The organism is Achromobacter sp. 1012554356 (assembly GCF_059760815.1).
Window position 1 is genome coordinate 1 of the sequence record NZ_JCBANC010000035.1, and the last position, 56,174, is coordinate 56,174.

Genomic DNA, 56,174 nt, shown 5'->3' on the forward strand with positions numbered 1-56,174 from the left:
GTTCGCATGCTGGCCGACGGCTCCGCGCTGTGGACCAAGGAACTCGGCCTTGAACTGGACCTCGTCCAGCGCGGCATGGGCGTGCGCTCGCAGCGCTGGCGGAAAAACAGAAACCTGCGAGGATCAGGCTTGCGAGAGCATGGTGGCCGCGTCGCTGACTTCAAACTTGCCAGCGGCTTCCACGTTCAGTTGCTTCACAACACCGTCGACGATCAGGGCGGAGTAGCGCTGCGAGCGCACGCCCATGCCGCGCTGGACGAGGTCCAGTTCAAGGCCGAGTTCCTTGGTCCACAGCGCGGAGCCGTCGGCCAGCATGCGAACCTTGCCGTCGGTCTTCTGTTCGCGTCCCCAGGCGCCCATGACGAAGGCGTCGTTGACGGACACGCACCAGATTTCGTCGATGCCCTTGGCCTTGAGGGCAGCGGCCTGTTCGACGTAGCCGGGCAGATGCTTGGCCGAGCAGGTGGGCGTGAAGGCGCCCGGCACGGCAAACAGCGCAATGGTCTTGCCGCGGGTCAGGTCGGCCACCTGAAACGCGTTGGGGCCGAGCGAGCAGCCAGCGGTTTCAGTTTCGATGAATTCGGTCAACGTGCCATCGGGCACGCGATCGCCGACTTTGATCGTCATGTAGATCTCCAGAATGAAAGGGGGCAATGCATTGAGGCAGGAGCGCCTCACAGCCCCCATCATAGTTCGAGCGAGGCCGGCTTGCTGCCTTTGGCGGAAGGCGAAAAGAAGATGAACAGTTCGAAACGACTCCACACGGCGAGTACACGGGGTGGAAACGCGCGGTTGCCATAATGCCGTGTTAGATATCGCCCGCTGCGGCCGCGAGAGACCGAACACTGTGGCGGGTCTCACCAGGAGACTTTCGATGCGCAAATTCCTGACCGGGCTGGCATTGACGCTGGCCGCTGCTGCCCCGGCGTGGGCGGCCCCCGATGCTGCGGAGCAGGCTCAATACGACTCCTTCGTTATCGCCGCTGGCGCTTCCAACGGCGCGGCGCGTTCGTGCGGGGCTTCAGAGCCTGATCTGGCGCAGCATCAGGAGACGGCTCGCAAGAATCTGACGCGGTATGCCGAGGAATATGGATTTCCAACGGGCAGCTTCGATGCGGCGTTTGCCAAAGGGCAGGCCGACGGGAAGACGATGATGGAAGAGATGAAGCGGTCTGGTGTGGATGGGTGCCGGGGTGTGCTGGGCGGGTTTCAGAGCGAGCGGGTGATGAAGTACGAGGATATGAAGCGGGCGCTGGCGGAGGTGAGTGATGGGCTGCCGGGGGAGAAGGCTCGGTAATTCCTTGAAAGCCTGGGATCCTGGTTTGGATGATTTGAGTTCTTTCGACGCCCGGCACGCCGGTCATCGGGGCGGGTTGGGTTCTTCTGATTCTTGCCCACCGTGGGGGCTGACCGAAGGTCTTGCGGTGCCCGCCCCCGGTCGGCCGCGCGGGCGGCCTTCGGGGGCTTACGCAGAGTCTTGTATCGGAGTACTGCCGCTGCGCGTCTAGGGGCCTTCCCGTGGGCTTGGGTCTTTTACAACCCGTTCTGCTTGAACCAGTCCAGCATTCGCGTCCACGCCTGTTCGGCTTCAGCCTTGCGGTACGACGGCCGGTAATCCGCGTGGAACGCGTGGCCCGCTTCGGGGTAGATGTCGATGCGGGAGGCCTTGGCGGCGGCGGAGCCCTTGGCGAGTTCGACGCGCATGCGGTCGACGTCGGCCTGGGAGATGCCGGCGTCCTTGCCGCCGTAGGCACCGAGGACCGGGGCCTTCAGGTCGTTGACGATGACCAGCGCCGACTTGGGTTTGAGTTCGGTCGGGTCGCCCGCCAGTTGGCCGTACCAGGCGGCGCCGGCCTTGAGTTTGGGGTTGTGGGCGGCGTAGAGCCAGACCTGGCGGCCGCCCCAGCAGAAGCCCAGGATGCCAAGACGGTCGGGATTGCCGCCGTTGGCGGCGGCCCAGGCGGCAGTGGCGTCCAGGTCGGCGATGACCTGTTTGTCCGGGACCTTGCTGACGATCTCGGCCTGCAGTTTGGGGATTTCGGTGTACTTGGACGGGTCGCCCTGGCGCGCATAGAGTTCCGGCGCGATGGCGAGGTAACCCTGATGCGCCAGGCGTCGGCAGACGTCCTGGATGTATTCGTGCACGCCGAAGATTTCCTGGACCACGATGATCGTGGGCAGATTCTTCTTGCCATCCGGCGCGGCGCGGAAGGCCGGGATCTTGCCATCGGAGGTGGGGATTTCGATCTTGCCGGCCACGAGGCCCTTGGCGTCCGTGGTGATGACGGTTTGCGCCGCCACCGGGCCTGCCGCCAGCGAGAAACCCGCCGCCGCAGTGGTGGCGAGGAACCCTCGGCGGTCCAGCCGCAAGGGCGGGAGCAGGCTGTCGAAGTGCGCGTCGTCCTGGTCTTTCATCGAAAATCTCCTGGTAAAAGACGGGCACGGAGGGACGCGCCTAGCGTCCCTGCCTGAGCCCGCCGAGTTCACTTCAGGGAGAAGTCCACGCGTGAGGGTTGTCCCTCGTCCTTGATGCCATCGGCGTCCAGCTGCGGCGCAACGATGAACACGCGATCCGCGAGTCCTTCCTGGGCTTGCAACTTCTCATAAACAGCCTGCGCGCGGGCATCGGCCAATTGGCGCAGTTGCTCCTCGCCGACCGGGGCCGCCGCGCGCAGCATCGCTTCCATCTCAGCGGCCGGGATGGATTTGGCCATGCCGATGAAGTTGCGCGGTTTGTCCTTGAGGTCTGCGTCATCGTAGACGGCTTCGAGGTACTTGGCACGTTCCGCGTTGGAGACCGTGACGCCCTTCGGGTCGGGCTTCTTGCCGCGCGGCGCGACGTCGGCGGCCTTGGCGGCGCGGATCTTGGCGTCGACCCAGGCCTGGCGCAGGCCTTCGGTGTCGGTCTTGGGGTCTGCACGGCCGCTGATGTCCATCTTGAGGGCCGGGCGGTCGGTGAGCGCCTTGGTGAGCGTGTCGATGCGCTGGAGGGTGTCGTCGGTGAGGACGACGCTGCCGGGCGCGAATTCGACATAGGACAGCTCTTCGCCGCCGCCGAACGCGGAAGCGAGCAGGCTGAAGGGCGAGGTCACGGCCTTGACCACCAGATTCATCAGCACGCGCACGACGATGCCGCCGACCGAGAACTCGGGGTCGTCGAGCGAGCCGGCGATGGGCAGCCGGATGTCGATGTTGCCGCGCGAGTCCTTGAGCAGCGCCACGGCGAGCAGCACGGGCAGCTTGGTGGCGTCGGGGCTGTTGGTCTTGTCGCCGAAGGTGAGCTGGTTGAGCACGACGTGGTTGGTGGCCTGCAACGCACGGTTCTTGATCTTGTATTCCAGGTCGACCGAGAGCTTGCCGCGCTTGATGGGATAGCCGACGTACTTGGCCGAATAGGTGTTGAAGCGCGGCAGGTCGACGCCCTTGGCGGAGGCCTTCAGGTCCAAGGAGAGGTATTGGGCGAAAGGCTGCACGACGCCGCTGATGGAGAGCGGCGCCGTGGTGTACACCCGTCCCGTGACCTTGACCTTGGCGGGCTGGGGATTGGTGGAGGAGACGGCGGTGATACCGCCTTCGATGTTGGACAGTTCGGCGACGTAGTTGGGCTTGACGAAGCGGTCGGTGAAGGTCATGCGGCCGCGTGTCAGCGTGACGCTGTTGACCGAGATGTCGGGCATGGCGCTCGCCCCGCGGCCCTTGCCAGAGGAAGTGGACGCTGCGGCAGCCGGCGGCGCGGCCGGCGTATCGGCGCTGCGTCCGGGGGTCTGCGTGTCCTGCGTGATGGAGCCGCCGGCCTGTCCGGGCGCGGCCACCAGATCCATGACGTTGAGCCGTCCTTGCGCATTGAGCAGAATGCGGCCGTAGAAGTCTTCGAGGACGATGTCGCCCAGTTTGGCGCCGATCTTCTCGCCCGCCACGGAGATGTCCATGCCGGTGAAGCCCAGGCGCTTCCAATTCAGGAAGTCGTCCTTGTTGACGCGATCCTGCAAATCCAGGTCGGTGACGTCGACGGCGCCCTTCCAGACGGCCTTCATCGGCGCGTTGCCGGCGGCGGCGGTGAATTCGGCGTTGCCCTTGGCGCCCAGCGTGACGGCGCGGACGGTGGCGTTCAGGCTGGAGGCGAAGTACGGCGCAAAGCTGGCGACGTTCAGGCCGGACAGGTCGACGGCGGTCTTGAGCGTGAGCGGCTGCGGCGTGAAGACGCCTTTGAGATCCAGCTTGCCTTCGCCCTGGACGCCCGCGGCGGCCACCGTGAAGTTGCTGGGGCCGGGCCCGAGGGCGAGGCGGTCGGCGGTGATTCGCAACGACTGCATCGCGACGTCCAGCGCGGGCTTGAGCGATTCGTCGCGCGCCTTGAACTGGGTCAGGTCGGCCTGGACGGCCGTGGCGGACGCGTCGATCGCACCGCCCTTTTCACGTACATGGAGCTGCGCGGTGGCGCCCAGCCGGCCATCGAGCAGGCTGATGGGCGCGGCGCTGCGTAGGGCCGGCGCCAGCGGCGCCAGCGCGACGTTGCCCAGGCGCACGTTCATGTCGAGCGACAGCGGCTTGATGAGCAGCGGCCCTTTGGCGCGCAGCCAGCCGCCGTCGGCGCTGTTGTCCATGGTCAGCCACAGGTTGATGGGCCGGTCCGGCTGCTGCGGCAGCTCGACGCCTTCGACAGTGGCGGCCAGGCCGGTCATCACGTAGTCGAGCTTGCTGACCGCGTCGGTGACGTAGACCTCGCCTTCGTGCAGGTTGAAGGCATCGAGGGTGACCTTCCATTCGGTGGGCGCGGCGGCCGGGTCAGCGGGTGGTTGCGTGTCCGGTGATTGTCCGGCGGGCGCTTGTCCCGCGGGCGCTTGCGCCGTTGAGGCCGTGCCCGCGTCAGCCTTGGCGGCGGGGGCTGGCGTCGAAGCCGATGACGTAGCCGAAGACTGTGCTTCGGGCGCAGCCGGCGTCCCGCTCGCGGCTAGTGGTTTCAAGCCGCTGGCCTTGCGCATTTCATCGCGAACGGGCGTCGCCGTCGGCTCCACGCCGCCCAGCGCCTTCAGCCCGGCGACAACATCCTGCCAGTTCAGATGTTCATTGGCATGACGCCGCACGTGAATCTGCGGCGCCCACAGCCCGACCTCGCCAATGTAGACCTGTCGCGCGATGGGCTCCAGTTCCAGCCGGCTGACGGTCAACGCGCTCCACGCGGCCAGATTGCCGCCGGACGGATCCCGCACGTCCAGGCGGCGCAAGCCCAGGTCGCCGACCACGCGGATCTTGGGCGGCGCGTCCTTGGGCTGCTCGAAAACGACCTGCAGGTTCGAATCGAGCAGCGCGCTCTCGACCTTGAACGGCAGCGGCATGGGCCAGACGTCGGCCCATTTTTCGAGCTGCAGGCCATCGAAGGCGACGCGCAGCGTGGACGAGGGCACCACGTCGAACGGACGCGCCACGCCGGTCAGGTCGAAGGGACTGCCGTTGATGCGCAGATGCAGGCGCGGCTGCACGTCGATGTCGGTGGCGTAGCCGAAGGTCGAGATAAACGGGATGCCGATGGTGAATTCGTCCACGACCTGCTTGCGGCCGGTGACCTTGTCGTCCAGCGTGATCGTGCCGTTCTCGATCACCATGTTGTTGAGCGAGAACCGCGGCAGGCCTTCGTCCGGTTTGGGCGGCTCGTCCGGCTTGGCGGCGGCCAATTCGGCGACGCGTTGTTCTATGTCAGAGAAATTGAAGCGCAGGACGTCTTCGCGGACGATGGCAATGTTAGGCTGCCGCAGCGTCAGACGATCGACCACCGGCGCAAACCAGAACAGCGATGTCCACGATGCGCTGGCATCCAGTTCGGCCAAGGTCAGCAGCGGTGTCTGCGCGCCAGGTTGCGCCACGGCCAGGTCTTGCGCGCGGACGGTCAGCGTGAAGGGATTGAACGTGATCTTGCCGACGGAAACGTCGCGCCCGATCATCTTCGAGACATCGTCGGTCAGGACGCCGTGCAGCACCTTCGGCACTTGCCAGGCGGCAACGCCAAACAGAATCAGCACGAACGCCACAATACCCAGGAGAATCTTGCCGGCGCGTCGGGTGAACCGTAGCTTGGGCATCCGCACGGGCATTGAAAGTCTCCTGATACATATTGAAGGCGATCCAACCTTCCACTGACTGCAGGCGCGATTATCGCGCCCCCTTTAACGCTCGTCTATCATAGGCGGAACAGCGGACCCTGCCGGCCTGCCCGGCCCCGCTCTTTTCATTCATTAACAATTCTTGATCCCGATTTCCATGTCCGAGACCACCCCCACCTTGAGTCACCTGGACGAAGCCGGCCAGGTCCGCATGGTCGACGTCATCGCCAAGACGGATACCGAGCGCGTGGCGATCGCCGCCGCCACCATCCGCATGAACGCCGTGGCCTATGGCCTCCTGACCCAGCCGGGCCAGGGCAAGGGAGAGGTGCTGAACACGGCGCGCGTGGCCGCGATTCTGGCCGCCAAGCGCTGCGCCGACATGATCCCCCTGTGCCACAGCCTGCCACTGTCCTTTGTCGGTGTGGAATTCTCGCTGGACGACGCCGAGCATCGCATCGACATCCTGTCCACCTGCCGCACCAGCTACAAGACGGGCGTCGAAATGGAAGCCATGATGGCGTGCAGCGTTGCTGCGCTGACCATCTACGACATGTGCAAGGCGGCCGACAAAGGCATCGTGATCGAACAAGTTCGTCTTAAGTACAAGGCGGGAGGTAAAAGTGGTGAATGGCGCAACGATTAATCTGCTGTACTTCGCGCGCGTGGCCGAACTGGTCGGCAAGCGCACCGAAATCTGGCCCGTGCAGGGCGAATCCACCGGCGCGCAACTGCTGGCCGCGCTGGGCGAACGCTATCCCCAGCTGGAACCGGCCACACGCCTGAAGCTGGCCATCAACCAGACACACGCCAAGCCCACCGCCCCGATCCGCGCCGGCGACGAAGTCGCGGTATTCGAGCCGGTCACGGGGGGCTGACGCCATGATCCGCGTCCAGGAAGCCGACTTCGACGGCGCTTCGCTCACCGCCGCGCTGCGGGAATCCGCCGGTCCCGGGGTGGGCGGCATCGTGACCTTCGTGGGCTATGTACGCGACTACGCGCCGGACACGCCCACCGACACGCTCTATCTTGAACACTATCCGGGCATGTGCGAGCGCGAGCTCGAAGACATCGCCGCCACGGCCCGCGCGCGCTGGAATCTGGCCGGCACGGTCATCGTGCACCGCGTGGGCGCGCTGCACCGCAATGCGCAGATCGTGTTCGTGGCGGCGGCCAGCGCCCATCGCGGCGACGCCTTCCGCGGCTGCGAATACATCATTGACGCGCTCAAGACGCGCGCGCCCTTCTGGAAGCGCGAAACCCTGGCGGGCGGCGACAGCTTCTGGGTGGAACAGCGCCAATCCGACCAGGACCGCACGGATGCCTGGGACGAAGACACTGCCGACAAAAAGGAAAATCCATGAGCGAAGCCATTCCGATCCCGTTGGGCTGCGGCGTACTGACGATCAGCGACACTCGCAGCGCCGGCGATGACACGTCTGGCAACCTGTTGGCGCACAGCCTGGCGCAAGCCGGCCACCAGTGCGTCCGGCGCGACATCGTGCGCGATGACATCTATCAGATCCGCCGCATCATCAGCGACTGGATCGCCGACCCCGAAGTGCAGGTCATTCTGACCACCGGCGGCACTGGCTTCTCGCATCGCGACCACACGCCGCAGGCCATCATGCCGCTGCTGGACCGCGAGATCCCTGGCTTTGGCGAACTCTTCCGCCAGATTTCCTACACCGAGATTGGCAGCTCCACGATCCAGTCGCGCGCGTTCGCGGGGTCGGCCAACCAGACGCTGATCTTCTGCCTGCCGGGCTCTAACAATGCGTGCGAGACCGCCTGGACCAAGATTCTGCGCGAGCAGCTCGACAGCGGCCATGGCCCCTGCAATTTCGCCTCACAGTTCAAGAACCGCGAAGAAGAAGCCTGACCCATGCTGGATTTCGATCAAGCCCAGACCCTGCTGGCCAACGCCGGCGCCCCCCTCCAACGCATCGAGCACGTCGACCTGGCGCAGGCCAGCGGCCGCGTGCTCGCCAGCCATCTTGACGCCACGGTGGACATTCCGCCGGCCGACAACAGCGCCATGGACGGCTACGCGCTGCGCCTGGCCGACTGGAGTCCCGAGGCCCGCCTGCCCATCCAGCAGCGCTGCTACGCGGGCGACGTGCCCAAGCCCCTGAAGCCCGGCAACGCCATCCGCCTCTTTACGGGCAGCGTGATTCCGGCGGGCGCCGACGTGGTCGTCATGCAGGAAGACACGACCGAAGCCGACAACCACGTGCAGATTTCGCGCGAACCCCGGCCGGGCCAGCACATCCGCCGCCGCGGCGAAGACACGATGGCCGGCGCCGCGCTGCTGCCGGCGGGCACGCTGCTGCAGGCCGCGCACGTTGCACTGCTGGCCTCGCAGGGCATGGCCACCGTGCCCGTCTACGGCCAGTTGCGCGTCGGCATCCTGACCACCGGCGACGAACTCGTCCTGCCGGGCCAGCCGCGCGCCACGGAACAGATCTACAACTCCAACGGCCCGATGCTGGCGGCGATGGTGCGCGGCATGAGCGCCCTGCCCGTCCACGTGCTGCACGCGCGCGACACCGAGGCCGACCTGCAGGCCGCCTTCAAGACCCTGCTGGCCGATTGCGATCTGGTCCTGAGCGTGGGCGGCGTGTCGGTGGGCGAGCGCGATCTGGTCAAGCCCGCGCTGGCCGCGCTGGGCGGCGAGCTGTCGCTGTGGAAGGTGCGCATGAAGCCCGGCAAGCCGGTGGCGCTGGCGCAGATCGACGGCAAGCCCGTGGTCAGCCTGCCCGGCAATCCAGTGTCGGCCTATGCCGTGTTCGCCACGCTGGTAACGCCGCTGATGCGCCGCATGCAGGGCCGCGAGGACATCTTCCCGCCGGTAAGCCAATTGCCGCTGCGCACCGCGCAGCCGCGCCAGGATGGCCGCGAGGAATTCCTGCGCGTGCAATGCCGCGTGGCGGACGAAGGCGGCAGCGAGCTCGTGCCGTACGGTCATCAGGGGTCGGGCGTGATCAGCTCATTGCCGTGGTCCACGGGTCTTGCGCGCCTGCCAGCGGACGTGCTGGTGCAGGACAGGGACACGGTCGCTTACTACGACCTGCGTCACTGGCTGGCGTAGCGTTCAGCCAGCGCCAGCTCTTCTGGCGTGTTGACGTTCATGAAGGCATGCGGCGGCGCATCGTCGAACACCGCTTCGACCGCGCCCGCCCTTGCCTGCCACAGCCCGACCTTGCGATCGCCGCCCCGCAAGTAGGCCAGCAATTCAGGTAGCAATGCCGTGCGCAGCGCCATGCAGGCGGAATGCCGTTGGCCTTGGGCGACGGCGTAAGCCATCGGCGCACTGGCCGCCCGCGCCGCGCCGATCAGGCGGCTTGCCAAGTCGGCGGGCACGAACGGGGTGTCGCACGGTGAGACAACCAGCCATTGCGGCGTGGCGGTATCTTGCACAGAAACCGCCGACAACGCCGCCGCGATGCCCATCAATGGGCCTTGCCATTCGCCCAGTTCAGGCGCGCCGTCCGCAACAACCTCGCCGTATTGCGCATACACCGACGCGTGCCGGTTCGCGCTGATGATCAAGCGTCCAACCTGCGGCGCCAGGCAACGTGCCACATGCGCCACCATCGGTTCGCCGCGCAAGACGACCAGCCCTTTGTCCTGCCCGTTCATGCGGGTGCCCTGGCCGCCGGCCAGGATCAACCCGGCGACAGCACCACGTGCCAATGAAGATTCAACCACCGATGTAGCTCATCTCGATCTTGCGCGACGGATCCGCCATGTTCCGGCCGCGCAGCTCGGAATAGTTGTCGCCGCGCGCGGACCATATGCCCGCCAGGATTCGCGCCAGTTCTTCGTCCGTCGCGCCGTCGCGCAACGGGGCGCGCAGGTCGTGGCCTTCGTGGGCGAAGAGGCACATATAGAGCTTGCCTTCGGGCGACAGGCGCGCGCGCGTACAGCCTCCGCAGAACGCGTGCGTGACGCTGGAGATGACGCCGATCTCGCCGCCGCCGTCCACATAGCGCCAGCGTTCGGCCACGCGGCCCATTTCCACAGACTCCACGGGTTCCAGCGGATGCACGGCGCCGATGCGGTCCAGCACTTCGCGCGACGGCACGACTTCGTCGAGGTTCCAGCCGTTGCTGTTGCCCACGTCCATGTATTCGATGAAGCGCAATATGTGGCCGCTGTGGCGGAAGCGCTCGGCCATGGGCAGGATCTGCCCGTCGTTCAGCCCCTTGCGCACCACCATGTTGACCTTGACGGGCGCAAGACCCGCGTCCGCCGCGGCATCGATGCCGCGCAGCACGTCGTCCGGCGTGAAGCCGCTGTCGCTCATGCCCTGGAACATGGCCGCATCCAGCGCATCCAGGCTGACCGTCACGCGCGTGAGCCCGGCGCTTTTCAGCGCGGCGGCCTTGCGCGCAAGCACGCTGCCGTTGGTGGTGAGCGTCAGGTCCAGCGGCCGGCCCTGCGGCGTGCGCAGGTCGGCCAGCATGCCGACCAGGTTTTCGATGTGCTTGCGCAGTAGCGGCTCGCCGCCGGTGAGGCGGATTTTTTCGACGCCCAACTGCGTGAAGATGCCGGCCAGCCGGCTGATTTCTTCGAAGGACAGTAGCGCCGAATGCGGCATGAAGCTGTAGCTGCTGTCGAAGACCTCGCGCGGCATGCAATACGTGCAGCGGAAGTTACAGCGGTCGGTGACGGAAATGCGCAGGTCACGCAGCGGACGCGCGCGCTGGTCCAGCGCGGGCTGCCCGGGCGGCGGCAGTTCCCCGGGCGCCACGGAAAGCGGTGCGCCGCGGCGATCGGCAAGGAAAATCACTTTGCTCATTGGCACATCATATCCCGGCGGATCGCGGCGCGCGTTCACGGGGAAAAGCCTCTTCCAAAGTCAGCAGCCGGCCCGTATCGCGGGCGTCGTAGCCGACGAGCTGGCCCACGTAACCGACATAATCCGGCCCGCGCATGATGGACAGCAAATCCTGCATGGCTGGCGTGTCCAAAGACGCCTTGCGGATGGCGAAGAAATAGCGCTCGCGCACCAGCGGAATGAAGTCCAGCCCAAACCGGCACGCCGCCGTCTCCACCCCCACCCCGGTATCGGCCATGCCGCTGGCAATGTGCGCGGCAATCGCCATGTGGGTGAATTCGTTGGTCTCGTAGCCCTGCACTTCGCCGATCGACACGCCGGCGCGCTGCAGCATCAGGCCGACCAGGTACCGCGTGCTGGAACCGATCTGCCGGTTCACGAAGCGCACGTCGCGGCGCGCCAGATCCGCCATGCCTCGGATCTGCTTGGGATTGCCGGCGGTGACGAAGAGCCCCGTATTGCGCACGGCCAGGTGGATCAGCATGTAGTCGTCCGAATGCAGCCATTGCGCGTAGCGTTCCATGATGGGTGATTCAAAATCGCCCAGCGGCACCTGGAAGCCCGCCAGGTCGCATTCGTGCCGTTCCAGCGACGCCAGCGCCTCGATCGCCGTCCGATAGCGCAGTTCCAGTCCGGGCGTGCGGCCGCTCATGTGCTGCATCAGCGATTCCACCGCAAACCCGTGACTGGCGTGCAGACGCAGATGCGGGCCGCTTTCGGGCAGCAGGCGTTCAAGTTCCTCTTGCAGTTCGGACGCCATGCTGTCCAGCGTGGGCATCAACCGCGCCTCGATGCGGCGGTTGGCCCACAGCAGGCGCTGCGCAAAGGGCGACAACTGCGTGCCCTGGCGACGGTTGGTGATAAGGAGTTGCGTGCCAAAGAGGGTCTCGAAGCGCCGCAACACGCCCCAGGCGTGCCGGTACGACAGTCCGCAGGCGCGGCAGGCGCCTGCGATGTTGCCGGTGGCATCGATGGCTGCCAGCAACGCAAGCATGTCCTGCAACGGCACGGGGGTCGCCTCGTCGTCTCCGCCCAATGTCCATTGCGGCCGCAGGCCGATTCGGAACTTATATGTCATTTATTTCTTATTGAAGGCGTTCAAGTACCTCGTTAGAGTACACAAATAACGCGGCGGACGCGCAGTTTATATGTTTTTTTAAACATATAAATTGGCTGTGATCCAGCCGCCACATAAGCCCCCGTTGACGGGGTCATGCAACACAGGAGGAGACCGACGTGCACCTGCGCGAGGCAAAATCCGATCTGGCATCCAGCGGTGGGGCACGGGGCGGCAAGCTGGCCCTGGACGCCGCCCAGGCATCCACCACCCCGGCCATCGCGGCCACGGCCCGTATCCTTGCCCGGCTGCAAGACCAGCCCGGCCCGCTGCTCCCGGTGCTGCACGCGGTCCAGCACGAACTGGGCTGTATTCCGGCCGAGGCGGTGCAAACCATCGCCGAGGCCCTGAACCTTTCCCGCGCCGAAGTCCACGGCGTCATCACGTTCTACCCCCATTTCCGCACCGAGCCGGCCGCGCGCCACACGCTCGAGGTCTGCCGAGCCGAGGCCTGTCAGTCCATGGGCGGCGAACGCCTGGCCGCCCACGCGCGCACCGCGCTGGGCTGTGACTTCCACGGCAGCACGCCTGACGGCAACTTCACGCTGGAGCCGGTGTATTGCCTGGGCCTGTGCGCGCAGTCGCCCGCCGTCATGATCGACGGCCAGCCGCACGCCCGCGTTACCGAAGCCAAGCTCGACCGCCTGCTGGCCCGCACGCTGGAGGACACGCCATGAGCGCCCCCGTCGTCATCTACGTGCCGCGCGACGCCGCGGCGCTGGCCATGGACGCCGATATCGTGGCCCGTGAGGTCGAACGCATCGCCGACCAGCGCGGCCTGTCCGTGCAGGTGGTGCGCAACGGCTCGCGCGGCCTGCTGTGGCTGGAACCCCTGGTTGAAATCGCCACGCCGCAAGGCCGCATCGCCTACGGTCCGGTGCAGCCGGAAAACGTCGCGTCGCTGTTCGACGCCGGTTGGCTGACGGGCGGCGAACATGCGCTGCGCCTGGGATTGACCGAGGAAATCCCCTATCTCAAGCATCAAGAGCGCCTGACGTTCGCCCGCGTCGGCGTGATCGATCCGCTGTCCTTGCAGGACTACGCCGCGCATGGCGGGCTGCAGGGCCTGAAGCGCGCGCTGGCCATGGCGCCCGCCCAGATCGTCGACGAAATGGTGGAATCCGGTCTGCGCGGCCGCGGCGGCGCGGCGTTTCCCACCGGCATCAAGTGGAAGACCGTGGCGGGCACGCCCGGCGACACCAAGTACATCGTCTGCAACGCCGACGAAGGCGACTCCGGCACCTTTGCCGACCGCCTGCTGATGGAAGGCGATCCGTACGTCCTGATCGAAGGCATGACGATCGCGGGCCTGGCGGTCGGCGCGACCTACGGCTACATCTACGTCCGGTCCGAATACCCGCACGCCATCGCCACGCTCGAAGCGGCCATCGAACGCGCCCGCAGCGTCGGCTGGCTGGGCGACGACGTCCATGGCAGCGGCCGCCGCTTCGACCTGGAAGTACGCAAGGGCGCCGGCGCCTACATCTGCGGCGAAGAGACCTCGCTGCTGGAAAGCCTGGAGGGCAAGCGCGGCGTCGTGCGCGCCAAACCGCCGCTGCCCGCCATCTCGGGCCTGTTCGGCAAGCCCACCGTCATCAACAACGTCATCTCGCTGGCCACCGTGCCGATCATCCTGGCCAAAGGCGCGGCGTACTACCGCGACTACGGCGTGGGCCGCTCGCACGGTACGCTGCCGTTCCAGCTTGCCGGCAACCTCAAGCACGGCGGGCTGGTGGAAAAGGCCTTTGGGTTGACCCTGCGCGATCTGCTGTATGAATTCGGCGGTGGCAGCGCGTCGGGCAGGCCGCTGCGCGCGGTGCAGGTGGGCGGCCCGCTGGGCGCCTATCTGCCCGAATCGCAATGGGACGTGCCGCTGGATTACGAGGCCTACATCCAGATCTCGGCCATGATCGGCCATGGCGGTCTGGTGGCGTTCGACGACACCGTGGACATGGCGCGCATGGCGCGCTACGCCATGGAGTTCTGTGCCATCGAGTCCTGTGGCAAGTGCACGCCCTGCCGCATTGGCTCCACGCGCGGCATGGAAACCATCGACAAGATCGCAGGCGGCAACCAAAGCCGCGAACAGCGCGAGCAGCAGGTGCATCTGCTGCGCGACCTGTGCGACACGATGCTTGGCGGTTCGCTGTGCGCGCTGGGGGGCATGGCGCCCTACCCGGTGCTGTCCGCGCTGAACCATTTTCCGCAGGACTTCGGCATCGAGTCCTCCCAGTCTGCCGCCCACGTGGCCTGAACCCGAGACCGCCATGCTAGAAACCGTCATCAAGCGCGATCGCGACATGGGCACGCCGGCGCGCGTGTCCGAAAAGACCGTCACCCTGACCATCGACGGCCAGGAGATCACCGTCCCCGAAGGCACGTCGCTGATGCGCGCGGCCGCGGACGCCGGCATCAACATCCCCAAGCTCTGCGCGACCGACAGCCTTGAACCCTTCGGATCATGCCGCCTGTGCCTGGTGCAGATCGAAGGCCGCCGCGGCTATCCGGCGTCCTGTACGACGCCCGCCGAGAATGGCATGGTGGTCTTTACCGAAACCCCCAAGCTGCACGATCTGCGGCGCGGCGTGATGGAACTGTACATCTCGGACCATCCGCTCGATTGCCTGACCTGTCCGGCCAACGGCGACTGCGAACTGCAGGACATGGCGGGCGTGGTGGGCCTGCGCAACGTGCGTTACGGCTACGACGGCGCCAACCACCTGAAGGCCGAAAAAGACGAATCCAACCCGTACTTCACCTTCGACGCGTCCAAGTGCATCGTCTGCAACCGCTGCGTGCGCGCCTGCGAGGAAACCCAGGGCACGTTCGCGCTGACGATCTCCGGCAAGGGGTTCGATTCGCACGTGTCGGCCGGCCAGGACCAGCCCTTCCTCGATAGCGAATGCGTGTCCTGCGGCGCCTGCGTGCAGGCCTGCCCCACGTCTACCCTGCAGGAAAAGACCGTCATCATGATGGGCCAGGCCGAGCACTCGGTCGTGACCACCTGCGCCTACTGCGGCGTGGGCTGCGGCTTCAAGGCCGAGATGAAGGGCCAGGAAGTCGTGCGCATGGTCCCCTGGAAGGACGGCCAGGCCAATCGCGGCCATTCCTGCGTGAAGGGGCGGTTTGCCTGGGGTTACACCACGCACAAGGAACGCGTGCTCAAGCCCATGATCCGCAAGCACATCACGGATTCCTGGAAGGAAGTGTCCTGGGACGAGGCCATCAACTACGCGGCCTCTGAGTTCCGCCGCATTCAGAGCCAGTACGGGCGCGATGCCGTGGGCGGCATCACGTCCTCGCGCTGCACCAACGAAGAAACCTGGCTGGTGCAAAAGCTGGTGCGCGCCGCCTTCGGCACCAACAACGTCGACACCTGCGCACGCGTGTGTCATTCACCCACCGGCTACGGCCTGAAGCAGACGCTGGGCGAATCGGCCGGCACGCAGACCTTTGACTCCGTCATGCACACCGACGTGGTCATCGTCATGGGCGCCAATCCCAGCAGCGGCCACCCCGTGTTCGCATCGCGCCTGAAGCGCCGGCTGCGCGAAGGCGCGCGGCTGATCGTCATCGACCCGCGCCGCATCGAGCTGGTCAGCTCGCCGCACATCAAGGCCGACTTCCACCTGCAGGTGCGGCCCGGCACCAACACCGCGCTGCTGTCCTCACTGGCGCACGTCATCGCCACCGAGGGCCTGATCGCCGAGGACTTCGTGGCCGAGCGCTGCGAGGAAAAGGCATTCCGCGAATGGCGCGACTTCGTCTCGCTGCCCGAGAACTCGCCGGAAGCCATGGAAGAAATCACCGGCGTGCCGGCGCAGGCCGTGCGCGGCGCGGCGCGCCTGTTTGCCACCGGCGGAAATGGTTCCATCTATTACGGCCTGGGCGTCACCGAGCACAGCCAGGGCTCGACCACCGTCATGGCGATCGCCAACCTGGCCATGGCCACCGGCAACATCGGCCGCGAAGGCGTGGGCGTCAACCCGTTGCGCGGCCAGAACAACGTGCAGGGGTCGTGCGACATGGGCTCGTTCCCGCACGAACTGCCCGGCTACCGCCACATCTCCGACAACACCGTGCGCGCGCAATTCGAAAAGGACTGGGGCGTCACGCTGCAGCCCGAGCCCGGCCTGCGCATCCCCAACATGTTCGAGGCCGCGCTGGGCGGGTCGTTCAAGGGCCTGTACTGCCAGGGCGAGGACATCGTGCAGTCCGATCCCAACACGCAGCACGTGGCGGCATCGCTGGCGGCGATGGAGTGCATCGTGGTGCAGGACCTGTTCCTGAACGAGACCGCCAAGTACGCCCACGTCTTCCTGCCGGGCTCCTCGTTCCTGGAAAAGGACGGCACCTTCACCAACGCCGAGCGCCGCATCTCACGCGTGCGCAAGGTCATGGAGCCCAAGAACGGCAAGTCCGATTGGGAAGTGACGGTGGCGCTGTCCAACGCGCTGGGCTACCCCATGAACTACAAGCACCCGCGCGAGATCATGGAAGAAATCGCGCGGCTCACGCCCACATTCGCCAGCGTCACGTATGACAAGCTCGACAAGCTGGGCAGCCTGCAATGGCCGTGCAACGACGACGCGCCGGACGGCACGCCCATCATGCACATCGACCAGTTCGTGCGCGGCAAGGGCCGTTTCATGATCACCAAGTACGTGCCTACCGATGAACGCAGCACGCGCCGCTTCCCGTTGCTGTTGACCACGGGCCGCATCCTGTCGCAATACAACGTGGGCGCGCAGACCCGCCGCACGCCCAACGTGATGTGGCATGGCGAGGACGTGCTGGAAATCCATCCGCAGGACGCCGAAGACCGGGGCGTGGCCGAGGGAGACTGGGTCGGCATCCAGAGCCGCGCCGGCGAGACCGTGCTGCGTGCCACGCTGACCGACCGTGTGCAGCCGGGCGTGGTATACACCACGTTCCACTTTCCCGAGTCCGGCGCCAACGTCGTCACCACCGACAGCTCCGACTGGGCGACCAACTGCCCCGAGTACAAGGTCACGGCCGTGCAGGTGACGCGCGTGTCGCAGCCTTCGGAATGGCAGCGGCAATGGTCGCGATTTGCGGATATCCAGCAAAAGCTCCTGCGCGAACGCTCACGCGAGACCGAGGCGGCGCTGACCGGGAAGTAACCGACAGCCAGCACGCCAGGGATCCCATGCCTACGCCGACCACCGCCCGCCCCGACTGCACGCCGACCGAGGTCATCCGCGTGCGATCGGGGGCCATCGCCCCCGACGCCGAGACCGACTACGTGGCCGAGGAAACCCCGGTGGCGCTGGAATACAACGGCATCAGCCACGCCACCATGCTGGCCACACCGGCAGACCTGGAAGACTTTGCCGTGGGGTTCTCGCTGTCCGAAGGCATCGTCGGCAGCGTCAGCGACGTGCGCGGCATCGATCTGCTGCCGCAATGCGGCGGCATCGTCGTGCAACTGGAGATTTCGTCCGCCTGTGAAATGCGCCTGAAAACGCGGCGCCGCGCCATGGCCGGACGCACCGGCTGCGGCCTGTGCGGCGTCGAAACCCTGCCCGAAGTGCTGCGGCCGGTGGCCCCGGTGACCAACGGCGCACCCGTGCGCATCGAGGCCGTGCTGGCCGCCATGCGCGACATGCGTGCGCGCCAGACGCTGCACGACATCACCGGCGCCACGCACGCCGCCGGCTGGGCGGGCGCCGACGGCGCCGTGGCCCTGGTGCGCGAAGACGTGGGGCGCCACAACGCGCTGGACAAGCTGGCCGGCGCCCTGGCGCGGCAGGCGGTCAACGGCAGCGACGGCATCGTCGTGGTATCCAGCCGCGCCAGCTTCGAGATGGTGCAGAAGACCGCAGCCGCCGGCGTCGCCGTGCTGGCCTCGGTCTCCGCCCCCACCGCCCTGGCCATCCGCCTGGCCACCGACGCCAACGTGACGCTGCTGGGCTTCACGCGCGATGGCGACGCCACCATCTATACCCACCCCGAACGCATCCTCACCTGAACCGGACGCCAGATAGCAATGGAAATCGTCAACCTGATCCGCATGGCCAACCGCATCGGCCAGTTCTTCGACGCCATGCCGGACCGGCCCGAGGCGCTGGAAGGCGTCACCAATCACATCCAGAAGTTTTGGGAGCCCCGCATGCGCAACGAATTGCTGGACTTTCTGGCGCGCAGCCCCGACGGGGATGCCGGCGAGGAACAACTGCATCCGCTGGTGCTGCAGGCGGTCACCCAACATCGCAAGCGCCTTACCCCGCTTGCGCGCGTCGCATAGCGCACCCGGGCCGCCTCATGACGGCCCACCCCGAAGTGGCAGGACAGCAACAGATCCATAAAAGAGGCGGCGTCACCGGGCTTTTCCGGCCGACGCACGCTATAAAGCCGCACCCCTGAGGAGACATCATGGAAAGTAGCGCCACCCTGGACCTACCCGGCTCAAGACCGGGTTTTTTCGACAAAGAACGCACTATCGCGGGGCCGGGCTTCTCGCGCTGGCTGGTGCCGCCGGCCGCCCTGGCCATCCACCTGTGCATCGGCATGGCCTATGGCTTTTCCGTGTTCTGGCTGCCGTTGTCCAAGGTGGTGGGCGGCGCGAAACCCCTGGCCTGCCCGCCCGACATGAGCCTCGCGGCAGAGCTCTTCACCACGAGCTGTGACTGGAAGATCTCGACGATGGGGTGGATGTACACCCTGTTCTTCGTGCTGCTGGGGTGTTCCGCCGCGCTGTGGGGCGGCTGGCTGGAACGCGCCGGCCCGCGCAAGGCCGGCGTCGTGTCGGCGCTGTGCTGGTGCGGCGGCCTGGTCATTTCGGCTATCGGCATCTACCTGCACCAGATGTGGATGCTGTGGCTGGGGTCGGGCGTGATCGGGGGCATCGGGCTGGGGCTGGGATACATCTCGCCGGTCAGCACACTGATCAAATGGTTTCCGGACCGCCGCGGCATGGCGACGGGCATGGCCATCATGGGCTTTGGCGGCGGCGCCATGATTGGCGCGCCGCTGGCCGACCTGCTGATGCGCCACTTCGCGACACCAACCTCGCCCGGCGTCTGGCAGACCTTTCTGACGATGGCGCTCGTGTACTTCATCTTCATGATGTCGGGCGCCCTGGGCTACCGCGTGCCGCCCACCGGCTGGAAGCCCGCCGGCTGGACGCCGCCCGCCAAGCAGGTCAACAACGTCATGATCACGCAGCGCCACGTCCACGTGAAACGCGTCTGGGGCGTGCCGCAGTTCTGGCTGGTCTGGTGGGCGCTGTGCCTGAACGTCACCGCGGGCATCGGCATTCTCGGGATGGCGTCGCCGCTGCTGCAGGAGGTGTTTGGCGGCGGACTGATCGACAAGCCTGAACTGGGTTTCGGCCAGCTCGACAAGGACCAGCTCGCGGCCATCGCCGCCATTGCCGCCGGCTTCACCGGCCTGCTCAGCCTCTTCAACATCGGCGGCCGCTTCTTCTGGGCCAGCCTGTCGGACAAGCTGGGCCGCAAGATGACGTACTTCGTCTTCTTCGTGCTGGGTTTCTTCCTGTACGCCGCCATTCCCTGGACCGCGCACATCGGCGCCCTGGCGCTTTTCGTGGCGGCCTTCTGCGTCATCCTGTCGATGTACGGCGGGGGCTTTGCCACCGTGCCGGCCTACCTGGCCGACCTGTTTGGCACCCAGATGGTGGGCGCCATCCACGGCCGGTTGCTGACCGCGTGGTCGGCGGCAGGCATTTTCGGCCCGGTCCTCGTCAACTACATTCGCGAGTACCAGTTGTCCATCGGCGTGCCGCGCGCCCAGGTGTATGACATCACCATGTACATCCTGGCCGGCATGCTGGTCGTGGGATTCCTGTGCAACCTGGCCATCCGTCCGGTCAACGCCAAGTACTTCATGACCGACGAGGAACTGGCCAAGGAAAAGGCGCTGGCGCACGAGCGCGCCGTCGCCTCCGAAACCCACGGCGTGGGCAGGTCCAGCTTCCGCACGCCGCCCGCGCTGATCGTCTTTGCGTGGGCCTGCGTCGGCATCCCGCTGGCCTGGGGCATCTGGATCACGCTGCAAAAGGCCGTCGTCCTGTTCCACTGACCCCACAATGCCGCGGCGCCGCAAGCGCCGCGCGCCAGTCCCAGGGCGCGAAGCTGCTACATTGGCAGCCCGCGCCCTTATCTTTTATGTGCCACACCCATGATCCTGCCCTTCCCCCTTTTTCCCACCGGAGCGACATCTTGAACGCGCCTGAACTGCACTGGGAAGAAAACGGCGTCGCCCGCTCGGCCCGCTGGCACTCGGAAACCGGCGCCACGCCGCCCAAGCGCGTCATCGTTGCCGACGACACCTTGACCGCCGACATGGCCTACCGCCACGCCTGCGAAGGCGTCGGCCTGCTGTGGCGCGGCGATTTCCAGAACGCGCGCCAGCTGTTGCAGGCCATCACGCGCCGCGTCGACAAGCGTCCGCGCAAACCGGTGGAAACCCAACTTGAGGCCTTCAACCAGCATCGTCAAGTCCAGTCGCAGCGCGCCCGCATCCTGGGCATGCTGCTGATTCCCTTCGACGCCGGCCACACCATCCCCTTGCGCCGCGCGCCTGACGCGCATCTGGCCTGCGAAGCCGCGAACGTGCCGGGCGATACGCCCTACGTCGCGTCGCTGCGCGAACTGCTGGGCCTGATCGGCGCCTACGAATGGCGCAAAAAGGGCGTTGAAATTGCCGCCCTGAACAACCGCATCCACCCGCACTACGGCGTGTTTTCGCCGGTGCGCGGCGAATATGTGGATCTGATCGCCAACACCCCGATGCCGCGCGGCAGCGTGGCCTTTGATATCGGCACGGGCACCGGCGTGCTCGCAGCGGTCATCGCCCGCCGCGGCGGCAAGCGCGTCATCGCCACCGACACGGATCCGCGCGCCATCGCCTGCGCGCGCGAGAACCTGGAACGTCTGGGCTTGTCGGGACAGGTGGACGTCGAACAGACGGATCTGTTCCCCGACGGCCGCGTGTCGCTGATCGTCTGCAACCCGCCGTGGCTGCCGGCACGGCCCAGCTCGCCGCTGGAACATGCCGTGTACGACCCGGACAGCCGCATGCTGCGCGGGTTTCTGAATGGATTGAAGGATCATCTGACGCCGAACGGCGAAGGATGGTTGATTCTTTCGGACCTGGCCGAGCACCTGGGCTTGCGCACGCGCGAACAGTTGCTGGAAATGATCGAGGCCGCTGGACTGCGCGTGATCGAAAAGCTGGATACGCGGCCGGTACACGGCAAGGCGCGGGACGCGAATGATCCCCTGTATGCGGCGCGGTCGAAGGAAATGACGTCGCTGTGGAGATTGGGCGCAACCGGCGTCTGACGGTCCGCGGCACGTTCTGACGCGGGACCGGACGGGCGCGCGAGCCATCACCGGGCCCGCGCGCCGCGTCAATTCAAGACATGCCGCGTCAACTGAAGACGTGCAGCGCGCCCAGCGCCAGGATCAGCGCGGGGGGCATCACCACAATGCCCAACCGCAGAAAGCTCAGCGCGCTGATATGCATCCCTTCGCGGCGCACGGCCAGCAGCCACAGCAAGGTGGCGAGCGAACCGCTTACCGACAGATTGGGCCCCAGGTCGATCCCGATCAGCAGCGCGGCGGTCGTGGCGCTGGACAGGTCGGCCATGCGGGCCAGCGTCCCCGCCATCAGCCCGGCCGGCAGATTGTTGATGACGTTGCCCGACAGCGCGGCGCCCACGCCGCCGGCCCACAACGCGGCGTCGGCGGACAAGCCCCGCATCAGATTTGCCAGATCCTGCAGCACGCCGCTGGCGGCCATGCCTTCGACCAGCACGAACAATCCGGCCACCAGGGGCAGCACGCCCCACGCAACGCCCTTGATGAGACGCAGCGGGCCCGACCGCGTAACCGCCAGCACCAGCGCCGCCGACACGCAGCCGGCGATCAGCGTCGGCAGACCCAGACGATGACCCAGCGCCGACGTGATGAGCAGCGTCCCGGCGGTGATGGCCACGCCCAGCGCGGCCATGCGCAGCGGCCACGTCATGGGCGGCAACGGCGGCGAGGCCTTCAACGGTTGCCGCAGATCATCGCGAAACACCAGCCGCAACGTGACGTACGTGGAGCCGATGGCCAAGACGGACGGCAGCGCAAAGTGCGCCAGCCACGGCCCCAGCGCGGGCATGCGGTCGCCAAACACCACCAGGTTGGCGGGATTGGAGATCGGCAGGACGAAGCTGGCCGCGTTGGCGATGAAGGCGCAGACATACAGGTAAGGCAACGGCGGCGCGCCGACCACGCGCGCCACCGCATAGACGGCGGGCGTCAGCACGACCGCAGTCGCATCGTTGGACAGCAGCACCGTGACCACCGTGCCTACCAGGAACACCAGATCGAACAGCCGCCGCGCCGACCCGGCCGCGTGATCGGCCGCAGCCACCGCGACCCAGTCGAACAGGCCCGCCTGTCGGGCGACCTCGGCCACCAGCATCATGCCGATCAGGAACAGGTAGACGTCGGTGCCCTCGAGGATGGCGCTGCCGGCCTGCGCGGCAGGCAGCAATCCCAGCGCCACCAGCGCGACTGCGCCGGTCGTGGCCCACACGTATTCAGGCAACCGCCACGGACGAAAGAGGATGGCCATGGTGGTCGCGGCGGCAATCAACCAGATCACGGCATTGGATAGCGACATGCGTTCAGAGGACGGTCAAGGAAGGGAAGAAGACGCCGATGCCGCGCGCGCCGTGGCGGCGCCGCGCGTCTCCGGCAACACCAGCAAGGTCACGCAGGCCAGCGCAGCAATGCCGGCAAGCGCAAGAAACGCTGCACTGTAACCCGCGTGCTGCACAATCAGGCCGGCGAGCCCGTTGCTGAGCGATGCGCCAATACCGAACACCGTGGTGACGGCGCCCAGGCTCGCATTGAACCGGCCGGTGCCCTGCGTCAGGTCCAGCACCATCAGCGGCAGCACTGCGCCGAAGATGCCCGCGCCGATGCCGTCGAGCAGCTGCACGCCCACCAGCCACGCCGTATCGTCGGAGAACGTGTAGAGCACGCCGCGCAACGGCAGGATGAGGAAACCGATCAGCAGCAGCGGCTTGCGCCCCCACTGGTCCGCATACCGCCCCACTGCCATCGCCGCGGGAATCATCACGAACTGCGCCGCGACGATGCAGGCGGCGGTGAGCGGCGTGGCCAGCGCAGGGTTTGCCAGGGCAAGCTTTTGCCCGACCAGCGGCAGCATGGCCGCATTGGCCAGGTGAAACAGCGCGCAACTCACGGCCAGCAGCACGAGCGGCCGGTTGGACAGCAACTGGCGCAGCGGCACGGGCTGCGCGTGCGCGGCGGAATCGTGGCCAGCTTCCAGGCCGCGCGCCTTATCCGGATCGATATGCGCGGGAAGGCGCATCGTCGCAGCCACGCTGGCCAGCGCCATCGCCGCCATCAGGTAGAACACCGCGACCGGACCCCACACGTACGCGAGGCCGCCCGCCAGCAGCGCTGCCACCCCGTTGCCCGCGTGGTTGAACGACTCGTTGCGCGCGATGCGTTCCGTGAAGACGTGCGCAGTGGTCAGCCCGAGGGTGATGCCTGCAATGGCGGGCGCGAACACCGACGATGCGACGCCCGCCACCGCCTGCGTCAGCGTGACCCACGCGAGGTTCGGGCTGGCCAGGACCGCCATGCATGCGACCGTCACGAGCACGGCGGCAGCGATCAGGAGCGCGCGCTTGTTCGATGCGCGGTCCACCAGCGCGCCCGCGGGTGTCTGGGCCGCCAGCGCAGCCAGCCCGGATATCGTCATGACGAGCCCGATGCTGTCGGGGCGCCAATGATGGACGGCAAGCAGGTAGATGGCGAGATACGGGCCAAGTCCGTCCCGCACATCGGCCACGAAGAAGTTCAGCCAATCGAGAGGACGCGTCGCGGGCGATGGAGAGTGCAAGGCAGACGTGGAGAGCGTGGATATCGATCGGTGCCGCGCGCCAGGCGTGTGCCCGCGAGCGAATGGCGCATCTTAGATCACATCGTTTCGGGCGTCAGCGACATTGCGCTACAGCGGCCGGCGTTCAACGCCCTGTCAGATTCAGCGGCGCAATGCCGCACTATGCCGCGTTATGTGGCGGCCAGTTGCGCCCCGCGCCTGACCTCGCTCGGCGGCTGGCCATACGCGCGCAGGAACGCCCGCCGCATGCGGTTGCGGTCCGCGAAGCCGGTATCCCGCGCCACGATGTCCAGCGAATGCCGCCCTTCTTCCAGCATTGCGCGGGCCGCTTCCAGCCGCAGCAGCTCCACCATCTTCGCGGGCGAATGCCCCGTCTCTTCGCGGAACACCCGGCTGAACTGCCGTGGCGACAGGCTGGCTGCGTCGGCCAGTTCCTCGACCGTCAGCGGATTGCGCAGATGCTCCTTGGCGTAGACCAGCGCCCGCTGAACCCGGTCAGAGCGCGGCTCCAGTTCCAGCAAGGCGGAAAACTGCGATTGCCCCCCCGGCCGGCGGTGATAGACCACGAGCCGCCGCGCAACGTCGCGGGCCAGCGCCGCGCCGTGGTCGTCTTCGATCAGGGCAAGGGCCAGATCGATGGCGGCCGACATGCCGGCGGACGTCCAGATGTTGCCGTCGCGCACGAAGATGCGGTCGGGCTCGACACGCACCTCGGGAAAGCGTTCCTGCAGGCTGCGCGCGTGCGCCCAGTGCGTGGTGGCGGTGCGGCCGTTCAAGAGACCTGCCTGCGCAAGGACGAACGCGCCCGTGCAGACGCCCGCGACGCGGCGCGCTTCGGTGGCGGCGCGCGCCACGTAGCGGGCAAGGCCGGGCGAGATCGGCCCCGGCAACAGTTCGCCCGCCACGATCAGCGTGTCGGGCATGACGCCCAGGGCGACCGTCTCGATGCCGGCGTTCATGGTGGACCGGATGAGGCCGCCGCCTTCCGACAAGATGGTGACGCGGTAACCGTCGCGGTCCAGCGCGATGTTCGCGAACTCGAAGGCCGCGAGCGCGGCAAGGCCCATGACCTGGAAACCGTCTTCGAGAATGAGGCCGATCTGGCGCATGTTCAAACCCGTGTCTGTAAATGACTGATATAGGCTATTCAAGCCACACGGCATTCGTCAATGAACATCGATACCTTATGTCCTAAAACGACGCTTTATTGACATTTGAGCCACAACCGAACTGCCTCATAGTGACCACACCGCAACCCACCGAGGCACCGACATGCAACTGACGCAAAACACCATCTTCATCACCGGCGGCACTTCCGGCATCGGCCGCGCGCTGGCCGTCGCTTTTCACAACCTGGGCAACAAAGTCATCATTGCCGGCCGCCGGCAGGCACTGCTGGACGAGATCGCCGCGGCGCATCCGGGTATCGAAGGTATTCAGCTCGATATCTCGGATGCTCAGGATATCGACCGCGTCGCCAAGACCTTGATCGCCAAATACCCGACGCTGAACGTGCTGATCAACAACGCGGGCATCATGCCGTTCGATGATCCCTCGTCCACGGTCGACGACGCCGTGTCGCAGCAGATCCTGGAAACGAACCTGCTGGGACCGATCCGCCTCACATCCGCCCTCATCCAGCATCTGAAGGCGCAACCGCGCGCGACGATCATCCACAACACGTCGATGCTCGCCTACGTGCCGATCGCCACCAACGCGGTGTACTCGGCGGCCAAGGCCGCCCTGCATTCGTACGCGCTGTCGCAACGATTCATGCTGCGCGACACCAATGTGACGGTGCAGGAGATCGCGCCGCCGTGGGTCGACACGGACCTGATCAAGAAGAGCGGCGATCCGCGGGCCATGCCGCTGGACGCCTTCATCGCCGAGACGATGCAGAAGCTGGCGAGCGATGCGCCCGAAGTGCTCGTCGACGCCATTCGCGATCTGCGCGACAACCCCGGTTCGAATGAGCATGCCTTCGTGCACGCGTTCAATCAAAGCCTGGTCGACAATCCGATTCCGGTCTGAGGCCGCGCAAGGCGCGCCGCCGGGATTTCCCCCTACGCCCGCCCCGCCGCCACATTCACGCTGATCGCGATGATGAAGACATTGAAGAAGAACGCGATGACGCCATGCGTCATCGCCATCCGCCGCAGCCGCCGGTTGACGATCTGCACGTCCGACACCTGGAACGTCATGCCCAGCACCAGCGAGAAATACGCGAAGTCCCAATAGTCGGGGTCGTCCGTGCCGGGAAAATCCAGGCCCTTGTGCATGGCGTTTTTATGGCCGTAGTACCCGTGGGCGTAGTGCAGCGCGAAGATCATGTTCATGTAGAGCCACGACAGCACGATGGTCGCGGCGGCGGCCAGCGTGTCCACCAGCGCGCCGACGCTGCTCCGCGCGTGCAGTTCGACCCACAGCGCGACGAGCACCATGCAGGACAGCGCGACGCTGCTCCACAGGACGCCGGTGCGGCCGACGTCGTGCTGGCGGGCGTGCAGGCGCATGGAAGCGGCGTTGGTGCGGCCGAACACGCGCACGGTAAGGATCAGGAAGACCAGCGCCCCGGCGTCAAAGCCAAGCAGGATGGCGAGGCTGGGCGGGAGACCGGCGGCGTATAGCGCGCCCGCGACGACGAGCAGCATGCCGGCGCATAACATCAGACGGCGATGAGCATCGAAGAACGGCAGCGGCTCGGCGTTCGACGCCGCGCCGGCATCGCCGGGCGTCTCTTGCCCGGCACGGTCATCCGGGGCATCGCTGCCCCGGGCGCTTTTATCTGAAGCTTTTTCCTCTTTAAGCGGCTGCATGGCGGGCTCCTGTCCGCAGCGCGCCCCCCCGGGCACATTGCACGCGCCGGGCTTGCGCAGGCCCCTACGCTAACTGATGCCGAGCAAACCGGCCAGCGCCCCGGCAAACAGCAGCCACAGTGGATGGATCCGGGTGACGCTGCCCAGGATCGCCACGATGGCCGTAATGGCGCCGAGCAGCCACGTGTGCACGGAGGCTTCGGTAATAAGCGAGGCGCTGGCAGCGACCAATCCAACCGTCATCGGGAAGAGGCCCGCCTGGATGACGCCGCGCCACGGGCGGTCCTTGAACTTTTCCCACAGGCCCAGCGCAATGACCGTGATGATGGACGACGGGCCGAACTTGGCGATGGTCGTGGCAAGCACGCCCGGCAGGCCCGCGACGTGCCAGCCGACCAGCGTGACGACCATCAGGTTGGGACCCGGTGCGGCCTGACCCAGCGCGAAGAGCGCGGAAAAGTCGGCGGCCGTCATCCAGCCATGCACTTGCACGACCTGACGCTGCATCTCCGGCAGGATGGTGTTGCCGCCGCCGAAGGCCAGCACGGACAGCTCGGTAAAGATCAGGACGAGCGCAACGAGGGTATGGATCATCGGCGTTGCCTCCACACCATCAGGATGCTGAGCGGCGTCAGGACCGCCATGGTCGGCAGCAGCGGAATGCGCAGCACGGCGATCGCAATGAAACAGGCGGTGGCGACCACGCCTGCCAGCCAGTCGCGGCGCTTGATGACCGGCAGGCCAATCTTCACCGCCATCGAGATCAGCAATCCGGCCGCGGCAGCGGCCAGGCCGGCGAACAGGTGCTGGATGTCGGGATCGTCCTGGAAGCGGTCATAGACCATGCCCAGCATGATGACGATGATGGACGGCGCCAGGATCAGGCCCATCAGCGCGGCAAAGGCGCCGCGCGGGCCGCGGAATTTCATGCCCAGGGCGACGGACAGGTTGATGATGTTGCCGCCCGGCAGGAACTGGCACAGGCCCAGCAGTTCGGTGAATTCGGCGCCGGTCAGCCAGCGGTGTTTTTCGACGACCATGCGCCGGGCCAGGGGCAAGGCGCCGCCGAAGGCGGTCAGGCCCAGCACGAGGAAACCGTAGAACAACTGGCCGCACGTGGGGGGAGGCCGTACGCCGGCCTCATCGAGGGGAAGTGCTGCATTCATCATTTTTGCGGCCGGCGCAACGCCGGCAATGGGGGCTGGCGCGGTAACCGCGCCATAGGTGAGTAACGAGCTTGCAGCCTACTCCTCGCCCTAGTTAATGTCTAATATATGACAAGTTCAAAACTCATATCGAACACATATGGCAAGCGTAGATCTGCGGCTCCTGCGTTATTTCCTGGCGGTCGCCGAGGAATCCCACCTGACCAAGGCCGCCGCCCGGCTGGGGATCCGCCAGCCCCCACTTAGCCAGCAGATCCGGGTGCTGGAGGCCGAGCTGGGGGTGACCCTGTTCCACCGCCTGCCGCGCGGCATGGAGCTGACGGAAAGCGGCCGCGCGCTGCTGGATGACGCGCGCAACATCATCGCGATGGTGGACCAGGCCGTGGATGGCGTGCGGCGGGTATCGCAGGGCGAGGCGGGCCGCTTGACGGTGGGATTCACGGGGTCGGCGGCGTTTCATCCGTTCGTGCCGTCGGTCATCCGGCGCTTCCGCGAAAGCGCGCCCCATGTGCATCTGGTGCTGGAAGAAAGCAGCACCGGTGAATTGCGCGAGGCGGTGGCCGAAGGGCGCATTGATGTCGCCTTCATCCGCGGCGCGCACGCGGACCCGGGCGTGCAGATGGAAACCGTGCTCGAGGAAGCCATGCTGGCGGCCTTTCCGGCAGACCACCCCGCCGTCAAGGGCCGCACGCGCAAGCGCATCGCGCTGTCGGAACTGGCGGACGAATCGCTGATCCTGTACCGGCGTCACAGCGGTCCGGGCCTGTACGACGCGATCATTACCGCCTGCAGCGCCGAAGGCTTCAGCCCGCGCGTCACGCAGGAAGCGCCGCGCATGTTGTCCACGCTGAGTTTTGTTGCCGCGGGGCTGGGCGTGTCGCTGGTGCCGGCGTCGCTGCGCCGCGTGAACATCGAAGGCGTGGTGTACGTCAGCGTGACGCATCCGGCGGCGCTGCGCGCGCCGCTGAACCTGATCTGGCGCGACGCGCCGCTGTCGGGCGCCGCGCGCAAGCTGATCGACGAGGCGCGGCGGCAGCGGGACGCATCGCTTGCGACGTAGCGCCGCCAAACCCCGCCAGCAGAACGCCGGTAAGCCCCGGCGCTACACTTGCCGCCACCGCATCCTGCATAGACCAGCGCCTTTCCATGCTTTCCGAATCTCCCATCGGCGTATACGACTCGGGCGTCGGCGGCCTGAGCGTCTTGCGCGCGATCCGCGACGCGCTGCCCCATGAGCCCCTGCTCTACGTGGCCGACTCCGCGCATGTGCCCTACGGGGAAAAGACCCAGGCGTTCGTCGAGCGCCGCGCCTGCGCCATCGCCGACTATTTCGTGTCGCAAGGCGCCCGCGCCATGGTGGTGGCCTGCAACACCGCCACCGCCGCCGCGATCGCGCTGCTGCGCAAGCGCCATCCCGAACTCATCATCATCGGCGTCGAACCCGCCATCAAACCGGCCGCGCACCTGACGCATTCGGGCGTGGTGGGCGTCTTTGCCACGACCGGGACGCTGGCCAGCCCCAAGTTCGCCGCGCTCGTGCGGCGCGAGGCGCCCGAGGTCCGCATCCTGCTGCGGCCCTGCCCGGAGTGGGTGCGGTTGGTGGAACAAGGCGTGGTGTCCGGCCCCGAAGCCGCCGACGCCGTGCGCGCGCCGGTGGCCGAGTTGCGCGAGGCCGGCGCGGACGTGCTGGTGCTGGGCTGCACGCACTTTCCCTTTCTGCGCGACGCCATCCAGGACGCGGCCGGCCCGGGCGTGCCGCTATTGGAAACAGGCGCGCCGGTTGCGCGCTGGCTGCGCCACCAACTGCAGGAACGCGGCATGCTGGTTGAGCACGGTCCTGGCGGCCTGCACTTGCAGACCACCGGCGAAGCCTCCGCGCTGGCGCAGCTGGCAAGCCAGCTACTGGGCACGTCCATGACGGCGGACACGGTGCCCGACGCGTGGCGGGGAACATCGCCCGCTTGATCTGACGCGTCGCCGGGGCGGCGCCGGCGGGGCGAATGTGGGATACAGTGGAACGCACGCCCCCCCTACGGCCAGCAAGGAGACGCCCATGAAACGCATCCTGATTCCCGTCGACGGTTCGGAACCCGCCCTGAACGCGGTCAAAGCGCTGCTCGACGCCCGCCGCTACGATCCCGTCGAACGCGTGGACCTGCTGACAGTCCAGATTCCCTTGAAGGCCGGCGCGTTCGGCAGCGGCCTGTCGCAGGAAGAGATCGACGCCTATCACCAGGAGGAAGGCGAGGCCGCGGTTGAGGCCGCCCGCGCACTGCTGACGCAGGCCGGCGTGCCGTTCGAGACCCACATCCAGGCCGGCGCAGCAGCCGAGACGATCGCGCGCCTGGCCGAAGAAACCGGCGCAAATGAAATCTTCATGGGAACGCGGGGCCTGGGTTCCGTGTCGGCGCTTTTCATGGGGTCGGTTGCCACGGGCGTGCTGTCCCTGACCGAACTGCCGGTCACGCTGGTCAAGTAAGGAGCCGCCATGCTGAATATCCTTGTTCCCGTCGACGGCTCCGAAAACGCCGACCGCGCCGTCGTGTACGCCCGCCGCCTGGCGCAGGGCGCGCAGTCCGCGCGCATCCACCTCATCAACATCCAGACGCCGCCGCGCGGGCGCGCCGGGGTGTCGCGCCTGATCACGCAGGACATGATCAATGACTTCTATGCCCGCGAAGGCCGCGAAGCGTCCGAGGAGGCGCGCCGGCAGCTGGACTCGGCTGGCGTGGACTACGTCAGTCATGTGGTATTCGGCAACGCTCCCGCGGAAATCGCGGGTTATGCGCAGGATCACGGCTGCGCGCGCATCGTCATGGGCACGCGCGGCAACGGCAAGCTGACCAACATCCTGATCGGGTCGGTGGCCAATCAGGTCGTGCAATTGGCGCATGTGCCGGTCACGCTGGTGAAGTAGGCGCGCATCATGCATGCCCTGCGTATCGTGCCGGCGGCCGCCCTGACGTTGACGCTGCTCAGCGCCTGCGGCGAGGTCGCCAAGCTGCCTGTCGAAGCGGGCATGGGGCCTGATCCCCAACTGCCGCCGCCCAACACCACGCTCATTCCCACGGTGAACACGGCCAAGGCCGTGGGCTGGCAAGCCGGCGCGCAGCCGGCTCCCGCCGCCGGCCTGGCCGTGACCGCCTACGCCAGCGGACTGGACCACCCGCGCTGGCTGTACGTGCTGCCCAACGGCGATGTGCTGGTTGCCGAAACCAATGCGCCGCCCAAGCCCGAGGACGCGCCGGGCGGCATCAAAGAATGGGCCGCGGGGCTGGTGATGAAGCGAGCCGGCGCCAAGACCGTCAGCGCAAACCGCATCACACTCTTGCGCGATGCCGACCACGACGGCATCGCCGAAACGCGAACCATCCTGCTGGAAGGACTGAATTCGCCGTTCGGCATGGCCCTCGTCGGCAATCACCTTTACATTGCGAACGCCGATGCGGTCGTGCGCTTTCCCTTTACGCCGGGGCAGACGCACATCACCGTCCCCCCCGAGAAAGTCACCGACCTGCCGGCGGGCTTGAACCATCACTGGACCAAGAACCTCATCGCCAGCCCGGACGGGTCGCGGCTGTACGTGTCCGTCGGATCGAACAGCAACGTGGGCGAGAACGGCATGGACATCGAGGAAGGCCGCGCCGCCATCTGGGAGCTGGACGTGGCCAGCGGGCAAAAGCGCCTCTTTGCCACGGGGCTGCGCAACCCGGTCGGCATGGCGTGGGGGCCGGACGGCAAGACGCTGTGGACGGCGGTCAACGAACGCGACGAACTAGGCAGCGACCTCGTGCCGGACTACATGACGTCGGTGCGCGACGGCGGCTTCTATGGCTGGCCGTACAGCTATTTCGGCCAGCACGTCGATACGCGCGTGACGCCGCCACGGCCCGATCTGGTGGCGCGGGCGATCGTGCCCGACTATGCGCTGGGTCCGCACACCGCCTCGCTGGGCCTGGCGTGGTCGGGCGGGTCCAAGCTGCCGGCGCCCTTTGTCCACGGCATGTTCGTCGGCCAGCACGGCTCATGGAACCGCGATCCGCGCAGCGGCTACAAGGTGATCTTCGTGCCGTTCGACCAGAACCAGCCCGCGGGACCGGCGCTGGACGTGCTGACCGGATTTCTCAACGACGCGGGCCAGGCGCAGGGCCGCCCGGTCGGCGTGGCCATCGACGCGCAGGGCAGCCTGCTGGTGGCGGACGACGTGGGTAACGTGATCTGGCGCGTGGCGCCCAAACCGTAGGCGCTGGCGCCCCCTCCATCGTCTTGGACCGGGCGCTGCCCGCCCCTACAATGGCCGCTCCCGAATTCCAGACTGGAGCGAGCATGAGTACGGAAAAAGTGGCGATCCTCACGGCGGCCGGCAGCGGCATGGGTGCGGCGGCGGCGCGCAAGCTGGCGGCGGACGGCTACCGTGTGGCCATCCTGTCCTCGTCCGGCAAGGGCGCGGCGCTGGCGCAGGAGCTGGGCGGCCTGGGCGTCACCGGGTCCAACCGCTCGACCGAAGACCTGTCCCGGCTGGTTGAAGCCACCCTGCAGAAGTGGGGCCGCGTCGATGCGGTGGTCAACAGCGCCGGCCATGGTCCGAAGGGCCCGCTGCTGGAGATCAGCGACGACGACTGGCACCTGGGCATGGAGTTCTACCTGCTGAACGTGGTGCGTATCACTCGCCTGGTCGCGCCGGTGATGAAGCAGCAGCAGTCCGGCGCCATCGTCAACATTTCCACCTACGCCACCTTCGAGCCGGAAGCGCTGTTTCCGACGTCGGGCGTGTTCCGCGCAGGCCTGGCCGCCTTCACCAAGGTGTTCACCGACGAATACGCGCAGCACAACGTGCGCATGAACAACGTGCTGCCCGGTTTCATCGACAGCCTGCCCGAAAAGGAAGACCGCCGCGTGCGAATTCCGATGGGCCGCTACGGCACGGCGCAAGAGGTGGCCGACCTGATCGCGTTCCTGGCGTCGAGCGCGTCGTCCTACATCACCGGCCAGAACATCCGCATCGACGGCGGCATCACGCGCTCCGTGTGACGCGCACGCGACGCGTCATATCCCCCTGATCTCATGCGTTTGGCCTAGTCCCTCGTCCGAATGACGGTATTGAAGCCCCCGGCGGGCTTTTAGTACCGTAGGTTTTTGCATTCGACGAGGTGCCCGGCGCATGACCGCTACGCCGTCAGCGGCTGCGCAGCAGTCCGCATCCCCTACCCCCGGCCAGGCTTCGCGCTTTCTGGCGCAGGCGACGTTCGGCCCGACGCCGGCCGACATCGACGCCGTCGTGCGCATCGGCTACGCGGCGTGGCTCGACGCGCAGCTGGCGATGCCGCCGTCGCAGACGCACTTCGACTGGCTGCTGCAAAAGAACCGGTACACCGAGGCTTTCAAGGGAAACGGCATCAACGCGCCGCTGGAATCCACGTTGTGGCGCAAGTTCATCAGCGCGCCCGACCAGGTGCGCACGCGGGTCGCGTTTTCGCTGTCCGAAATCTTCGTCGTTGGCGTGTCGTCCATCACCGCGTCGTGGCCGCTTTTTGGCGCGGCGGGCTTCATGGACCTCTTGGCCGAGCATGCGCTGGGCAACTACCAGGACCTGCTGACCGCCGTGACGCAGAACCTGTCGATGGGCTGCATGCTGACCTATCGCGGCAACCGCAAGGAAGATCCCAAGACCGGCCGCCACCCCGACGAAAACTATGCGCGCGAGGTGATGCAGCTGTTCAGCATCGGGCTGCTGGTGCTGGAACAGGACGGCACGGTGAAAATGGTCAACGGCGCCCCCGTGGAAACCTATACCAACGCCGACGTGCAGGGGCTGGCCAAGGTCTTCACGGGCTGGGACATCAACGGCCCCGAGACGAACGTGGAGTTCCACCGCCGTCCCATGGCGCTGAACAACGCGCTGCACTCGATGGCGGAAAAGCGCTTCCTGGGCGCGGTCATCCCACCTGGTACGGACGGCCACCTGTCTCTCAAGCGCGCCATGGAGGTCATCAGCGCCCATCCCAACGTCGGCCCTTTCATTGGCATGCAGCTGATCCAGCGCATGGTCACCAGCAATCCCAGCCCCGCGTACGTGGGCCGCGTGTCGGCCGTGTTCAACGACGACGGCACGGGCCAGCGCGGCAATCTGAGGGCCGTGGTGCGGGCCATTCTGCTGGATCCCGAGGCGCGACAGCCGGACCTTTCTTCGCCGCATTGGGGCAAGGTGCGCGAGCCCATCCTGCGCTTCTCGGGCTGGGCCCGCGCGTTCGGTGCCACTTCCACCAATGGCGAATGGGCCATGCCGGACACGACGGACAACACGATCCGGTTGGCGCAGAGCCCCATGCGGTCGGCCACGGTGTTCAACTTCTTCCGGCCGCGCTACGTGCCGCCGGTCACGGAACTGGCCCGCCGCCATCTGGTCGCGCCGGAACTGCAGATCACGGACGAGACCAGCATCGCGGGCTACCTGAATTTCCTGGCAATCTACGCGGACCGCGGCTGGGAGGATCTGCAGACCAGCTATACGCCCGAGATCGCGCTGGCCAAGGACCCTGAGGCCCTGGTGGCGCGCGTCGTGCTGCTGCTGGCGGGCGATGCTTTCAGCGCGCGCACGGCGGTGTCCATTGCCAAAGCGGTGGCCACGCTGCCGCCGGACCGGCCGCGCGACCGGGTTCGCGCCGCCATCATGCTGGTGGCGGCGACCCCTGAGTATCTGGTGCAGAAATGACAGACCGCCGCGACCTCGACCGCCGAGCCTTTCTGCTGCGCGCCTTTGCGCTGGGCGCGACCCGCGCTGCCGCGCCGCTGGCGCTGAACCTGGCCGCCATCGGCGCCGCCGCCGCGCAATCCGCCCCGCCCTCCTACAAGGCGCTGGTGTGCGTCTTCCTGTACGGCGGCAACGATCCCTACAACACGCTGGTTCCGTACGATCCGTCGTCGTACCGCGCGTACTCCACGGCCCGCAGCGACATCGCCCTGCCCCGCGACCCGCTACGCGCCACGCTGCTGCGCGGCAAGGCCGACACACAGGGCGGCATGCAGTTCGCCCTGGCTCCCGCGCTCGCGCCGCTGGCGCCGCTGTACGAACGCGGCGACATGGCGGCCCTGCTCAACGTGGGACCGCTGATCGTGCCCACGACCAAGGCCGAATACATCGGCGCGCGTGTGCCCCTGCCGCCCAAGCTGTTCTCGCACAACGATCAGCAATCGGTCTGGCAGGCGCTGGCGCCGGAGGGCGCGTCCTCGGGCTGGGCCGGCCGCCTGACGGATCTTTTCGCGGGCGCCAACGCGCAGCGCACGTTTACCGGCATCACGGCGGGCGGCAGCACGGTGCTGCTGGCCGGGCGCAAGGTGGCGGGCTATCGGGTGGGCATCAACGGCTCGACGCAAATCGACCTGCTGCATCGCGACATTTACGGATCCAGCGCCTGCACCGCGCTGCTGCGCGAACTGATCACCGAGCCGCGCGAACACCTGATGGAACGCGAGATGTCGCGCATCGCCGCGCAGTCCATCTCCGCCGACACGCGCCTGCGGGCCGCGCTGGAGGGCGTCGCCGTACCGGGAGACTTTTCGTCGCCGCTCGCACAGCAGCTTCGGATCGTGGCGCGCATCATCGCCGCTCGCGACACGCTGGGCGCGCGGCGTCAGGTGTTTTTCGTCTCGCAGAACGGCTATGACAACCACACGGGGCTGAACGACGCGCATCCGGCGTTGCTCAAGGAAATGGGCCAGGCGCTGGCCGCGTTCCAGAAGGCCCTGTCGGAACTGGGCGTGGCGGATCAGGTCACCACCTTCACGGCCTCCGAGTTCGGCCGCACGCTGGGTTCCAACGGCAACGGCTCGGATCACGGCTGGGGCTCGCACCACTTCGTGCTGGGCGGCGCGGTCAACGGCGGCCGCTGCTACGGGGCCCACCCGGAAATCGCGCTGAACGGGCCCGGCTTCGTGGACAACGGCCGGCTGCTGCCCACCACGTCGGTGGATCAATTGGGCGCGGACCTGGGCGCGTGGTTCGGCGCCAGCCGGGACGATCTGCGGACGGTGTTCCCGAATTTGCGGCATTTCGGGCCGGAGCCGTTGGGGATGTTGAAGGGTTAGGCACTAGCGCCCACCCCGCAACCGATCTATAACGTCAGGCAACCCACCCGCCATCCGGCGGCGCTCGCGTTTCCTCCTTCCCATCGCACCGCAACATGAGCCTCACCCCCGATCTGGCGTTGCAACCCGCCACCGAAGAAGACGTGCCGTTCCTGCTGTCCCTGCGCAAGCGCACGATGACTGCGCACCTGCAGCGCGCAGGCGCGCCGCATGACGATGACCATCACCTGGCGCGCATCCATTACCACTTCGACGATGCCCAGATCGTCTGGCTGGCCGGCCGTCCCGCCGGCTTGTTCAAGCATTACCGCGACCCGGCCGGCTGGCGCATCGTGCAGATTCAGATCGATCCCGATTTCCAGGGCCAGGGGCTGGGCCGCAGGCTGCTGGCCAAGGTGCTGGACCGGGCGGACAAGGAAGGTGCGCCCGTCACCCTGAGTGTCCTGAAAGGCAATCCCGCCCGGCGGCTTTACGAGGCGCTGGGCTTCACATCTGTGAAGGAGACCGAGCTGGAGCATGAAATGCGGTACGACCCCGGCGCGGTCCGGCCGGGCGCTTGAACCCTTCGCGGCAGCTTTTTTCCGGACCGCTGGAATAAAGCGGCCCCGGCCGGCGTCCGTAGAGGGCAGTCCCCCAATCCTTCCCTTCTACGAGGCACAACATGCGCAAACACACCGCCGCGGCCCTGGCTCTCGCCTGCGCCGCCCTGTTCTCGGCCGGCGCCCACGCCCAGGCCGTCAAGACCCAGAACGGCATCCTGGTCGATAACGCCGGCATGACGCTGTACACCTTCGACAAGGACTCCGCGGGCAAGAGCGTCTGCGTCGACGCGTGCGCGAAGGCTTGGCCGCCCGCCATGGCCGCCGGCGACGCCAAGCCGATGGGCGACCTGACGGTCATCACCCGCCCCGACGGCAGCAAGCAATGGGCCTACAAGAACAAGCCGCTGTACCTGTTCGCCAAGGACACCAAGCCGGGCGACAAGACCGGCGACAACTTCAAGGAAATCTGGCACGTCGTCAAACCCTGATCCGGACACCTGCCCGATCAGACCATGCGCGCCGAAGACGAAGCCCAGATCCTGGCCTGCATCCCCAGCTTGCGGCGTTACGCGCGCGGGCTGACGGGCGACCCCGACCGGGCCGACGATCTGGTGCAGGACACGCTGGAGCGCGCATGGAGCCGCTACTCTCGCTGGCAGCGGCGCGGCGAACTGCGTGCCTGGATGTTCGGCATCATGCACAACCATTTCATCGACGGCGTGCGCGCCGCCAGCCGGCGCACCGACCAGACGGCGCCGGGCGACCTGCCCGACGCGCCGGTGCGCGCCACCCAGACCGATCAGCTTGAAGTGCGCGACCTGGACCGCTGCCTGCAAGCCCTGCCGGCCGATCAGCGCGAGGTCCTCTTGCTGATCGCCGTCGAAGACCTTTCCTACCAGGAGGCCGCCCGCATCCTGTCGGTGCCCATCGGCACCGTCATGTCGCGCCTGTCGCGCGCCCGCGAGAAGCTCGGCGCGCTGATGCGGGGCCGCGATACCGCCCCGCGCCTGCGGCCCGTTCCCACCCCGCGTGAAATGCCATGACCGACAAACGCCTCCATCCGGTTCCCGCCGCAGGCACGCCGATCACCGAAGCCGATCTGCACGGCTACGCGGACGGCCAGCTGTCCGCCGCGCGTCATGCCGAGGTGGCCGCCTTTCTGGCCGCGCATCCGCAGGACCAGACCCAGGTCGACGACTGGCAGGCGCAACGGCGCGCGCTGCATGCCTTGCTGGATCCCGTGCTGGACGAACCGTTGCCGCTGCGCCTGCCGCTGCGCGCCCCGGCGCGGACGTGGCCGTGGCGCGCGATGGCGGCCAGCGTGGCGATTGCCGCGGTCAGCGCCAGCTTGGCCTGGTTCGCGCGCGGCGCCGTCGACGCGCGCCATCTGCAAGCTGCGCTGGCCACCGCCAGCCCCGAGCGCGCGGCGGGCGGCTATGCCCAGCGCGCCGCCATCGCCCATGCCGTCTTTGCGCCCGACATGGGCCGGCCCGTGGAAGTCGGCGGCGACAACGAAAAGGCGCTGGTGACCTGGCTGACCAAGCGCATGGGCGCGCCGATGCGCGCGCCGTCGCTATCGAAGACGGGTTACGAGCTGATCGGCGGACGCCTCTTGCCCGGCGGCGCGGGCCCCGTCGCGCAATTCATGTACGGCGCGGCCGACGGCCAGCGCCTGACGCTGTACGTGACGCGGGAAGCGGCCGGCGGCCAGACCGCCTTCCAGTTCACGCAGGAAGGGCCGGTGCGGGTCTTCTATTGGGTCGAGGGCGAGTTCGGCTACGCGCTGTCGGGCGCCGTCAGCCGTGATGAGCTGCAGCGCGTGTCGCAGGAAGTCTATCGGCAGCTTCAGGGCTGAGGACAGGGCCTGCCTTTCAACCGGCGCGCGCCCGCGCTTCGTGCAGCATGTGCAGCGTGATCTTGCGTACCTCGGCCTTGCTCATGTCGATATGGGACCGCAGCAGGCGCGCAGCCTCGTCGGTGCGGCGCGCCAGCACCGCGCGCAGGATGGCCGCGTGTTCGTCATAGGTGGCATCCACACGGAAGTCCTTGGTGAAATCCAGCCGCCGCACAATGCGGATCTTTTCCGTCACGTCGCGGTGGATCTGCGCCATCTCGGGATTGCCGGCCGCGGCCACCAGCGCGCAATGAAACGCCTCGTCCAGTTGCCCCACCAGCCGGCCGTCCAGAATGCGCTGCGAAGGCGGCACCAGCCACACGTCGGTCAACGCGCCCAGCATCCCGGCCTGATCCATGTCCTGCCGCGCGCACAGCTTGTCCACCGCCGCCAGTTCCAGCACCACGCGCACGTCGTACAACGCCTCGAAGCGCTCGAAGTCGAAGGGCCGCACCTGCCAGCCGCTGCGCGGCCGTGCCAGCACAAACCCTTCGCGTTCCAGCCGCGCCAAGCCCAGCCGTACCGGCGTGCGGCTCACTCCCAGCCGCGCCACCAGATCGGCCTCGGTGAAGCGTTCGCCGGGCAGCATCCGGAAGCCGAACAGGTCGTCCTTGATGCGCTGGTAGACCTGGTCGGCCAGCGAGCCGGCCAGCGCCGGCGACGGACGGATGGCCGGGCCCGCCTGGACGGCTTCCAGCCGCATCATCCGGTCACGACGCACGTGGCGTCTTCGGTGATCACGACGAGCGGATCGCCCGCGTTGACCGGCTTGCCGGGCACGCAGCGGATCGCGGACACCGTGCCTGACGCCGGCGCGATGACGGACAGCTCCATCTTCATGGCCTCGACCACCACCAGCGTGTCGCCGGCCGACACGCTCTGCCCCACCTGGACCGGGATCTTCCAGATGTTGCCGCACATGTCGGCGCTGACCAGACGTTCGCCATCGCGCAGCACGGTCTCGGCCTCGGGCTGCGCGGCGGGCGCCTCCAACGCCACGTCCTCGTTCTTCCACAGCGCCACCTCGGCATCGAAGGCCGTCTTCTGGCGCGCCTGGAAAGCCGCAATGCTATCCGCCTGCTCGGCCACAAAGCCCTGATGCGCCGCGAAGTCGAACATCTCTTCTTCGATGCGGACCGTGGCGCGGCCTTCCCGGAAGTCCTCGCGCAGCACGTCCAGTTCCGCCTCGGTGACGGGATAGAACCGCACCTGATCGAAAAAGCGCAGCAGCCAGGGCTTGCCGTCCTGGAACACGGGGTTCTTCAGGAACTTGTTCCAGATGGGCAGCGTGCGTCCCACCAATTGATAGCCGCCGGGCGAATCCATGCCGTAGATGCACATGTAGACGCCGCCGATACCCACCGTGCCCTCGGCGGTAAAGGTGCGCGCCGGGTTGTACTTGGACGTCAGCAGGCGGTGGCGCGGGTCGATCGGCACCGCGCACGGCGCGCCCAGGTAGACGTCGCCCAGGCCCATGATGAGATAACTGGCGTCAAAGACGATGCGGCGCACCTCGTCGCGCGAATCCAGGCCGTTGATGCGCTGGATGAAGTCCACGTTGTTCGGCAGCCAGGGCGCGCTCGCCCGCACGGTCTCCTGATAGCGCTGCACCGCGCCCAACGTGGCGCTGTCTTCGAAGGCCATGGGCAGGTAGACGACGCGCGTGGGCACCTTCAGCGTGGCGACGTCGGCCAGCCCTTCCTCGATCTTCAGCAGCTTTGCGATGAGCGCGCCCTGCAGGATCACGCGGCTGTCGTAGCGGATCTGCAGCGAACGCACGCCCGGCGACAGTTCCAGCACGCCGGCCACGGGGTTGGCGTTCAACGCTTCCATCAGCAGGTGGATGCGCATGCGCAGCGCCAGGTCCAGCACGTTGTCGCCGTATTCCAGCAGCAGGTAGCCGTCGCCCGCCTGCCGGTACGACACCGACGGGCGCGATCCTTCGGCGGGCAGCGCGGCCACGATGGTCTCGGAGACGGTCGCGGGCACGGGCGCCGGTTCGGTCGCAGCGGGAACCGCCGGCGCCAGGTCGGCAATACGGCGGTCCTGCGCGGCCTCCAGCGCCACGGCCTGCGGGTAGTCGATGCGCACGAAGCGGATGCGGTCACCGGGCTTGACCTGCCCCACCTTCCACAGTTCGGCGCGGGCAATCGTGACCGGGCAGACGAAGCCGCCCAGGCTGGGGCCGTCGCGCGTCAGGATCACGGGGCTGTCGCCCGTGAAATTGATGCTGCCGATCGCGTACTCGCAATCGTGGATGTTGGACGGGTGCAGCCCCGCCTCGCCGCCGTTCTCGCGCGCCCAGGTGGGCTTGGGTCCGATCAGGCGCACGCCCAGGCGATTGGAGTTGTAGTGAACCTCCCAGTCGGTCGCGAAGAAAGCGTCGATGGCCTCCGGCAGGAAGAAATCTGGCGCGCCATGCGGCCCGTACAGCACGCCGATCTCCCAGGTGCTGCCGTACTCGGGGATCAGTGCCGCGGGCGCGGCCTGCGGCAGGGTTTCGGGCGGGGCGGCGTTGGCGCCCGCCAGCTCGGGGCGGATCACGGGCAGCATGTCGCCCACGCGCAGCGTGCGGCCGGCATGCCCGCCAAACTGGCCCAGCGCAAACGTGGACCGGCTGCCCAGGTAGAGCGGCACGTCCAGGCCGTTGCGTACCGCCAGGTAGCTGCGGCAACCCGACAGTGCGCGGCCGGTGGCCAACACCTGCCCCGACTTCACGAAGATCGGCTGCCACATCGGCACCGGCTCGCCGTCCAGCGTTGCGGCGCACGATGCGCCGGTCAACGCCACGACTGCGTCGCCGTGAAAGCGCAGCGTGGGCCCGACCAGCGTGGTCTCGATACCGGCCGCATCGGGCGCGTTGCCGACGATGCGGTTGGCGACGCGAAACGCGTAGTCGTCCATGGGACCGGACGGCGGCACGCCGATGTCCCAGTAGCCCGCGCGGCCGGGATAATCCTGCACGCTGGTGTAGGTGCCGGCTTCCACGACCTCGATCGCCGCGGGGCGGTACGTAAAGCTTTCCAAAAAGCGCGTGGACAGCTGCCCCGCGCGAAAGCGCGCGTCGGCCACGATCTGGCGCAGGTAATCCAGGTTGGTCGCAATGCCGTGCAGCCGCGTGCGCGCCAGCGCGTCGGCCAGCTCGTCCAGCGCGGCCTCGCGCGTGTCCGCATGCACGATCAGCTTGGCCAGCATCGGGTCGTAAAACGCGGGCACCTCCGTGCCGGTCTCGACCCAGCCGTCGACGCGCACGCCGTCCGGGAACGACACCTCGGTCAACACGCCGGGCGAAGGCTGGAACTGACGCAGCGGATCCTCGGCGTACAGGCGCACTTCAATGGATGCGCCCTGCGGCGCGCGCGACATCGCCGCGAAATCCAGCGGCTCGCCTGCTGCCACACGCAACATGCACTCCACCAGATCCAGGCCGGTGACAGCTTCGGTCACCGGATGCTCGACCTGCAGGCGCGTGTTCACCTCCAGGAAATAGAAGCTGTCGCGCGCCGGATCGTAGATGAACTCCACGGTGCCGGCGGAGCGGTAGTTCACCGATTCGCCCAGCTTGACGGCCGCCTCCAGCAGCGCGGCGCGCGTGGCGGCCGGCAACTGCGGCGCGGGGGTTTCCTCGATGACCTTCTGGTTGCGGCGCTGCACCGAGCAGTCGCGTTCGCCCAGCGCCAGCACGCGGCCCGCGCCGTCGCCAAATATCTGCACCTCGACGTGCCGCGCGTTGTCCACATAGCGTTCGATGAACGCGCCGCCATCGCGAAAGAAGTGCTCGCCCATGCGCTGCACGCTGTCGAACGCCACGGTCAGCTCCGCCTCGTTCTCGCAGCGCGAGAGACCAATGCCGCCGCCGCCCGCCGTGCTCTTGAGCATCACCGGATAACCGATGCGCTCGGCCTGCGACAGCGCCTCGCCCAGGCTGGACAGGAGTCCGGTGCCCGGCGTCATCGGCACACCGGCCTCGGCAGCCAGCTCGCGCGAACGGTGCTTCAGGCCGAACTCGCGGATCTGCAGAGGCGTGGGACCGACAAAGGCGACGCCCGCGGCCTCGCAGGCGTCGGCGAACTCGGCGCTTTCAGACAGAAAACCATAGCCGGGGTAGATCGCCTGCGCACCCTGTTCGCGCGCGGCGGCCAGCAGCAGGTCCATGCGCAGGTAGCTGTCGGCCGCCTTCTCGCCGCCCAGCGCCACAGCCACATCGGCCTCGCGCACGTGCGCGGCATTGCGGTCCGGATCGGAATAGACGGCCACGCTGCGGATGCCCAGCCGCTTGAGGGTGCGGATGGCGCGGACGGCGATTTCGCCGCGGTTTGCAATCAGAACGGTATCGAACACGGTGCGACTCCCTGATGTGAGGGCGGGGTTATCGGATGGGTAGCGGGTAGTCAGCGGGCGGCGGCGTTCACGCTGGCCAGGTAGGCGCGCCAGCCGCCGAACGAGGTGATGTCGCGCGCGCCGTCCAGGCCGCGCGGTTCGCAGATAAAGCCCTTGACCAGCCGGCCGTCCGCCAGCTCCAGCGTGCCGATGCCCAGCGGCGCGGGGATCTCGGCCACGAACGCGCCGAACGCCGTCACCGGCACGTCCCAAAGCTCGACCTCGATGGCGGCGCCGCTTTCCATCTTCACCAGCCCCGGCTTGGGCGGCGTCGTGTTGGCCAGCGCGAAGAGGCGGTAGTCGCCCGCCGTCGCCGTCTTTTCGACAAACACCGCGTGACGCGACGTCAGTTGATGGTTGAGCGGCATGCCGGTCAGATGCGCGCCCACGACCGCCACGCGCACGGTGTCCGCGGACGGTGCGCCATCCGTCGCCAGCGCGGGCAGCGGCATGCCGGTCGCGCCCAACGGCAGCCCGCGCCGCGCCTGCCATTGCTTGCCGAACTGCGCCAGCGCGCGGTCCTGCCACGCCAGGCCGATCAGCGTAATGCCGGACGGCAGCCCATCGGCGCGCATGCCGGCCGGCACGGCCAGCGCGGACAGATCGGCCAAATTGGCGAAGTTGGTGTAGACACCCAGGCGGGAATTGAGCGTGACCGGGTCTGCCTCAAGCTGGGCGATGGTGTAGATGGACGGCGAGGTCGGCACGACCAGCGCGTCAAAGCCTTCCAGCGCGCGATGGATCTGGCGGGTCAGTTCGGCGCGCCGGTACTCTGCCTTGAACGCGTCCAGCGCGCTGTAGTTCGCGGCCTGCTCGACGATGCCGCGCACCACCGGATTGATGGCGCCAGGGTTTTCGTTCCACAACGCTTCCACCGCGGCAAAGCGTTCAGCCACCCACGGTCCTTGGTACAGCAGCGCGGCCAGTTCGCTGAACGGGGCGAAGTCGATGGGCTCGACCTGGGCGCCATCCGCGCGCAACGCACGCACCGCGTCGTCGAACACGGCGGCGGCCTGCGTGTCGCCAAAGAATTCCAGCGACGCGGGCACGGCCAGGCGCGGCGCCTTCGGCCACGGCAGCGACGCGCCCGCCGGCATGGCGCGCGAATACGGATCTGCGTCATCAAAACCGCCCGCCACCTGCGCCACCTTGTCGGCGTCGTCCACGGTCAGCGCAAAGATCGACACGCAATCGAGCGTGCGGCACGCGGGCACCACGCCTGCGGTGCTGAGCCAACCCTTGGTGGGCTTGAGCCCGACGATATTGTTGAAGCCGGCGGGCACGCGGCCGGAGCCCGCCGTATCGGTGCCTAGCGAAAACGCCGCGATGCCGCGCGCAACCACCGACGCGGAGCCGGAGCTGGAGCCGCCGCTGACGTAGGCGGGATCAAACGTGTTGGCCACGGCGCCATGCGGCGAGCGCGTGCCCACCAGGCCGGTCGCGAACTGGTCCAGATTGGTCTTGCCGATCAGGATGGCGCCGGCCGCGCGCAGACGCCGCACGACGGTCGCATCTTCCTGCGCCGTGTACGCGAACTCGGGGCACGCCGCGGTCGTGGGCCAGCCCGCCGCATCGATGTTGTCCTTGATGGCGAAAGGCACGCCATACAGCGGCAGGCGCGAGATGTCGCCCCCTGCCGCGGCCAGCAGCAGGCGCAGACCATCGAGTTGTTCGTCTAGCTGCACGCAGTCCACGCGCCGTATCCAGGCGTTGTCCTCCGCGTCGTCCGGGGCGGCCGCGTAGCCGGCCAACAAGCCTTCAGGCTGCGCACCGTCACGGTAGGCGGCCTGCCATTGCGCGATCGTCCAACCGGCGGAGTGCTTCTGCGTTGCTGCGGCATTCATGCTGGAATCCTTTCTTGTATACAAGTACGGATTCCCAAGCAAAGTGCGTGCCATGTTGGCGGCGCGCGGCGCTTTCCCTCTGAAACGCGGCAGGACCGCGCGCCCGCGGCCTTCGCATGCGATGGCTGCGGCGTGCAAGCCGCACCATCATCGCGCGCATCGCGCACCGATTGTGTGCAGACGGCACCGTTCTGATCACGCCCGCGCGGCGCAGCCATCGCCACACGCCTTCGCGTAAACCCGCCCGCTTCATACAGCAGCCGCATGCCTGCCAGAACTTGGCACGCGTTTTGCTTTTGACTCCCTGTGCGACTGCTTTTTCAGAACGTTCTCTCGCCGGCCAGGCCGGCACCTTCCATCCAGGAGTCACTATGAAACGCAGACTAGCCCTTAAGCAACTGACCGCCGCGAGCCTCTTGGCCATGACCGGATGGATGCCGCAGGTCCACGCCGCCGAGGACACCATCAAGGTCGGCATCCTGCATTCGCTGTCGGGCACGATGGCCATCTCGGAAACGTCACTCAAGGACGTGGCCCTGATGACCATCGAAGAGATCAACGCCAACGGCGGCGTGATGGGCAAGAAGCTCGAGGCCGTGATCGTCGACCCCGCGTCGAACTGGCCGCTGTTTGCCGAGAAGTCGCGCCAGCTCCTGTCGCAGGACAAGGTGGCCGTGGTCTTCGGCTGCTGGACGTCGGTGTCGCGCAAGTCGGTGCTGCCGGTGTTCAAGGAGCTGAACGGTCTGCTGTTCTACCCCGTGCAGTACGAAGGCGAAGAGCTGGAGAAGAACGTGTTCTACACGGGCGCGGCGCCCAACCAGCAAGCCATTCCCGCCGTGGAATACCTGATGAGCGAAGACGGCGGCGGCGCCAAGCGCTTCGTGCTGCTGGGCACGGATTACGTCTACCCCCGCACCACCAACAAGATCCTGCGCGCCTTCCTGCATTCCAAGGGCGTGAAGGACAGCGACATCGACGAGGTCTACACCCCGTTCGGCCACTCCGACTACCAGACCATCGTCGCGAACATCAAGAAGTTCGCCACCGGCGGCAAGACGGCCGTGATCTCGACCATCAACGGCGACTCGAACGTGCCCTTCTACAAGGAGCTCGGCAACGCGGGCCTGAAGGCCACCGACGTGCCGGTTGTGGCGTTCAGCGTGGGCGAAGAGGAACTGCGCGGCGTGGACACCAAGCCGCTGGTCGGCCACCTGGCCGCGTGGAATTACTTCCAGTCCGTCAAGAACCCCGTCAACGACGCGTTCATCGCAAAGTGGAAGGCCTACGCCAAGGCCAAGAACCTGCCCAACGCCAACACGGTCGTGACGAACGATCCGATGGAAGCCACCTACATCGGCATCCATATGTGGAAGCAGGCCGTTGAACAGGCCAAGACCACCGACGTGGACAAGGTCATCGCCGCGATGGGCGGGCAGAAGTTCAACGCGCCGGACGGCTACACGATCGAGATGGACAAGACCAACCACCACCTGCACAAGCCCGTCTACATCGGCGAGATCAAGGCGGACGGCCAGTTCAGCGTGGTGTGGAAGAGCAAGGGTCCGATCCGCGCCCAGCCCTGGAGTCCGTACATCCCGGGCAACGAAGGCAAGCAAGGTCTCTAGTCCCCAGTCTCAACCCGCCCCAAGGAAAAGGCAGCCATGCGCATCGCGGCAATCGCACACTTCTTGCCTCGTTTCCTCCTGGCATGGCTGATCGCCGTGCCGGCGCTGGCCGCTCCCGCGGCCGCCGCCGGCGTGGACCAGGCCCTGCTTGCGCCGCTGGCCGGCGACGACACCGACGCCAGGCTGCAAGCGATTGCCGCGCTGGGCCAACTGCCGGACCCCGGCGCCGCAGCGGTACTGCAGGCGCTGGGCAACGACCAGCTCTACGCCACCGCCGACGGCCGCGTGCTGATCGGCACCGGCGGGCCGCGCGCCACCGATCCGACCACCGGGGCGGTGGTGGACCTGCCCGCCGGCGCGGGCACCATCTCCATCAACAACCGCCTGCGCCGCGCCATCGAGGCCGCGCTGGCGGGTTCCCGCCTGTTTTCCGACAACGCCAACGAGCGCCTCGCCGCGGCCCGGCGGCTGCAGCAGACCGGCGACCCCGCGCGCCTGCCCATGCTCGACAAGGCGCTGGCGGCGGAAAAGAACGAGGCCGTGCGCGACGCGCTGCTGATCGCGCAGGCCAATCTGGAACTGAAAAGCGAAGACGCCGCCAAGCGCCGCCACGCGGTGCAGGTGCTGGGCGACACGAAGAATGCTGCCTTCCGGCCGACGCTGGCGGCGCTGACGCAGGAGCGCGACGGCGCCTACGCGGAACCTGATGCCGGCGTGCGCGAGGCGGCCGCCAACGCGGTGAAGCAGATCGACCGGCACCTGGCCACGATCGAATGGGCCGGCAATCTCTTCTACGGCGTCAGCCTGGGCAGCGTGCTGCTGCTGGCCGCGCTGGGCCTTGCGATCACCTTCGGCCTGATGGGCGTCATCAACATGGCGCACGGCGAGCTGCTGATGATCGGCGCCTACGTTACATACGTGGTGCAGACCGTGTTCCGCGCCTGGCTACCGGGATGGCTGGACTGGTATGTCGTGGCCGCGCTGCCGCTTGCCTTCGTGGTGACGGCGCTGGTGGGCATGGCGCTGGAACGCACGGTAATCCGCTGGCTGTATGGCCGCCCGCTTGAAACGCTGCTGGCCACCTGGGGCATCAGCCTGATGCTGATGCAGGGCGTGCGGTCGCTGTTCGGCGCGCAGAACGTGGAGGTCGGCAACCCCAGCTGGATGTCGGGCGGCGTGACCGTGCTGGGCGGGCTGGTGCTGACGTACAACCGGCTCGTCATCATCGGCTTTGCCTTCTTTGTGGTGTTTCTGGTGTGGGCCCTGCTGAACCACACGCGGCTTGGCCTCTTCGTGCGCGCCATCACGCAGAACCGGCGCATGGCCGATTGCGTGGGCGTGCCCACCGGCCGCGTCGACATGCTGGCCTTCGGCCTGGGCTCCGGCATCGCCGGGCTGGCGGGCGTGGCGCTGTCCCAACTGGGCAACGTGGGACCGGATCTGGGCCGCGGCTACATCGTCGACTCGTTCATGGTGGTAGTGCTGGGCGGCGTGGGCCAGCTTGCCGGCACCGTCATCGCCGCACTGGGCCTGGGCGGCGTGAATAAATTCCTGGAGCCTTACGCGGGAGCTGTCATGGCCAAGATCACCATCCTGGTGCTCATCGTGCTGTTTGTCCAAAAGCGGCCGCAAGGCCTGTTCGCCCCCAAGGGCCGGAGCGTCGAATGAAACAGAACGCGCTGACCGACCTCACCCTGCTGGCGCGCCGCCCGATCTTCTCGGGCCGGGTGTGGGCCGCGCTGGCCGCGGGCGTCGTCCTGCTGGCCCTTCTGCCGCTGATGAACCTGTGGTTCCCGCCCGGCCATGCGCTGCATGTGTCCGCCTATGCCGTGGCGTTGCTGGGCAAGTTCATGTGCTACGCCATGGCGGCGCTGGCGCTGGATCTCGTGTGGGGCTACGCGGGCATCCTGTCGCTGGGCCACGGCCTGTTCTTTGCGCTGGGCGGCTACGCGCACGGCATGTACCTGATGCGCGCCATCGGCCGCGACGGCGTCTACCAAAGCGACCTGCCAGACTTCATGGTGTTTTTGGACTGGAAGACCTACCCCTGGTACTGGTCCTTCACGGAACACTTCTGGTACGCGATGCTGCTGGTGGTGCTGGTGCCCGGCGTGCTGGCCTTCGTCTTCGGCTACTTTGCCTTCCGCTCGCGCATCAAGGGCGTGTACTTCTCGATCATCACGCAGGCGCTGACCTTTGCCGCGATGCTGCTGTTCTTTCGCAACGACACGGGCTTTGGCGGCAACAACGGTTTTACCGACTTCAAGCGCATCCTGGGCTTTGACATCACCGCGCCGGGCACACGCGCCACGCTGTACTGGGTGACGCTCGCGGCGCTGGCCGGCGCGCTGATCGTGGCGCGCATGGTTACACAAAGCAAGCTGGGCCGTGTGCTGACCGCCGTGCGCGACGCCGAAAGCCGCGTGCGCTTCATCGGCTACGACCCGCTGGGCTTCAAGCTGTTCGTGTGGACGCTGTCGGCCGTGCTTTGCGGCATCGCCGGCGCGCTGTACGTGCCGCAGGTCGGCATCATCAATCCCGGCGAGATGTCCACCGAAAACTCCATCGAGATGGTCATCTGGGTGGCGACCGGCGGGCGCGGCACGCTGATCGGTCCCATCATCGGCGCGGGCGCCGTCAACGGGCTGAAGACCTGGTTCACCAGCGTGCTGCCGGAATACTGGCTATATGCGCTGGGCCTCATCTTCGTGCTGGTGACCCTGTTCCTGCCAACCGGCATCGTCGGTCTTGCCCGCCGCATCGCGGCCCGCATCCAGGAGAAGAAGGCATGACCACCACGCACACCGAATCGGCAACGCTGGACGGCGGCCCGAGCGGCGACGCCGGCTATGGCCGCGTCAGCCCCAAGGGCCTGGACACCAGCCACGGCGCCATCCTGTACCTGGAAGGCATCACGGTCAGCTTCGACGGCTTCAAGGCGCTGAACGACCTGACGCTGGACATCGGCGTGGGCGAACTGCGCTGCATCATCGGCCCCAACGGCGCGGGCAAGACCACGATGATGGACGTTATCACCGGCAAGACGCGGCCCACGGCGGGCACGGCCTACTTCGGCCAGAGCATCGACCTGACGACGCTGAGCGAGGCGCAGATTGCGCACGCGGGTATCGGCCGCAAGTTCCAGCGCCCCACGGTGTTCGAGCAGCACACGGTGTTCGAGAACCTGGAGCTGGCGATGAAGACGGACAAGCGCGTCCGCCCCACCCTGTTCTCGCGGCTGTCCGGCGAACAGGCCGACCGGATCGGCGAGACGCTCGACCTGATCCGGCTGCGGCCCGAGGTCTGGCGGCCCGCTGGCCTCTTGTCTCACGGTCAGAAGCAGTGGCTGGAGATCGGCATGCTGCTGATGCAGGAGCCGCAGTTGCTGCTGCTGGACGAACCCGTGGCCGGCATGACCGACGCCGAGACCGAACGCACCGGCGAACTCTTGAACGAATTGCGTGGCCGGCATTCCCTGATGGTGGTGGAACACGACATGGACTTCGTGAACCAGATCGCGGGCGATGGCAAGGTGACGGTGCTGCACGAGGGGTCGGTGCTGGCCGAAGGCCCGATGAGCCGCGTGCAGGCCGACCCGCGCGTGATCGAAGTCTATCTGGGGCGCTGAACATGCTGGACGTAAGCACGATCGACCAATACTACGGCGGCAGCCACACCCTGCGCGGCGTGTCGCTGTCGGTGCGGCAAGGCGAGTGCCTGGCGCTCTTGGGCCGCAATGGCGTGGGCAAGACCACCCTGCTCAAGTGCGTCATGGGCGTGCTGCCCGTGGCGCGCGGCGGTATCGCCTTCGACGGCGCCGACATCACCCGCCTCGCGCCGCACCAGCGCGCCGCGCGAGGCATGGCCTATGTGCCGCAAGGCCGCGACATCTTCGCGCGGCTGACGGTCGAAGAGAACATCCTGATGGGCATGGCGACCAAGCCCGCGGCCCGCGCACGCCGCATCAAGGAGGAAGTCTTCGAGCTGTTCCCGGTGCTGAAAAGCATGCTGTCGCGGCGCGGCGGCGATCTGTCGGGGGGGCAACAGCAGCAGTTGGCCATCGCGCGGGCGCTGGTGGCCGAACCCAAGCTCATCATCCTGGACGAGCCCACCGAAGGCATCCAGCCGTCCATCATCAAGGACATCGCGCGGGTTATCCACATGCTGCGCCAGCGCGGCGACATCGCGATCCTGTTGTGCGAACAGTATTTCGATTTCGCGCGCGAACTCGCGGATCAGTTCGTGGTGCTGTCGCGCGGTGAAGTGGTGGCAAGCGGCGGGCGCGATGCCATAGACGGCGAGGACGTGCGGCGTCATCTGTCGGTGTGATGCGTGGCGCCGGGCCACGGTACGGCGCCGCGAATGGACTATGCTCCGGTTTTGCATTGCGCCAAACCCAAAACAGGAGCCCTCATGTCCGACGTCACCATCTATCACAACCCCAAATGCGGCACCTCCCGCAACACGCTGGGCCTGATCCGCAATGCCGGCATCGAGCCGCAGGTCGTGCTGTACGTGGAAACGCCGCCCTCGCGCGACACGCTCCAGGCGCTGTTCAAGCAGGCTGGCATCAGCGTGCGTGACGCGCTGCGCGAAAAGGGCACGCCCTATGCGGAACTCGGCCTGGATGACACGTCGCTGTCGGATGACGCGCTGCTGGACGCGATCGAACAGCATCCGATCCTTCTGAACCGCCCCTTTGTGTCGACGCCGCTGGGCGCGAAGCTGTGCCGGCCGTGTGAGCTGGTGCTGGACATTCTTCCGTCGCCGCAGAAGGGTGCCTTCTCGAAGGAAAGTGGCGAGCCGGTTATCGACGCGCAAGGCAATCGCATCCAGAAGTAGACGCGGGCGCGCAATTCAGACTTGGCAACGACGAAGGGGCAGCGATTCTTTACGCTGCGCTATTGAAATTCCAACCGGCCGACCACTCTATAGCCGTGATCCTGGCCCGCAAAACAGGGACTAACGTCGCCGCATTTGTGGGCAACGGAATCGGAATTCACGGTCTTTGGTGAAGTTTTGGCGAATCGCCCATATCGCATACAAAAAAGCCCATTCGGAAGGCCAATTCGCCGCCTCTGCAAGGAAACTGAAGGGAAGCCGAACTACCATCGCAGCAAGCAAGTTATTACAGCGCGATGACGTGTCATGAATTCCCTGGAAGCCCTCAACCAGTCCCTATTTCTACTGATCAACGCCGCCCCCGCCACGCCGGACTGGCAGATCCACGCCGCCATGCTGGTGGCGAACAAGCTCATCCTGCTGGTGCCCGGCGTCATGGCCATCGTATGGCTATGGGGCAAGGAAGCCCAGCGCAGCCTGATGCTCAAGGCGTTGGCCAGCATTACCGTGGCGCTGGGCGTCAGTTATCTGTGCGGCGTGCTGTGGCCGCATCCGCGGCCCTTCGTCGCCGGTCTGGGGCACGCGTTTTTCACGCACAAGGCCACCTCGTCCTTTCCCAGCAATCACACGATCATCATCGCGACCTTTGCCTTTGCGCTGATCCTGGACCGGCGCTGGGCCGGATGGGGCTGGCTGGCGTTGGCGGGCGCCGTGCTCGTGGGAACGTCGCGCGTCTATCTGGGCGTGCATTTTCCGCTGGATATCGCGGGCGGGTTGCTGCTGGCGCCTGTTGCCGCCGCCGTTACGATTCCCGTCTGGCGCCGTGCGGGCGCACCGTTAACCGCCGTGACGCAGGGCTTGTATCGCAAGGTGCTGGCCCTGCCGATTGCGCGAGGATGGATTCGGGCGTGACGGCGGACGCGACGCCCGGGGCGGCAGCGGCCGCGAAGGCCGCGCCCTTCCCCGCCCTGCCGCCTCAATTCACCGCGACCTTCGCTTCCTTGACCAGCTTCGCGTAATTCGCGGTATCCGCGCCGATGCGCGCCTTCATCTCCGCGGGCGTATCGCCGATCGGCACCGCGCCGATCTCGGCCATGCGGCGCGTGAAGTCCGGCGAACGGATGATCTTCACCATCTCGGCATTCAGCCGGTCGACCACCTCCTTGGGCGCCGCCGCCGGCGCCAGCACGCCGAACCACGTGCCCATGTTGAAGGGCTTCAGGCCGGCCTCTTCCATGGTCGGCACGTCCGGCAGCGCGGCCGAGCGCTGGTTGGTGGTGACGGCCAGCGCGCGCAGCTTGCCGCTCTGGATGTGTGCGAGCACCGGCGTTATGGTGTCGAACGACATGTCGATCTGACCGCCCAGCAGATCGGTGGTCAACGGTCCGCTGCCCTTGTACGGCACATGCAGCAACTGCACATGGCCCGCGCGTTCGAACTGCGCGCCGATCAGGTGCTGCCCCGTGCCCATGCCGTTGGAGCCGTAGGTCAGCTTGCCGGGCGAAGCCTGCGCCAGTTTCAACAGCGACGCCACGTCCTTGGCTTGCACCTTCGGATTGACGACCAGCACGTTGGGCACCAGCGCCACCGTGGTGACCGGCGCGAAGTCCTTCTGGAAGTCGTAGTGCAGGCTTTTGTAGACGCTGGTGGCGATGGTGTGATGAACCGCGCCCATCAGTAGCGTGTAGCCGTCGGGCGCGGCCTTGGCGACATAATCCGCGCCCAGCGTCGAACCGGCGCCGGGCTTGTTCTCGACCACTACCGGTTGGCCCAGGCTCTTGGCCAATTCCTGTCCCAGCGCACGCGCCAGCACATCCGTCGTGCCGCCAGCCGGAAACGGCACGATCAGGTTCACAGGACGCGCGGGATAGGACTGCGCCTGCGCGCCGCCCGCGAACGAAACGCCGATCAGGCAGGCGAACGCCAAGGCGCGCGCGGTCATCGCTTTCTTATGCATGATTTGTCTCCTGACTACGAATGAACTTCGCTTGTTGTTGTGATGCCGGGCGCAGGCGTCGGATCTGAAGTCCTCGTACCTGCGCCGGGGGGCTGCCAATGTCGTATCTCCAGGTGTTTGACACCCGTTGAAGCACTGCGCCAAACCGGCCGTTTTCTCCATAGGGTGTCAGACACCTACGCATGCGTTGAAACACTCATCGCCAGGTGTCTGACACCCGCTGAAGCACTGCGCCAAGCCGACCATCCTCTCCCCCGGGTGTCAGACACCGACATCGGTGCACGGTGTCTGCGCCCGGAATCCCGCTACGCCGCCTTCGCCTGCGCCGATTCCGCCAGCTTCGCGCAGACCGCCTTGGTGACCTGCTCGGTCGTGGCGCGGCCGCCCAGGTCGCCGGTGTGCAGCGCGGGATCGGCGGTGACGCTTTCGATGGCCTGCATCAGCCGTGCTGCCGCTTCGGTTTCGCCCAGGTGCTCAAGCAGCATCACCACCGACCAGAACGTCCCGACCGGATTGGCGAGTCCCTTGCCCATGATGTCGAAGGCGGAGCCGTGAATGGGTTCGAACATGGACGGATAGCGGCGTTCGGGGTCGATGTTGCCGGTCGGCGCGATGCCCAGGCTGCCCGCCAGCGCGGCCGCCAGGTCGCTCAGGATGTCCGCATGCAGGTTGGTGGCAACGATGGTGTCCAAGGTCGCGGGCCGGTTGACCATGCGGGCGGTGGCGGCGTCGACCAGTTCCTTGTCCCAGGTCACGTCGGGGAATTCGCGGCTGACCTGCACGGCGATTTCATCCCACATCACCATGGCGTGGCGCTGCGCGTTGGACTTGGTGACGACCGTCAGCAGCTTGCGTGGCCGCGACTGCGCCAACTTGAACGCGAAGCGCAGGATGCGCTCGACGCCGGCGCGCGTCATGATCGACACGTCGGTCGCGGCCTCGATGGGATGGCCTTGATGCACGCGGCCGCCGACGCCCGAGTACTCGCCTTCGGAGTTCTCGCGCACGATCACCCAATTCAGTTGCTCGGGCGTGCAGCGCTTGAGCGGCGCGTCGATGCCCGGCAGGATGCGCGTGGGACGCACGTTGGCGTACTGGTCGAAACCCTGGCAGATCTTCAGGCGCAGGCCCCACAAGGTGATGTGGTCGGCGATGTCGGGATCGCCGGCCGAGCCGAACAGGATCGCGTCCTTGTCGCGCAGCGCGTCCAGCCCGTCGGACGGCATCATGACGCCATGCTTGCGGTAGTAGTCGCCGCCCCAGTCGAAATCTTCAAATTCGAACCGCAGACCGCCCTGGGCCGCGAGTTCCTGCATGACGCGCTGGCCGGCGGGAATCACTTCCTTGCCGATGCCGTCGCCGGGAATGGTTGCAATACGATAGGTCTTCATGGTGCCAGCGCTCCGTGCGAATGAGTCTGCTGGCACTGTACCGAGCCCGGCGCGCAGCGCACGCGCCCAAATTCACAACATTTTCAACCTGCAGTTGAAAGTGCGGAATGGGTCGGCGGCTGCGCGCTGCGCCAGCCGGCCTCGTGCGCCAGCAGCCAGCGCTTGCGGTGCAGACCGCCGCCGTAGCCCGTCAGCGCGGCGTTGGCGCCGATCACGCGATGGCAGGGAATGACGATGCCCACGGGATTGGCGCCATTGGCCAGCCCGACCGCGCGCACGGCAGTCGGCCGGGAAATCCGCGCCGCAAGCGTGCCGTAGCTGACGGTGCAGCCGCCGTCGATGCCGCGCAGCGCGTGCCAGACCTGCTGCTGGAATGGCGTGCCGCCGAAGGCGACCGGAAGATCCGTGATGGCGTCCACGTCGCCGTCGAAATACGCTTGCAGCGCGCGGCTTGCCTGCGAGGGCTGCGAAGCGTCCTGCAGTTGCACCACGCCCCGGCCATACTGCCGCTGCAACAGCAGGTGCATGCGGGGTTCGTAGTCTTCCCAGTCCACGGCGCGCAGGCCGTCCTGCGCATCCGTCAGCACGAGCATTCGGCCGATGGGCGTGGGCACGCGTTCCAGCAAAAAAGTGTGTACCGGCATAATGTCGCTCCGGATAGGTGTGCAAGCCGCCAATATAGACCCGCCGCCGGACCGGGCGCTGGCGGTTTTCGGACAGCAGTGTGACATTCACAACCCTGTCCGAAAACCGCTAGATCTTGCCCGCCGGAGGGCGGTAGCATCGCTTCATGAACCTGAACCACGATGCCTGCTACAGCGCCATCCAGGTGCGCGACGCCCGTTACGACGGCCGCTTCTTCACGGCCGTCAAGACCACCCGCATCTATTGCCGCCCGGTCTGTCCGGCGCGCACGCCCCTGTCGAAAAACGTCACGTTCTTCACGACGGCTGCGGCCGCGCAGGAGGCCGGTTTCCACCCTTGTCTGCGCTGCCGGCCGGAAACCGCACCGGAGGTCGGCCCTGGCCACGAGTTGCCGGCCAGCGTGGCGCGCGCGTTGCAGCGCATCGAGCTGGGCGCGCTGGACGAGGCAGGTGTCGATGCGCTGGCGCAGCGCCTGGGCGTCGGCGAGCGGCAGTTGCGCCGCCAGTTCCGTCAGCACCTGGGCGCCTCGCCCGTCGCGTTTGCGCAGACGCGGCGCGTGCTGCTGGCCAAGCAGCTCATCCATGAAACGCAGTTGCCCATGGCCGAGATCGCGTTTGCCGCGGGTTTCGGCAGCATCCGCCGGTTCAACGAGGTGTTTCTGGACCTGTTCGGCCGGGCGCCCGGCGAACTGCGGCGTTCAGGCAAGCCGGAGGTGCCGGCGGGCCAAGATGGGGAAATCAAACTGCTCCTGCGCTACCGCCCGCCCTACGACTGGGACGCCATGCTGGCCTTCCTGCGGCTGCGCGCCATCCCCGGCGTCGAGTCTGTGATTGGCGACACCTATGCGCGCACCGTCAGCCTGGACGGCGTGCAGGGCACGGTCACGGTCCGGCCGGGCGCGGGCGACGCGCTTCAAGTGACGGTGCGCTTTCCTCGCCTGCAGTCGCTGCCGGCGATCATCGCGCGTTTACGCCGCGTGTTCGATCTGGCCAGCGACCCGGCGGCAATCGCG

General features: G+C 67.0%; 52 protein-coding genes and 1 pseudogene (1 of these 53 running past the window's edge). 35 read left to right on the forward strand and 18 right to left on the reverse strand.

From position 1 onward, the window contains the following. Positions 1-99: pseudogene (locus AC6LJW_RS18075) on the forward strand (peroxiredoxin); the annotation flags it as partial. A gap of 24 nt (positions 100-123) precedes the next feature. Here the strand turns inward: AC6LJW_RS18075 and AC6LJW_RS18080 are convergent. Next, positions 124-627, reverse strand: a complete 504-nt coding sequence (locus AC6LJW_RS18080) for a peroxiredoxin (protein ID WP_056571722.1) — start codon at positions 625-627, stop codon at positions 124-126. Positions 628-874: 247 nt separating this feature from the next. On the opposite strand from AC6LJW_RS18080, the gene AC6LJW_RS18085 reads away from it, so the two are divergent. Then, complete coding sequence (locus AC6LJW_RS18085) at positions 875-1,297, forward strand: hypothetical protein (RefSeq protein WP_427986499.1); 423 nt, start codon at positions 875-877, stop codon at positions 1,295-1,297. Between the two features lie 236 nt (positions 1,298-1,533). Here the strand turns inward: AC6LJW_RS18085 and AC6LJW_RS18090 are convergent, their stop codons facing one another. Further along, positions 1,534-2,415 carry a dienelactone hydrolase family protein gene (locus AC6LJW_RS18090; protein ID WP_498087910.1) on the reverse strand — a complete coding sequence of 294 codons (882 nt, stop codon included), beginning with the start codon at positions 2,413-2,415 and terminating at the stop codon, positions 1,534-1,536. Positions 2,416-2,483: 68 nt separating this feature from the next. Further along, the gene (locus AC6LJW_RS18095; protein WP_498087911.1) at positions 2,484-6,089 is read right to left on the reverse strand and encodes a DUF748 domain-containing protein; all 3,606 of its coding nucleotides are present in this window, start codon (positions 6,087-6,089) and stop codon (positions 2,484-2,486) included. A gap of 166 nt (positions 6,090-6,255) precedes the next feature. Between AC6LJW_RS18095 and moaC the strand changes: the two genes are divergently transcribed. The 5 genes from moaC to AC6LJW_RS18120 are packed head-to-tail and all read left to right on the forward strand — an operon-like array spanning position 6,256 to position 9,190. Next, complete coding sequence (moaC, locus tag AC6LJW_RS18100) at positions 6,256-6,744, forward strand: cyclic pyranopterin monophosphate synthase MoaC (RefSeq protein ID WP_056571735.1); 489 nt, start codon at positions 6,256-6,258, stop codon at positions 6,742-6,744. Further along, on the forward strand, positions 6,725-6,976 hold the full coding sequence (locus AC6LJW_RS18105) for a MoaD/ThiS family protein (RefSeq protein ID WP_056571920.1): 252 nt from the start codon (positions 6,725-6,727) through the stop codon (positions 6,974-6,976). Before moaC ends, AC6LJW_RS18105 begins: the two co-directional genes overlap by 20 nt. 4 nt (positions 6,977-6,980) lie before the next feature. Further along, positions 6,981-7,463 carry a molybdenum cofactor biosynthesis protein MoaE gene (locus AC6LJW_RS18110; protein ID WP_427987579.1) on the forward strand — a complete coding sequence of 161 codons (483 nt, stop codon included), beginning with the start codon at positions 6,981-6,983 and terminating at the stop codon, positions 7,461-7,463. Next, entirely contained in the window at positions 7,460-7,981 is a 522-nt protein-coding gene (gene moaB, locus AC6LJW_RS18115; protein WP_056571741.1) for a molybdenum cofactor biosynthesis protein B, read from the forward strand. Before AC6LJW_RS18110 ends, moaB begins: the two co-directional genes overlap by 4 nt. 3 nt (positions 7,982-7,984) lie before the next feature. Then, complete coding sequence (locus AC6LJW_RS18120; RefSeq protein ID WP_498087912.1) at positions 7,985-9,190, forward strand: molybdopterin molybdotransferase MoeA; 1,206 nt, start codon at positions 7,985-7,987, stop codon at positions 9,188-9,190. Here AC6LJW_RS18120 and mobA read toward each other — a convergent pair. The 3 genes from mobA to AC6LJW_RS18135 are packed head-to-tail and all read right to left on the reverse strand — an operon-like array spanning position 9,175 to position 12,020. Further along, positions 9,175-9,795, reverse strand: a complete 621-nt coding sequence (mobA, locus tag AC6LJW_RS18125) for a molybdenum cofactor guanylyltransferase MobA (protein WP_498087913.1) — start codon at positions 9,793-9,795, stop codon at positions 9,175-9,177. The two genes, AC6LJW_RS18120 and mobA, sit on opposite strands and share 16 nt — an antisense overlap. Positions 9,796-9,802: 7 nt before the next feature. Next, a complete protein-coding gene (moaA, locus tag AC6LJW_RS18130) occupies positions 9,803-10,903 on the reverse strand; it encodes a GTP 3',8-cyclase MoaA (protein WP_498087914.1) in 1,101 nt (366 codons plus the stop codon). A gap of 7 nt (positions 10,904-10,910) precedes the next feature. After that, positions 10,911-12,020, reverse strand: coding sequence for a substrate-binding domain-containing protein (locus AC6LJW_RS18135; RefSeq protein WP_498087915.1), 1,110 nt, complete (start codon positions 12,018-12,020; stop codon positions 10,911-10,913). Positions 12,021-12,178: 158 nt separating this feature from the next. Here AC6LJW_RS18135 and AC6LJW_RS18140 point away from each other — a divergent pair, with 158 nt between their 5' ends. From AC6LJW_RS18140 to AC6LJW_RS18170, 7 genes are all read left to right on the forward strand, one after another. Further along, positions 12,179-12,736, forward strand: coding sequence for a formate dehydrogenase subunit gamma (locus AC6LJW_RS18140; protein WP_056571757.1), 558 nt, complete (start codon positions 12,179-12,181; stop codon positions 12,734-12,736). Beyond that, positions 12,733-14,313, forward strand: a complete 1,581-nt coding sequence (locus AC6LJW_RS18145) for a formate dehydrogenase beta subunit (protein WP_056571759.1) — start codon at positions 12,733-12,735, stop codon at positions 14,311-14,313. The genes AC6LJW_RS18140 and AC6LJW_RS18145 overlap by 4 nt, the downstream gene beginning before the upstream one ends. A gap of 13 nt (positions 14,314-14,326) precedes the next feature. Then, on the forward strand, positions 14,327-17,203 hold the full coding sequence (gene fdhF / locus AC6LJW_RS18150; protein WP_427987656.1) for a formate dehydrogenase subunit alpha: 2,877 nt from the start codon (positions 14,327-14,329) through the stop codon (positions 17,201-17,203). Between the two features lie 26 nt (positions 17,204-17,229). Further along, positions 17,230-18,051 (forward strand): formate dehydrogenase accessory sulfurtransferase FdhD, encoded by an 822-nt coding sequence (fdhD, locus tag AC6LJW_RS18155; protein ID WP_056571765.1) that lies wholly within the window; start codon positions 17,230-17,232, stop codon positions 18,049-18,051. 18 nt (positions 18,052-18,069) lie between these two features. Beyond that, entirely contained in the window at positions 18,070-18,327 is a 258-nt protein-coding gene (locus tag AC6LJW_RS18160) for a formate dehydrogenase subunit delta (RefSeq protein WP_056571767.1), read from the forward strand. Positions 18,328-18,455: 128 nt separating this feature from the next. Next, positions 18,456-20,123, forward strand: coding sequence for an OFA family MFS transporter (locus AC6LJW_RS18165; RefSeq protein WP_056571770.1), 1,668 nt, complete (start codon positions 18,456-18,458; stop codon positions 20,121-20,123). A 140-nt stretch (positions 20,124-20,263) separates the two neighbouring features. Continuing rightward, the gene (locus tag AC6LJW_RS18170) at positions 20,264-21,388 is read left to right on the forward strand and encodes a methyltransferase (protein ID WP_498087916.1); all 1,125 of its coding nucleotides are present in this window, start codon (positions 20,264-20,266) and stop codon (positions 21,386-21,388) included. Positions 21,389-21,476: 88 nt separating this feature from the next. On the opposite strand, the gene AC6LJW_RS18175 is transcribed toward AC6LJW_RS18170, so the two are convergent. The 3 genes from AC6LJW_RS18175 to AC6LJW_RS18185 all read right to left on the reverse strand — a co-directional run bounded on the left by AC6LJW_RS18175 (position 21,477) and on the right by AC6LJW_RS18185 (position 25,084). Continuing rightward, the gene (locus tag AC6LJW_RS18175) at positions 21,477-22,721 is read right to left on the reverse strand and encodes an arsenic transporter (protein WP_498087917.1); all 1,245 of its coding nucleotides are present in this window, start codon (positions 22,719-22,721) and stop codon (positions 21,477-21,479) included. A 15-nt stretch (positions 22,722-22,736) separates the two neighbouring features. Then, positions 22,737-23,975, reverse strand: coding sequence for an MFS transporter (locus tag AC6LJW_RS18180; RefSeq protein ID WP_498087918.1), 1,239 nt, complete (start codon positions 23,973-23,975; stop codon positions 22,737-22,739). Between the two features lie 170 nt (positions 23,976-24,145). After that, positions 24,146-25,084: a GlxA family transcriptional regulator gene (locus AC6LJW_RS18185; RefSeq protein WP_056571923.1), complete on the reverse strand. Its 939-nt coding sequence runs from the start codon at positions 25,082-25,084 to the stop codon at positions 24,146-24,148. 163 nt (positions 25,085-25,247) lie between these two features. On the opposite strand from AC6LJW_RS18185, the gene AC6LJW_RS18190 reads away from it, so the two are divergent. Continuing rightward, positions 25,248-26,006: an SDR family oxidoreductase gene (locus tag AC6LJW_RS18190; RefSeq protein ID WP_427987651.1), complete on the forward strand. Its 759-nt coding sequence runs from the start codon at positions 25,248-25,250 to the stop codon at positions 26,004-26,006. Between the two features lie 32 nt (positions 26,007-26,038). On the opposite strand, the gene AC6LJW_RS18195 is transcribed toward AC6LJW_RS18190, so the two are convergent. The 3 genes from AC6LJW_RS18195 to AC6LJW_RS18205 all read right to left on the reverse strand — a co-directional run bounded on the left by AC6LJW_RS18195 (position 26,039) and on the right by AC6LJW_RS18205 (position 27,960). Further along, complete coding sequence (locus AC6LJW_RS18195) at positions 26,039-26,791, reverse strand: DUF1345 domain-containing protein (protein WP_427987649.1); 753 nt, start codon at positions 26,789-26,791, stop codon at positions 26,039-26,041. 69 nt (positions 26,792-26,860) lie between these two features. Then, complete coding sequence (locus AC6LJW_RS18200) at positions 26,861-27,385, reverse strand: chromate transporter (RefSeq protein WP_498087919.1); 525 nt, start codon at positions 27,383-27,385, stop codon at positions 26,861-26,863. After that, a complete protein-coding gene (locus tag AC6LJW_RS18205; protein WP_082579082.1) occupies positions 27,382-27,960 on the reverse strand; it encodes a chromate transporter in 579 nt (192 codons plus the stop codon). The genes AC6LJW_RS18200 and AC6LJW_RS18205 overlap by 4 nt, the downstream gene beginning before the upstream one ends. 136 nt (positions 27,961-28,096) lie before the next feature. Between AC6LJW_RS18205 and AC6LJW_RS18210 the strand changes: the two genes are divergently transcribed. The 12 genes from AC6LJW_RS18210 (at position 28,097) to AC6LJW_RS18265 (ending at position 38,439) form a co-directional block, all read left to right on the forward strand. After that, on the forward strand, positions 28,097-29,017 hold the full coding sequence (locus AC6LJW_RS18210; protein WP_427987645.1) for a LysR family transcriptional regulator: 921 nt from the start codon (positions 28,097-28,099) through the stop codon (positions 29,015-29,017). 86 nt (positions 29,018-29,103) lie between these two features. Further along, positions 29,104-29,922: a glutamate racemase gene (gene murI / locus AC6LJW_RS18215; protein ID WP_498087920.1), complete on the forward strand. Its 819-nt coding sequence runs from the start codon at positions 29,104-29,106 to the stop codon at positions 29,920-29,922. Positions 29,923-30,010: 88 nt separating this feature from the next. Continuing rightward, entirely contained in the window at positions 30,011-30,436 is a 426-nt protein-coding gene (locus AC6LJW_RS18220; RefSeq protein ID WP_498087921.1) for a universal stress protein, read from the forward strand. A 9-nt stretch (positions 30,437-30,445) separates the two neighbouring features. Beyond that, positions 30,446-30,874, forward strand: a complete 429-nt coding sequence (locus AC6LJW_RS18225) for a universal stress protein (protein WP_056571798.1) — start codon at positions 30,446-30,448, stop codon at positions 30,872-30,874. Positions 30,875-30,883: 9 nt separating this feature from the next. Next, the gene (locus AC6LJW_RS18230; protein WP_056571801.1) at positions 30,884-32,200 is read left to right on the forward strand and encodes a PQQ-dependent sugar dehydrogenase; all 1,317 of its coding nucleotides are present in this window, start codon (positions 30,884-30,886) and stop codon (positions 32,198-32,200) included. A gap of 83 nt (positions 32,201-32,283) precedes the next feature. Continuing rightward, positions 32,284-32,988: an SDR family oxidoreductase gene (locus AC6LJW_RS18235; protein WP_056571804.1), complete on the forward strand. Its 705-nt coding sequence runs from the start codon at positions 32,284-32,286 to the stop codon at positions 32,986-32,988. Positions 32,989-33,118: 130 nt separating this feature from the next. Further along, positions 33,119-34,669 carry a DUF1800 domain-containing protein gene (locus AC6LJW_RS18240; protein WP_498087922.1) on the forward strand — a complete coding sequence of 517 codons (1,551 nt, stop codon included), beginning with the start codon at positions 33,119-33,121 and terminating at the stop codon, positions 34,667-34,669. After that, complete coding sequence (locus AC6LJW_RS18245; protein WP_056571810.1) at positions 34,666-36,042, forward strand: DUF1501 domain-containing protein; 1,377 nt, start codon at positions 34,666-34,668, stop codon at positions 36,040-36,042. The genes AC6LJW_RS18240 and AC6LJW_RS18245 overlap by 4 nt, the downstream gene beginning before the upstream one ends. 95 nt (positions 36,043-36,137) lie before the next feature. Then, on the forward strand, positions 36,138-36,602 hold the full coding sequence (locus AC6LJW_RS18250) for a GNAT family N-acetyltransferase (protein WP_056571812.1): 465 nt from the start codon (positions 36,138-36,140) through the stop codon (positions 36,600-36,602). A 101-nt stretch (positions 36,603-36,703) separates the two neighbouring features. Next, positions 36,704-37,072, forward strand: a complete 369-nt coding sequence (locus AC6LJW_RS18255; RefSeq protein ID WP_056571815.1) for a COG4315 family predicted lipoprotein — start codon at positions 36,704-36,706, stop codon at positions 37,070-37,072. Positions 37,073-37,096: 24 nt separating this feature from the next. Next, positions 37,097-37,627, forward strand: a complete 531-nt coding sequence (locus AC6LJW_RS18260; protein ID WP_056571818.1) for an RNA polymerase sigma factor — start codon at positions 37,097-37,099, stop codon at positions 37,625-37,627. Continuing rightward, a complete protein-coding gene (locus AC6LJW_RS18265) occupies positions 37,624-38,439 on the forward strand; it encodes an anti-sigma factor family protein (RefSeq protein ID WP_498087923.1) in 816 nt (271 codons plus the stop codon). Before AC6LJW_RS18260 ends, AC6LJW_RS18265 begins: the two co-directional genes overlap by 4 nt. Positions 38,440-38,455: 16 nt before the next feature. On the opposite strand, the gene AC6LJW_RS18270 is transcribed toward AC6LJW_RS18265, so the two are convergent. From AC6LJW_RS18270 to atzF, 3 genes are read right to left on the reverse strand one after another with little or no spacing between them, the layout of a single operon-like run. Then, complete coding sequence (locus AC6LJW_RS18270) at positions 38,456-39,184, reverse strand: GntR family transcriptional regulator (protein WP_082579083.1); 729 nt, start codon at positions 39,182-39,184, stop codon at positions 38,456-38,458. Next, positions 39,181-42,819, reverse strand: a complete 3,639-nt coding sequence (gene uca, locus AC6LJW_RS18275) for an urea carboxylase (RefSeq protein WP_498087924.1) — start codon at positions 42,817-42,819, stop codon at positions 39,181-39,183. The genes AC6LJW_RS18270 and uca overlap by 4 nt, the downstream gene beginning before the upstream one ends. A 50-nt stretch (positions 42,820-42,869) precedes the next feature. Continuing rightward, on the reverse strand, positions 42,870-44,702 hold the full coding sequence (atzF, locus tag AC6LJW_RS18280) for an allophanate hydrolase (RefSeq protein WP_056571828.1): 1,833 nt from the start codon (positions 44,700-44,702) through the stop codon (positions 42,870-42,872). Between the two features lie 371 nt (positions 44,703-45,073). On the opposite strand from atzF, the gene urtA reads away from it, so the two are divergent. The 7 genes from urtA (at position 45,074) to AC6LJW_RS18315 (ending at position 52,081) form a co-directional block, all read left to right on the forward strand. Continuing rightward, positions 45,074-46,327: an urea ABC transporter substrate-binding protein gene (gene urtA, locus AC6LJW_RS18285; RefSeq protein WP_056571831.1), complete on the forward strand. Its 1,254-nt coding sequence runs from the start codon at positions 45,074-45,076 to the stop codon at positions 46,325-46,327. Positions 46,328-46,363: 36 nt separating this feature from the next. Beyond that, positions 46,364-47,995, forward strand: coding sequence for an urea ABC transporter permease subunit UrtB (gene urtB / locus AC6LJW_RS18290; protein WP_498087925.1), 1,632 nt, complete (start codon positions 46,364-46,366; stop codon positions 47,993-47,995). Further along, positions 47,992-49,119, forward strand: coding sequence for an urea ABC transporter permease subunit UrtC (gene urtC / locus AC6LJW_RS18295; protein WP_427987626.1), 1,128 nt, complete (start codon positions 47,992-47,994; stop codon positions 49,117-49,119). The genes urtB and urtC overlap by 4 nt, the downstream gene beginning before the upstream one ends. After that, positions 49,116-49,955: an urea ABC transporter ATP-binding protein UrtD gene (gene urtD, locus AC6LJW_RS18300; protein ID WP_056571840.1), complete on the forward strand. Its 840-nt coding sequence runs from the start codon at positions 49,116-49,118 to the stop codon at positions 49,953-49,955. Before urtC ends, urtD begins: the two co-directional genes overlap by 4 nt. Before the next feature lie 2 nt (positions 49,956-49,957). Then, on the forward strand, positions 49,958-50,656 hold the full coding sequence (urtE, locus tag AC6LJW_RS18305) for an urea ABC transporter ATP-binding subunit UrtE (RefSeq protein WP_056571844.1): 699 nt from the start codon (positions 49,958-49,960) through the stop codon (positions 50,654-50,656). Positions 50,657-50,740: 84 nt separating this feature from the next. Further along, on the forward strand, positions 50,741-51,169 hold the full coding sequence (gene arsC / locus AC6LJW_RS18310) for an arsenate reductase (glutaredoxin) (RefSeq protein WP_498087926.1): 429 nt from the start codon (positions 50,741-50,743) through the stop codon (positions 51,167-51,169). 306 nt (positions 51,170-51,475) lie between these two features. Further along, positions 51,476-52,081: a phosphatase PAP2 family protein gene (locus AC6LJW_RS18315; protein ID WP_498087927.1), complete on the forward strand. Its 606-nt coding sequence runs from the start codon at positions 51,476-51,478 to the stop codon at positions 52,079-52,081. A gap of 64 nt (positions 52,082-52,145) precedes the next feature. Here AC6LJW_RS18315 and AC6LJW_RS18320 read toward each other — a convergent pair whose 3' ends face one another. The 3 genes from AC6LJW_RS18320 to AC6LJW_RS18330 all read right to left on the reverse strand — a co-directional run bounded on the left by AC6LJW_RS18320 (position 52,146) and on the right by AC6LJW_RS18330 (position 55,161). Then, positions 52,146-53,126: a Bug family tripartite tricarboxylate transporter substrate binding protein gene (locus tag AC6LJW_RS18320; protein WP_056571853.1), complete on the reverse strand. Its 981-nt coding sequence runs from the start codon at positions 53,124-53,126 to the stop codon at positions 52,146-52,148. 305 nt (positions 53,127-53,431) lie between these two features. Continuing rightward, positions 53,432-54,517 (reverse strand): tartrate dehydrogenase, encoded by a 1,086-nt coding sequence (locus AC6LJW_RS18325; protein WP_056571855.1) that lies wholly within the window; start codon positions 54,515-54,517, stop codon positions 53,432-53,434. A gap of 83 nt (positions 54,518-54,600) precedes the next feature. Next, on the reverse strand, positions 54,601-55,161 hold the full coding sequence (locus AC6LJW_RS18330; protein WP_498087928.1) for a methylated-DNA--[protein]-cysteine S-methyltransferase: 561 nt from the start codon (positions 55,159-55,161) through the stop codon (positions 54,601-54,603). 146 nt (positions 55,162-55,307) lie between these two features. On the opposite strand from AC6LJW_RS18330, the gene AC6LJW_RS18335 reads away from it, so the two are divergent. Beyond that, positions 55,308-56,174, forward strand: the 5' portion of a protein-coding gene (locus AC6LJW_RS18335) for an AlkA N-terminal domain-containing protein (RefSeq protein ID WP_498087929.1). It continues 579 nt past the right edge of the window; 867 of the gene's 1,446 nt are visible here — the first part of the coding sequence; its start codon is at positions 55,308-55,310; its stop codon lies beyond the right edge, outside the window.

What these genes read in the sequence shown, in the direction of transcription:
- AC6LJW_RS18080 (WP_056571722.1), bottom strand. Translation starts at nt 627, where the DNA reads ATGACGATCAAAGTCGGCGATCGCGTGCCCGATGGCACGTTGACCGAA.
- AC6LJW_RS18085 (WP_427986499.1), top strand. Translation starts at nt 875, where the DNA reads ATGCGCAAATTCCTGACCGGGCTGGCATTGACGCTGGCCGCTGCTGCC.
- AC6LJW_RS18090 (WP_498087910.1), bottom strand. Translation starts at nt 2,415, where the DNA reads ATGAAAGACCAGGACGACGCGCACTTCGACAGCCTGCTCCCGCCCTTG.
- AC6LJW_RS18095 (WP_498087911.1), bottom strand. Translation starts at nt 6,089, where the DNA reads ATGCCCGTGCGGATGCCCAAGCTACGGTTCACCCGACGCGCCGGCAAG.
- moaC (WP_056571735.1), top strand. Translation starts at nt 6,256, where the DNA reads ATGTCCGAGACCACCCCCACCTTGAGTCACCTGGACGAAGCCGGCCAG.
- AC6LJW_RS18110 (WP_427987579.1), top strand. Translation starts at nt 6,981, where the DNA reads ATGATCCGCGTCCAGGAAGCCGACTTCGACGGCGCTTCGCTCACCGCC.
- moaB (WP_056571741.1), top strand. Translation starts at nt 7,460, where the DNA reads ATGAGCGAAGCCATTCCGATCCCGTTGGGCTGCGGCGTACTGACGATC.
- AC6LJW_RS18120 (WP_498087912.1), top strand. Translation starts at nt 7,985, where the DNA reads ATGCTGGATTTCGATCAAGCCCAGACCCTGCTGGCCAACGCCGGCGCC.
- moaA (WP_498087914.1), bottom strand. Translation starts at nt 10,903, where the DNA reads ATGAGCAAAGTGATTTTCCTTGCCGATCGCCGCGGCGCACCGCTTTCC.
- AC6LJW_RS18135 (WP_498087915.1), bottom strand. Translation starts at nt 12,020, where the DNA reads ATGACATATAAGTTCCGAATCGGCCTGCGGCCGCAATGGACATTGGGC.
- AC6LJW_RS18145 (WP_056571759.1), top strand. Translation starts at nt 12,733, where the DNA reads ATGAGCGCCCCCGTCGTCATCTACGTGCCGCGCGACGCCGCGGCGCTG.
- fdhF (WP_427987656.1), top strand. Translation starts at nt 14,327, where the DNA reads ATGCTAGAAACCGTCATCAAGCGCGATCGCGACATGGGCACGCCGGCG.
- fdhD (WP_056571765.1), top strand. Translation starts at nt 17,230, where the DNA reads ATGCCTACGCCGACCACCGCCCGCCCCGACTGCACGCCGACCGAGGTC.
- AC6LJW_RS18160 (WP_056571767.1), top strand. Translation starts at nt 18,070, where the DNA reads ATGGAAATCGTCAACCTGATCCGCATGGCCAACCGCATCGGCCAGTTC.
- AC6LJW_RS18165 (WP_056571770.1), top strand. Translation starts at nt 18,456, where the DNA reads ATGGAAAGTAGCGCCACCCTGGACCTACCCGGCTCAAGACCGGGTTTT.
- AC6LJW_RS18175 (WP_498087917.1), bottom strand. Translation starts at nt 22,721, where the DNA reads ATGTCGCTATCCAATGCCGTGATCTGGTTGATTGCCGCCGCGACCACC.
- AC6LJW_RS18185 (WP_056571923.1), bottom strand. Translation starts at nt 25,084, where the DNA reads ATGCGCCAGATCGGCCTCATTCTCGAAGACGGTTTCCAGGTCATGGGC.
- AC6LJW_RS18190 (WP_427987651.1), top strand. Translation starts at nt 25,248, where the DNA reads ATGCAACTGACGCAAAACACCATCTTCATCACCGGCGGCACTTCCGGC.
- AC6LJW_RS18195 (WP_427987649.1), bottom strand. Translation starts at nt 26,791, where the DNA reads ATGCAGCCGCTTAAAGAGGAAAAAGCTTCAGATAAAAGCGCCCGGGGC.
- AC6LJW_RS18200 (WP_498087919.1), bottom strand. Translation starts at nt 27,385, where the DNA reads ATGATCCATACCCTCGTTGCGCTCGTCCTGATCTTTACCGAGCTGTCC.
- AC6LJW_RS18205 (WP_082579082.1), bottom strand. Translation starts at nt 27,960, where the DNA reads ATGATGAATGCAGCACTTCCCCTCGATGAGGCCGGCGTACGGCCTCCC.
- AC6LJW_RS18210 (WP_427987645.1), top strand. Translation starts at nt 28,097, where the DNA reads ATGGCAAGCGTAGATCTGCGGCTCCTGCGTTATTTCCTGGCGGTCGCC.
- murI (WP_498087920.1), top strand. Translation starts at nt 29,104, where the DNA reads ATGCTTTCCGAATCTCCCATCGGCGTATACGACTCGGGCGTCGGCGGC.
- AC6LJW_RS18220 (WP_498087921.1), top strand. Translation starts at nt 30,011, where the DNA reads ATGAAACGCATCCTGATTCCCGTCGACGGTTCGGAACCCGCCCTGAAC.
- AC6LJW_RS18225 (WP_056571798.1), top strand. Translation starts at nt 30,446, where the DNA reads ATGCTGAATATCCTTGTTCCCGTCGACGGCTCCGAAAACGCCGACCGC.
- AC6LJW_RS18230 (WP_056571801.1), top strand. Translation starts at nt 30,884, where the DNA reads ATGCATGCCCTGCGTATCGTGCCGGCGGCCGCCCTGACGTTGACGCTG.
- AC6LJW_RS18235 (WP_056571804.1), top strand. Translation starts at nt 32,284, where the DNA reads ATGAGTACGGAAAAAGTGGCGATCCTCACGGCGGCCGGCAGCGGCATG.
- AC6LJW_RS18240 (WP_498087922.1), top strand. Translation starts at nt 33,119, where the DNA reads ATGACCGCTACGCCGTCAGCGGCTGCGCAGCAGTCCGCATCCCCTACC.
- AC6LJW_RS18245 (WP_056571810.1), top strand. Translation starts at nt 34,666, where the DNA reads ATGACAGACCGCCGCGACCTCGACCGCCGAGCCTTTCTGCTGCGCGCC.
- AC6LJW_RS18250 (WP_056571812.1), top strand. Translation starts at nt 36,138, where the DNA reads ATGAGCCTCACCCCCGATCTGGCGTTGCAACCCGCCACCGAAGAAGAC.
- AC6LJW_RS18255 (WP_056571815.1), top strand. Translation starts at nt 36,704, where the DNA reads ATGCGCAAACACACCGCCGCGGCCCTGGCTCTCGCCTGCGCCGCCCTG.
- AC6LJW_RS18260 (WP_056571818.1), top strand. Translation starts at nt 37,097, where the DNA reads ATGCGCGCCGAAGACGAAGCCCAGATCCTGGCCTGCATCCCCAGCTTG.
- AC6LJW_RS18265 (WP_498087923.1), top strand. Translation starts at nt 37,624, where the DNA reads ATGACCGACAAACGCCTCCATCCGGTTCCCGCCGCAGGCACGCCGATC.
- AC6LJW_RS18270 (WP_082579083.1), bottom strand. Translation starts at nt 39,184, where the DNA reads ATGATGCGGCTGGAAGCCGTCCAGGCGGGCCCGGCCATCCGTCCGTCG.
- atzF (WP_056571828.1), bottom strand. Translation starts at nt 44,702, where the DNA reads ATGAATGCCGCAGCAACGCAGAAGCACTCCGCCGGTTGGACGATCGCG.
- urtA (WP_056571831.1), top strand. Translation starts at nt 45,074, where the DNA reads ATGAAACGCAGACTAGCCCTTAAGCAACTGACCGCCGCGAGCCTCTTG.
- urtB (WP_498087925.1), top strand. Translation starts at nt 46,364, where the DNA reads ATGCGCATCGCGGCAATCGCACACTTCTTGCCTCGTTTCCTCCTGGCA.
- urtC (WP_427987626.1), top strand. Translation starts at nt 47,992, where the DNA reads ATGAAACAGAACGCGCTGACCGACCTCACCCTGCTGGCGCGCCGCCCG.
- urtD (WP_056571840.1), top strand. Translation starts at nt 49,116, where the DNA reads ATGACCACCACGCACACCGAATCGGCAACGCTGGACGGCGGCCCGAGC.
- urtE (WP_056571844.1), top strand. Translation starts at nt 49,958, where the DNA reads ATGCTGGACGTAAGCACGATCGACCAATACTACGGCGGCAGCCACACC.
- arsC (WP_498087926.1), top strand. Translation starts at nt 50,741, where the DNA reads ATGTCCGACGTCACCATCTATCACAACCCCAAATGCGGCACCTCCCGC.
- AC6LJW_RS18315 (WP_498087927.1), top strand. Translation starts at nt 51,476, where the DNA reads ATGAATTCCCTGGAAGCCCTCAACCAGTCCCTATTTCTACTGATCAAC.
- AC6LJW_RS18320 (WP_056571853.1), bottom strand. Translation starts at nt 53,126, where the DNA reads ATGCATAAGAAAGCGATGACCGCGCGCGCCTTGGCGTTCGCCTGCCTG.
- AC6LJW_RS18325 (WP_056571855.1), bottom strand. Translation starts at nt 54,517, where the DNA reads ATGAAGACCTATCGTATTGCAACCATTCCCGGCGACGGCATCGGCAAG.
- AC6LJW_RS18330 (WP_498087928.1), bottom strand. Translation starts at nt 55,161, where the DNA reads ATGCCGGTACACACTTTTTTGCTGGAACGCGTGCCCACGCCCATCGGC.